We start from the raw sequence: 57671 nt of genomic DNA on the forward strand, positions 1-57671 counted from the left end.
CAACACACAACCCTGACGAGCGCCCAGCGTCACCTCAAAGCGGGTATCTGGCCCCACTTCCTCCTGCTTTAACTCCGGATACCCCCAAACAATCTGACCAAAACCCCCCGCACTCTGGAACTTAGCCCGGGCGCTCTCAGTGCCTGCATTCACCAACACCAGCAGCTTAGAATCGCCCAAACACCGGGCAAACCCATAACATAACCCCTCCGCCCAAATCACCTGATAATCCCCCCGACGGAGAGCCGGATAACGATGACGCAGGGCAATTAACTGTTTGTGATAGTCTAATAAATCCCGATCCCACTGTTGAGGTGCCGGAAACCCTCGCCGCGAATCCGGATCCAATTTCCCCGCTAATCCCACCTCATCCCCATAGTAAATACTGGGCGCACCGGGAAACGTTAACAACAAAAACGTCGCTAATTTTAAACTCTCCTTATCCTCACCCGCCACACTAAGTAAACGGGCGGTGTCATGACTACTTAAGAGATTTAACTGGGTGAGTTGAATCTCCCAAGGATAGAGATTTAGCAAGCTTTGGATTTTTTCCCCATATCCTTGGGCATCAAGGGGGGGATAGGGGTAATAGTCGGGACCCTTGACTAAATCATAGAGGACGCGATCGCCTGCACAAAAAGCAATCGTCGGCCCGGTGAACAAATAATTCATCACCCCATCAAATTGGCTCCCATCCAGCCACTGCCGGGAATCGCCCCACACTTCCCCCACAATATAGGCCTCGGGATTAACCCCCTTCACCCGTTGGCGGAATTCCTGCCAAAACCCCGACGTTTCAATCTCAAACGGCACATCCAAGCGCCAGCCATCAATCCCCTGTTTCAGCCAATATTCCCCAACCTGCATAATATATTCCCGCACATCGGGGTTATCGTGATTAAACTCCGGTAACGCCCGATTCCCCACCCATCCCGCATAATTCGCCGGGTAACTGCCATCATAGGCCGAGAGAGGCCAACTTTCCACCTTAAACCAGTCCAACCAAGGGGAATGGGGGCCATTTTCAAGGATGTCATTAAAAAAGAAAAACCCCCGACTCGCATGATTAAACACCCCATCTAATACAACCTTCATCCCGCGCTGGTGTGCCGCGTCGAGCAGTTTTTCTAGGGCAAGATTCCCCCCCAAAATCGGATCCACTTGATAGTAGTCATGGGTGTGATAGCGATGATTAGAAGCGGATTGAAAAATCGGGGTAAAGTAAATGGCATTAATGCCTAAATCTTGTAGATAGTCTAATTGTTCGATCACACCCCACAAATTACCGCCCTTATAGCCTTGTAGCGTCGGGGCAGCCTCCCAAGGTTCATAGGGGACATTGAAACTGAGGGGAGAGTAGGATTGTCCCTTAGCAAAACGATCTGGGAAAATCTGATAAAAAACCGCATCTTTCACCCAATCGGGGGTCATAATAGTCATGAATCGTCCTCAGTACCTCCCTCCCTAGAGTGACACACTCCCCGCTTAAATCAAACCCCCCATCCGGTCGTAGTTGTGTTTGGGCAGTCAAAAAGTGCAGAGAACAGAGTACAATAACAAAACAACGAGCAATCAGCCTTGACCCCTTCTGCACAATGTCTAAGGAACAGGTTCAAAATTAAATCATTCAGGTAAATGCTTACGATTCTTGCTAATGCGCTTTTTATCATTCCAAGGGTAGAGAGCAAATTGTCTTTGTAACAATACATTGGAAGAAGAGACGAGCATAATCGTTGAGAGTTGGCCTAACCATTGGGTTGGTTTCATAGTGCTTTTGTTTCAACTTCTCGCGGTCGTAGCAGGAAATGTTGCGCCTGTCGGAATGGCTGATTATTTCACGCGGATTATTTCACTCTTTGGATAAAGGTTAGTTTTTTATGGTATCTTGTCAAACGTCCAGTTTGCGGGTTCTCATTGCAGATGACCACGAACTAACACGCTTTAGCCTCAAACTCATGTTTTCCATGCAGGAAAACATTAAGTTAGTTGGTGTAGCAGAAAATGGCGCAGAATTAGTTGAATTAGTCAAAACGCAATCTCCGGATGTAGTTGTTCTGGATTTGCAAATGCCAATCATGGACGGTTTAACCGCTTCCCAGATTATTAAGCAAATTCAACCGAATATTGCTCTAATTGCCTATACTTCCTTTGGCGATCCTCAACTCGAAGTCATGAGCAAAATGGCTAATATTGATGCGGTTTGTAGTAAAGATACACCCACAGCCGAGTTATTGAGTTTAATTCGCAGTTTAACGAAAGCGAATCAGAATCAAACCTCAATTCGCTAAGGCAATCTGTGATTAATTAGGGTCTGCTGAATAACACCAGATGCTAGGCTCAACAAGGGAACAGGGAACTCTTAACAGGGAACAGATCATCTAAAACTGGCACGATTGTCTATTCCCGACTCCCGACTCCCGACTCCCGACTCCCGATTCCCCAACTCTCGGACTTATTCAGCAAGCCCTAATTAGGGGAGAGGTGCTATTCTCGTTGCCAGACGCTTCGTGAATGCACCTCTCCCCCATTGTCTGCTGGAAATTCCCTATTCTCTAGGCGGGAAATACTTTCTCATACTCCTCAATCATCTCATCTAATTCTTCTAAAGCTTGGTTTACATCCACGCGCAAAATTCCTAAATCCGGTTGTTCTAGCAACTTCATTAAAAACTCTCGTTGTCCTTTGACTTCTTCAACTTTGGTTTTGAGGGTTTGTTCATCCATTTTTTCTGGCATTGTCTAAGCTCCTCTGTCTAGGGTTGTCAACTATTTTGACATACTCTCCCAATGGGGGGGCAGATGGGGCTAAAGCCCAACAACGAGCCATGAGGTTGGTTGTTGGGCTTTAGGGCTGCACGGCTTTATCAAAACTTTATACAAATCAGTTAAAATTTACCAAAACTTAGTAAATAGGGGGTGACACCCCTCACCCCAATAGTGCTATATTGATGTTCAGTAGATGCACCCTGATGATTAAGGGAGTCACCGTGTGGCTCTCCTTTTTTTATTGTTTTTTGGGTTGGGAGGAATTCAATAAATCTTTGAATAACTTAAAAGCTATTTATTGAAATAAAAAAGGGGTTGAGCGTTGGCTAATTGATCAGGATTTTCTTAGATTTCCAATTCCCCAAACCTCAAGTTTAATACTACAATGCAGCCATTCAATCCTATTGGTTAAACAGTAAAGTATTGCTCCTTATGACTGATTCTGAGCGTATTGCGGTGGGTATTGTTGGCGCTTCTGGTTACGGGGGAGTGCAGTTGGTGCGTTTGTTGGTCGATCATCCCAAGGTGGAAATTGTCTATGTGGGGGGGGATAGCAGCGCGGGAAAATCCTTTTCTGACCTTTACCCTCATTTAGGTCATAAATTCAATCTCACCATCGAGAAAATTGATTTAGATGTGATTGCTGATCGTTGTGAGGTGGTCTTTTTAGGCCTTCCCAATGGGTTAGCCTGTGATATGGCTCCGGCGTTAATTGCCAAAGGCTGTAAGGTGTTAGACTTATCCGCCGACTACCGTTTTGAGAATCTCGACACTTACACCAGTTGGTATAAAAAGGAACGAACGGATCAGGAAGTCGCGGCAACGGCGGTTTATGGTTTGCCGGAGTTGTATCGGGAGACTATTCAGAATGCTTCTTTGGTGGGGTGTCCGGGGTGTTATTGTACGGCGAGTTTGTTGGCGATCGCACCCCTCCTGAAACAAGGCCTGATTATTCCCGAAAGTCTGATCATTGATGCCAAATCCGGCACATCTGGGGGAGGGAGACAAGCGAAGGTTAATATGTTATTGGCTGAGGCCGATAGTTCATTGAGTGCCTACAGTGTCGCTGGTGCCCACCGTCACACCCCAGAAATTGAACAGGTTTGTAGTGATCTTGCTGGACACGAAATGCGGGTTCAATTTACCCCCCATCTCATCCCGATGGTGCGCGGCATTCTCTCCACCGTCTACGCGACGCTGAGAGATCCCGGATTAGTGCGAGAAGATTTAATTACGATTTTTAACGCCTTTTATCGTTCTTCTCCCTTTGTTAAAGTCTTGGCCAATGGCATTTATCCCCAAACGAAATGGGCGGTAGGAACGAATCTCTGTTACCTTGGGGTAGCGGTGGATAGTCGCACGGATCGGGTGATTGTCATGTCTGCAATTGATAATTTGATCAAAGGCCAATCCGGTCAAGCGGTGCAGTGTCTTAATCTTTTAATGGGGTGGGAGGAAACCCTCGGCTTGCCTGAGTTGGCATTTTATCCCTAACCCCCCAGTGATCAATTATCAATTATCAAGGTTTTGTTTTTTTAGACTCATGCCCATGTCTGAACAATTTAAACTGTTATTGGTCGATGATGAACCGGGATTGCGAGAAGCGGTGCAAGCCTATCTCGAAGATGAAGAAGAATTTACGGTGACGGCTGTAGCTAGTGCGGCGGAAGCTTGGCCGGTTTTGGAACAGAATCCCCCCGATTTGGTGATTTCTGACATTATGATGCCCCAAGTGGATGGCTACCAGTTTTTGGCGAAACTGCGGGAAGATAGCCGCTTTAAGGCTCTGCCTGTGGTGTTTTTGACCGCTCGGGGGATGACAGGCGATCGCATTCAAGGCTATCAAGCGGGGTGTGATGCCTACCTCCCCAAGCCTTTTGAACCGGAAGAATTACTAGCAATTGTACGGAATTTATTAGTGCGACGGAGTGCCACGGTGGAAGCCGAGGGAGATAGTGCTAAATTAGAGGCGATCGCCCGGGAAATCGCCGCCATCAAAGGAATGCTCAATCAACGCTCCGGCATTACCCAAACCCCCTCCCCCATCAAAATTGAACTAACCCCCCGTGAGCAAAGTGTCCTCGATTTAGTCGCTCAAGGCCTAATGAACAAAGAAATTGCCAGCCAACTAGAAACCAGCGTGAGAAACGTGGAAAAATACGTCAGTCGTCTCTTCAGCAAAACCGGCACTAACAGCCGCACCGAATTAGTCCGCTATGCCCTCGAACACGGCCTAACCCAGTAATCAGGCTTTGGCCTCGGTCATTCGGCTGAAACACCCATTACAGACTCTCTTCAAGGGGGTTAGAGGGCATCTCTACTAATAATTAATTTTTTTGAACTAATTGGCTTTAAATGCACAGAACTTGAGTTTTCTTAAAGAAAATAATCTTATTTTAATATTCTAACATGAAGAAGCCTAAACTTAGGTAAAAAAACTTCAAAAAGGATGAACTTTGTTGAGTATTATTGCTATAATGAAAGGATGAAAGCTCTTTTAGTCCAACAAAACTTCATAATATTTCATCCATGAAAACATTTTTCAATCGTTCCTACACCCTCCAGATTGGTCAGTCCATCGGTTTGGCCTCTGCTCTTGTCATCATGAGTCTTGGTATAATTAGCATCATGACCGCTCAGAGTGGCATTTTTTAGTCACCAGAGTTTAATTGTCCCATTTAAAGCATCTACTTTTTTCCTTTGAACCCGTTTAATCGAACTTACTTTACCAACTTTTTTCTACAAACCTTTTCTATCAACTGTATTTTTGAAATCCGGTCTTTGTGATTTGTGTTGGCAGTGATTTGTATTGACAACATCAGGGGATCTTTTTTCTGCAATATTCCCGCGCTCTACGGGGTAAAAACCTGAGATGCTACCAGAAGCATCTTCTTTTTCCTGTGAGACAAATTCCTTAAATCCTTACGGAAAAAGGCTATTAGAAAAGCAAGATATTACTTTATCCTCACCTTCAAGCTTTCGTTAATTATTGACTAGGAGTATCATCATGGCAAAACCGACTCAAGCTCATATGTCCCAAACTTGGAGCAGTAGCAAACCTGCCGCCTTTAAAGACATGAAAAAACGGCAGATGGAATATTATATGGGAGCTAAACTGATTGAAGTCGGAGTTAATCCTAAGTCCGCTATTTATCGCTGGTCTGTGGATAATAGTAATGGTAAGGAAACTTGGACTTATAGTGCTTATTGGGGAGACTCGAAAGAGAAAATGATGCAGAGTTAACAGACTCCAAATCCGACGCATTCTACAAACCCGGTTCGTTGTTGGGCTTTAGCCCTCAGTTTAGTGCGCTGAAGCGCAACTACGAACCAAGGAATCACTTGCCTTTCTGTTGATTTTTGGCCTGCTCAATCGCAATTTCTTTCAACGCATCAAAAGAATTACGATTGGATGTTCCCTCAATCGCTTTAACCGCCAAATCTTGCACCTGTTTCAAGGCAGAATCTAACTGTTGTGCCAGACTTTGTAAACGAGTCTCTTGGAGTTGAATGGTTTGTTCTAAACCCTGAATCCGTAAGGCATAATTACGTTTTTCCCCTTCAATTTCTTTCTCCCGTAAATCGTGCCGTACCTTCGCTTGATAAACGCCAATCCGATAACCTTCCTCCTGACCTTCTTTTTTCTTCTGCTCTAAATTTGCTTCAAAAACAGCGACCTTTTCTTTCGCTTCCTGATGGGCTTTTTCCCGTTCCGCAATGGCTTTTTCTTGCTCTTCCCACTCCTTCTCCTGTAAGCTCTTCGCTTCCGCTAATTCTTGGTAACGTTGTTTCTTCTCCTGCTCATACTCTTCTTGGTCTAACTGACGTTCTAATTGTAAAGTATAGGTATATTCCGCCTTGTCTCGTTCCTGACTGACTTGATAGTTGGTATTCCGTTCCGCAATAGTCGCCTTATGTAATTCTTGCTCTTTTTCCCAAGCTTTACGCGCTTCCTGTGCCTCCTGTTCGAGAGTTTCCTTGCGCGTGTTCAGTTCTTCTAAAAAGGCTTTACTACTCGTTCCGTAATCAGCAATCAAAGTGTCTAAAGTGTTTTCTTCAATCTCTGAAAGTTCGTGTAATTCTTCTAATTGTTCCTGTTCTTCAGCCACAGAGTTCTGAATTTCGGCTAATGTTGAAGCCTCTTTAATCAGTTGCTCGGAAAGAGAACTTACGGCACCCCCGAAGCCGACTTGTAAGGTTTCTAAGTTTTTCAGAATTACGTTGATATCGGACTTGGTTTGTTGAGTGGAAGTCATAGCAGGTTTTTGGGGTTGGGGGGAAACTTGAGCGGGAACGGGGGCGGGATTAGGGGGAGCGGTTTTGATTTCTTTTTGCAGTTGCTTAATCTGAGTTTCTAGGGTAGCTTTTTCTTGATTGAGTTCGTCAAAAGCTTCTAAGATTTCGGCTTTTGTGCTTTTGGCTGTTACTTTTTTGACCATGAGGATAATTCTCTTGTTAGGGTTTGATTTTGGTTTTTTGGGTTATCGTGTGGGTTTACCTAACCTACGGATTTTTGTTGGGTTGCGCTGTCGCTTCACCCAACCTACGAATCGATAAATCAACAAATTTATTCGTTAGGTTTGGGGGGCGTTGGAACTTTGGAACGCACGCATAGCCAAAGTTTGGGCTTGATTTGTAGCGGTTTGTAACTGGGTGGTTAACTCAGCCATTTGTTCCAATTGTCGCTGAATGGTAGCTTCAAGAGAGGTGAGTTTAAGCTCATAACCTTGCTTCTCGGCTTCCCATTCTTTTTCTAACAAGTCGGATTTAACTTTAGCCTCCCGTTCCGCTTTCTTAATCGCCTCTCCTTTGGCTTCAGTATAACCTTGTTTTAAGGCTTCCTCAAAACCTGCTATTTTCTGCTCGTTGGCCTCAAATTCCGCTTGATTAGTCGTCAAAATTTGCTCCCGTTCTTGCCAGTCTTTTTCTTTCTCCCGGTTGAGTTCTTGTAAGGTGCGTTCTTGCAGTCGCTTGGCTTGTTCGTACTCGTCTAATTCAATTTTGCGCTGTTGTTGAATCTGATAGGTATAATCGGCTAGTTCCTGCTCCCGTTGTTTCACCTGTTGGGCGGCTTCTTCTTCAATGTTGGTAGTAAATTCCGCCTGTTCTTGTTCCCAAGTTTTGCGGGTTTGGCTGATTTCTTTGGCGAGGGCTTCTTGTTGCGTTTGAGCCTCTTCGCTTAGGGTTCTCAGTTGGGTTTGATGTTCTTGGCGCAAGATGTATAACGCATCGGCAACGATTCGCACTTTACGCAGTTGTTGTAGGTTTTCCTGTTCTACGAGGATGGCGCGTTTTAGTTCGTCGAGTTTGCCGGATTCATCGGATAAACGTTGGGCTAATTCGGTGATGGCACTGCCGAAGTTAAGCTGTAAGGTGGCCATCCCATTAACAATACTATCAACGGTGTAGGTGGCCGCTTGGCTGAGAAGTTCCTGATTTTTGGCTTTTTCGGCTTCTTCCTCTTTCGTCGCCACTTGGGAGGCGGTTTGCTTGTGTTGGGCGAGGAGTTGCTGGAATTGAGCGAGAATCTGCGTTTTACTGTTGGGTGAGTTCATAAGTTCTTTAGACTCAAAAGGGCTACAGATAGTTGAGGGATACCGCTATCCTAACCGGACGCTGGGGGATTAGGGATGGGTTTGATTTTTTATTCAAGTCCCAGCATAACCTGAGTTGAATTTTTCGTCAAGATGTTTTAAAATAGTGGCTATATTGACCCAAATAAAGCCGTGAGTAAAGAATTTGGAGAAATCATCCGTCAAGCACGGAAGAGTAAAGGCTATAGCCAGCGCAAACTGGCGGATTTGTTGTCGGTAGATTTTACCTATCTATCGAAGCTGGAGAATAATCGGGCGGATTATGCGCCGAAGGAGGATGTAATTCGGGCGTTAGCGCGTCATTTAACTTTAGATGAGGAGGAGTTGATTTATTTGGCGGGGCGGATTCCCCAACAGGAGGAGGATTTTCTGCGGGAAAATTACAAGTCAATGCCGACGCTATTCCGGAGAATGCGGGAAAATCCGGAGTTTGCCCGCAAGATTTTTCAGGAGGCGACGCAGGGGGAAAAGTCTCGCCGTCGTTAGAGGGCGAATGATGAGAGGAGGTTAATTGTGCGGATTTTGAGGCCTTTTCGCTTTATGAGTAAGCATGATATTGAATGTCGTGCGGCGGATGTGTTGGTGGGGATGGAGGGGAATCCTCTCTATCAGCCGACGTTTCCGTTAGATGTGACTCGGGTGGCGGAGTTTCTGGCGTTGGATGTGGTGTGGGATTGTATTCCGGATGATGATCACGGTGCGATCGCCGCCCGGATTCTACCCCTCGATCGTTTGATTGAGATTAACGAGACGGTGTTAGCCTTGGGGCAAGGGTTTGAAGCGTCTACCCTAGCCCATGAAATTGGTCACTGGGTTCTTCATATTGAACACTCGGCGGTAGAACGGTATAGTCGCTTAAGGAAACGGGGGTTAGATGTGGCGATCGCACCCCTGTTATGTCGCACGGAAGAACAATCTCAGGGCATTGAGTGGCAAGCGCAATATTTCGCCAGTTGCTTATTAATGCCCCGGGATATATTACAGGAACAAGTGCGCGGCCGGGATTTAAGCCAGTGGGGTGATTTATATGCGATCGCTGAATCTCTCGGTGTCACCATTTCCAACTTAATCCACCGTCTCAAGGATTTAGGCTGGCTTCGTCTCGAAGCAGGTTCACCCCAAGGGATAGCCTAACCCCAACTCTCGATCAAAATCACAGTCAGCCTCCCTTCTTTCCCTTAAAATCAAAGAGGATTAAATAGCACTCCCCAAAAAGAGGAAAAGCGAGGATTAACGATGTTCTTCAATGCCACAGAAATCCTGATTGATGCCTTTGTGGAAAGACTCAGAGAAGGCTATCGTCGAACCTACGGCGGCCTCAAAAGTGACTATGAGGACATCATCGCCTGGGCGGGTAGTATGGCAATGGAAAATATTGCCAACAGTGATGCACTCTACCACAACGTTGAACATTCTATTCTCGTCACCCTGGTAGGACAAGAAATCCTACGGGGGAGACATATCCGAGAAGGCGGAGTTTCCTGTGAAGACTGGCTACACTTTATTATTGCCCTCGTCTGCCACGATATTGGCTACGTCAAAGGAGTGTGTCGTCAGGATAACGAACTAGAACGCCTCTATGCCACCGGGAAAAACGGCGAAATGGTGCATCTGCCCCCCGGTTGTTCTGATGCCTCCCTCACCCCCTATCATGTAGATCGGGGCAAACTCTTTATTGATGAACGGTTTGGTGGCCATCGTCTCATTGACTCAGAATTCATCAAGCGCAGCATTGAATTAACCCGCTTTCCAGTCCCCAATAAAGATGATCATAGAAACACCATTAACTATCCCGGTTTAATTCGTTCTTCTGATTTGATTGGTCAGTTAAGTGATCCTCGTTATTTAAAGAAAATCAGCGCTTTGTTTTATGAATTTGAAGAAACTGGGGCGAATAAATTAATGGGCTTTCATAATCCCGGAGACTTACGCCGCAACTATGCTAAGTTTTATTGGAACGCCGTCTATCCGTTCATTAAAGAGGCTCTACATTATTTATCCTTAACCCAACAAGGTCAACAGATTATTGCTAACTTATATTCTAATGTCTTTGTTATAGAACATGAGGACGCAGAAGCCAGTTTACAGGAACAGATTGCCTAGGGTTTTTGGTGGTATGACCAGATAGGCAACCTCCTAGTTCACTATTTTGTTGGGTTACGCTGTCGCTTCACCCAACCTACAGGTGATTTTTTGTTGACAAAATGGCTTTCTTGGGATAGAAATAAGCAGAATTAGTGTCAAACTAACCTAGGGTCAAACATCCATGAGTATTGCAATTATAACAGGGTCAGCCGGATTAATTGGGTCAGAAGCATCTCGTTTTTTTGCCCAACAAGGTCTAGAAATTGTAGGAATTGATAATGATATGCGGAGCGTCTTTTTTGGTGAGGAAGCTTCCACCACTTGGAATAGAAAAAGACTAGAATACTCTCTAAAAAATCAATATATACACCTCTCGATTGATATTCGAGATCAAGAAGCGATTCCCAATCTATTTAAAAAGTATAGTTCGGCGATTTCTTTAATTATTCATACGGCCGCTCAACCTTCCCATGACTGGGCAGCCCGCGATCCTCACATGGATTTTACCGTCAATGCAAATGGTACATTAAACCTCTTAGAATCTGCTCGGCAATATTGCCCCGATGCCCCCTTTATTTTTACGTCTACGAATAAAGTTTATGGCGATACTCCTAACCGTTTACCCTTAATTGAACAGGAAACACGCTGGGAAATTGACCCCAATCATACCTATGTGGGGGGGATTCGGGAAGATATGTCTATTGACCATACAACCCATAGTTTGTTTGGGGCTTCTAAAGTAGCGGCTGATGTGTTAGTCCAAGAATATGGGCGTTATTTTGGCATGAAAACCGCTTGTTTTCGTGGGGGATGTTTAACCGGACCGAATCATTCTGGGACTCAATTACATGGTTTTTTAGCCTATTTAATGAAATGTGCGGCGACGGGAAAACCTTATACCATTTTTGGGTACAAGGGGAAACAAGTTCGGGATAATATTCACAGTGCAGATTTAATTAATGCTTTCTATGAGTTTTTTAAAGCTCCTCGGGTAGCGGAGGTTTATAATACTGGGGGAGGGCGTTATAGTAACTGTTCGATGTTTGAAGCGGTGCAAATTTGCCAAGAAATTACAGGGCGAGAATTTAAGCCGGAATACTCAGAAACGAACCGCATTGGGGATCATATTTGGTGGATTAGTGATAATCATAAATTTGAGCAACATTTCCCGAATTGGAAAATGCAGTATAATGTCCCCAAAATTCTGCAAGAAATTTATGAGTTTAATCGGGAACGGTGGGCGAAAGAAATGGAGTAGGGGTTGAGGGTTGGCGGGAGAGGTCAAAATAGGATAAATTGCTAGGAACTGTTAATATTGATAGCAAAAATTACTGTGACAAACTCACCCTCAAATTCCACTGTTGTTGATTCCTCTGACACTCTAACCCCAGAGGGATTGACTCCTGAACAGTATAAGCAAAAGATGCAGCGCCGCAAGGAAATTCAAGCGGAACGATTGGCGGCGCGATCGCAAGAAAAAGGCCTCATCATCGTCAACACAGGCAACGGCAAGGGCAAAACTACGGCCGCGTTAGGCATGGTTTTACGTTCCTTGGGGCATGGCTACCGGGTGGCGATTATTCAGTTTATTAAAGGCGCTTGGGAACCGGCAGAAAAGGCTATTTTAGAACGGTTTGCCGATCAGTTAGTGTTTCACGCTTTAGGGGAAGGATTTACTTGGGAAACCCAAGATCGAGAACGAGATATTGCTAAGGCGGAGGCCGCTTGGCAACAAGCGTTAGACTATATTCGGAATCCTGAGTATCGTCTAATTTTATTGGATGAGGTTAATATTGCCCTGAAATTGGGCTATTTATCCGTTGAAACAGTGTTAGCTGGCTTGGCGGAAAAAAGCCCGGATGCTCATGTTATTTTAACCGGACGGGGAGCCCCGGCTGGTTTAATTGAACGAGCGGATTTAGTAACAGAAATGAAGTTAGTTAAACATCCATTCCGGGAGCAAGGTATTAAGGCACAACCGGGGATTGAATTTTAGGGCATAGGGGATCAGGGGAATAGTGAATAGCTAAAACTCTTGACTATTGTCTTTTCCCGACTCCCCTGTTCCCTGTTCCCTAATTTAGGTAATAGGTAATAGAGAATACTAATCAACTCCCGACTCCCCACTATCCAGAACAAGCTGCTAATAGGTCTATTTCAAGGTCGGGTCCTTGTTCTAGGGGGTAGTAGCCCTCTAAGCCTAAAACACGGGGTAATGAGCCTTCTGATGCAATCTCAGCGCGATTTTGTAAGGGGATATTATAGCTGTAGAATTCCTTCGTCTCTAAATCCTGAACCTGTAAATTAAGACGTTGATTATCGAGACTGCCGCGCAAACAACTAAACTCAGAATCTAATTGATACAATGCCCCATTGACTCTCCCTTGTTCAACTTTTAGCACTAAATACGTCGCGCCATATTGATTTAAGTTCTGAGTTTGACCATAATGATAAATCCCATCTCTCCAAGGAGAAATTACCGGGGAAGTTACAGGAGAGGGGGGCTGTTTTTGGGGTTTATTTAACCGAGGAATATGAACACCTGCTTGACTAGAAGTAATAGCATCAACCGGGAGAGGATGGGTCGAGGGCAACACAAATCCTAAACTAAATAGAAGACTCACGGTGAGAGTACGCAAAGGTTTTAACATAGATCAATCACTTGTAGACACAAGGGGATAAGAAGGAACTTAATACAAGACCGATTGAGAGAAGTTTCTAGTTTGGGGTTTAGAGACGTGTCACCTAGATTCGTTGAAGATCAGAGGTTTGCAGTCTGTTTGATGCTTTTCAGCCATTCCACTTCTAGGATAAGCTGATCCTTAAGTTCAGAAATCGTCTAAGTGGAGGGTTTTTCAGGGAGTTTACGGAGAAATCTACACAACATCCGGAGGGAATTTCGGATAATATGACCTCAATTTCCGCTAAATTACGGTTGCCTTATATTCTTAAATCAGCAGTTAATTAACCAGTGAGGAGTTATTATGAGTTATAGAATGGATCGTCGTGCCTATGCAGAAACCTATGGGCCGACTGTGGGCGATCGCATTCGTTTGGCCGATACCGACTTAATCATAGAAGTAGAACGAGATTTGACCTCCTACGGAGATGAAGTGAAATTTGGCGGGGGGAAAGTGATTCGGGATGGTATGGGACAATCCCCCATTTCTCGCGCAGAGGGGGCGGTGGATGTGGTGATTACCAACGCCCTGATTCTGGACTGGTGGGGGATTATTAAAGCCGATGTGGGGATTAAAGATGGGCGAATTTGCAAGATTGGTAAAGCAGGCAATCCCTACATTCAGGACAATGTAGATATTATTATTGGCCCTTCGACAGAGGCGATCGCCGGAGAGGGAAAAATTCTCACGGCTGGGGGGATTGATGCCCATATTCACTTTATCTGTCCCCAACAAATCGAAACCGCCATTGCGTCTGGTGTTACTACCATGATAGGAGGAGGCACCGGCCCCGCCACAGGCACCAACGCCACCACCTGCACCCCCGGCGCTTGGAATATTTACCGAATGTTAGAAGCCGCAGAAGGTTTTCCCGTCAATTTCGGCTTTTTAGGCAAAGGCAACAGCAGCCAAACCCCCGGCTTAATAGAACAGGTGAATGCCGGAGTAATTGGCTTAAAACTCCATGAAGATTGGGGAACCACTCCCGCCACCATTGACACCTGTCTGACTGTAGCAGATGACTATGATATACAAGTAGCCATTCATACCGACACCTTGAATGAAGCAGGTTTTGTCGAGGATACCATTGCCGCCTTTAAAAACCGGGTAATTCATACCTACCATACCGAAGGCGCTGGGGGAGGCCACGCCCCGGATATTATCAAAGTCTGTGGGCAGTTGAATGTTTTGCCCTCGTCCACCAATCCCACTCGCCCCTATACGGTAAACACCTTAGAGGAACATCTGGATATGTTGATGGTGTGTCACCATCTGGATAAAAGTATCCCCGAAGATGTAGCCTTTGCTGAGTCGCGGATTCGTCGGGAAACCATTGCCGCCGAGGATATCCTCCACGATAAAGGGGCGTTTAGCATCATTTCCTCCGACTCCCAAGCGATGGGGCGAGTGGGAGAGGTGATTATTCGCACTTGGCAAACCGCCCATAAAATGAAAGTGCAGTTTGGGGCATTAGGAGAAGATTCAGCCCGCCACGATAACCACCGCGCTAAACGCTATGTAGCGAAATATACGATTAATCCGGCGATCGCTCATGGCATTGCCCATGAAGTCGGATCCATAGAAGAAGGGAAGTTAGCGGATTTGTGTTTATGGCATCCCGCCTTTTTTGGGGTGAAACCGGAATTAGTGATTAAAGGGGGATTAATTGCTTGGTCCCAGATGGGGGATGCTAACGCCAGTATTCCCACCCCCGGACCGGTGTATATGCGCCCCATGTTCGGCAGTTTTGGCCGTGCGATCGCCTCCACCAGTGTCACCTTTCTCTCCCAAGCCGCCCTAGATGCCGGGATTCCCGACCAACTAGGCCTACAAAAAACCCCCGTTGCTGTGTCTGGAATTCGCCAATTAACCAAGCGGGATCTGAAATTAAACGACTATCTCCCCCAGATTGAAGTGAATCCTGAAACCTACGAAGTACGAGCAGATGGGGAACTCCTCACCTGTGAACCGGCTACCGTGTTACCGATGGCGCAACGGTACTTTTTGTTTTAGCTAATCGGCGGCCGATCGAAGTGCTATCAGAAAGTAGCGAAAGCACCGACCGACGAGAAAAGTTAATGAACAACCAAACCCTAGAAACCTTGAAAGAATATATAGGGTCTGCTGTTCACTTCGTGACGCTCCGCGTTCGCGAAGCGTCACGAAGTGAACGCGAAGCGTTGCGTAGCAATATATCCCTCTAAGCACTGTTAATAGGGTTTTCGATGGGGAGCGAGAAAGTGCAAGGTTTTAAGGATAAAGAATCAAAAAGGCTTGCCTTTTTCCGACTCCCCCTTCCTGTTCCCCGTTCCCTGTTTCCCACGCGGAGCGTCACGAAGTGAACAGCAAGCCCTACTATTCCCTATTACCTATTCCCTATTCCCCGACTCTCAGAGTTATTCATAAAACCCTAAATGATTCCCTCTGACGCACCCTAAAACTTGCGGTCAGCGTCGGGAGGAATAGCGGGTCTTACGATAACCAACCTTTTAAACGGCGGGCTACTTGGGGGCGGCGGAGTTTGCGCATGGCCTTACTTTGGATTTGGCGGACTCTCTCCCGGGATAAATTGAACATTCCCCCTACTTCCTCTAAAGTGTAAGGCTGACTGGTATTTAACCCATAACGCAGGGAAATCACATCTTTTTCCCGTTCTGTGAGAACATCACTCAACACTTCCCCAATTTCTTGGCGCATCATGATTTCACTCATCTGCTCCTCGGGTAGTTGTAAATCATTGTCCTCCAAGAGATCCACTAACTCCGTGTCTTCTCCCTTCCCAACTCGGTGATTGAGAGAGAGAGACTGACGACGCAGTTGGAGTAAGTGCCGCAGTTGGCTGGGGGTGACATCTAATTCAGCCGCCAGTTCTTCCTCTTTAGGATTGCGCTTTAATTGCTGTTTCAGGATACGTTGAGCTTTTTTGAGTTTGTTCAGTTTCTCCACAATATGGATGGGGAGGCGAATGGTGCGGGCATCATTGGCAATGGTGCGGGTAATGGCCTGACGAATCCACCAGTAAGCATAGGTAGAGAATTTATAACCTTTGTTGGGATCAAATTTTTCGGCCGCCCGATTGAGGCCAATGGCTCCCTCTTGAATTAAATCGAGGAAAGGAACCCCCCGATTGAGATAACGTTTGGCAATGGAGACAACTAAACGTAAGTTAGAACGGATCATTTTCCGCTTTGCTACTCGTCCCTGATAAAGGCGTTGTTCGAGTTGGCGCTCTGTGATCCCCAAAGCGTTGGCGACTTCGGCGGAGGTGGGAGGACGATCTAACTGTGCTTCTAATTCTTCCCGGAGTTCTTCAATGGCCACTACCGCTTTAACACATTTGGCCAGTTCCACCTCTTCATCGGGTTTAAGGAGGGGATAGCGCGCCATTTCCTTGAAAAACGCGCCCACGGTGTCATCGCTATCCACTCTACCTGTTTTTGGGTTCGTTTTGGTCAGTGTTAAGGTAGGATTAGCAGAGGGATCCGGATCCCCGACGGTGAGGGGGGATCCCGAGGCGGCAATCTCAACAATATTGTTGTTGTCACTGATATTGTTGTTATTTTGCAGGTCGTTGGGTTTAAATTCCGCGAGGCTCATAACTCTCTATAAATAAGGGTGTACAGTAAGTGGGATAAAAGGACTAGCCGAATGGCTAAAGAATGGAACTGGCTGATCAACTTGACTTGAGCGGGAGAGCAAAAAGAACAAATTTGATGCTCTATCACTATCTAGAGAGCCAGTCCAGTTGAGGGAGAAGAAGTTTAGAGATTAAAACTTTAGAGATTAGAAGTTGAGCGAAATCAAACAGGATGAGCAGAAATGGAGGAAAGTAAACTGTAGTAATTGGATGTTCTCGGTCTGGTAGTGTAGGTTTGAGTGGTGCGATCGCGGAATGAGGACTAAAATCCTCAACCTACCGGATGAGAAGCTACCCGGCGCTGAGTGTAAGTTAGAACCATCAAATCAGGTGAATCTGATTAGAGGTCAGGTTAGATGAATGAGAAAGTTAGAGAAAGATTGTTTATCAGGCTACCAGAAATGTTTTTCGGATTTGTTTATCTGATTACAAAATGGCCATTCAACGGAACATTTGTCCAAATTTTCCCGGAAAATTGAGTTTAACTGGGGCTGAGGGACTAGGCGACAATCCCCCCGAGTTGCAGACATGAGAGAAAGAACAGAGAATAAGGGAGAAATTGATGAATGTTCCTGTCGGTTCTCTGGAAAACCGATATACAGTGAGCGTGTTATTCTTTTTTCTCATCATCAAAGCACAAGAATTACATGATGTCCAATCCCTCCTCTAGTGTTCTGCTCTGTGAACCCCAAACGACCTACAATCTCAATCCCCCAAATGACCGATGGCTGGAGGTTTTGGTGGATTGTCCGGGGATTCAAGAGACGTTGACCTATCGGGCGACTCCTGAGTTAAGAGCAGAAGCGGGGGATATTGTGACGGTGCCGCTGGGGGGGCAAATGGTGGGGGGAATTGTGGTGCGGGAAGTGGCACAACTCCCGCCCGGGTTGGATTCTCAGAAGGTGCGCGAGATTGAGGATGTGGTGGCGACGGGCTTTTTTCCGGCTCATTATTGGGAATTGTTACAAAATGTGTCGGATTATTATTATACGCCCTTGATTACGGTAGCGAAGGGAGCGTTACCGCCGGGCTTATTGACGCGATCGCAGCGCCGCATCCGTTTACAGCCTGATGCCATCCCGCCCGGTTTTGAGGTGTTTTGTTCTCCGGCTGCCTTAGCAGTCCTAACTCTCCTTCAGTCCCAAAAACAAGGAGACTACACAGCCAAGTATATACAGAAGCAGATCCCCCAAGGGCGGAAGGGTTTACAGGATCTGCTGAAGCGGGGCTGGGTGGAAAGTTATCTAGACCATCCTCCCCCGACGAAAGCCCTGCAAAAACAAGCCATTACCCTAGTTTCCGACCACTTCTCCCCCTCTTTGAGCAAACGACAGCAGGAAATTTTACGCCTGTTGAAGAAAGAAGGGGGGGAAATGTGGCTGACGGATTTTTTACAACTGGCTAGAACGACAACTCCCACCCTCAAACGCTTAGAGGCTGAGGGGTATGTAGTGATAGAAGAGCGGGAAAAGTTGCGCCTCTCCTCGGAGCCAGAACAGGGGCGAGATGAGCCGAAAATCCTCAGCCCGGAGCAACAACAAGCCCTGAATACCCTAACCCATTGTGCGGGATTTGCGGAGATTCTCCTGCATGGGGTGACAGGATCTGGGAAAACGGAGGTTTATTTACAGGCGATCGCACCCCTCCTAGAACAAGGTCAATCCGCCCTCGTTTTAGTCCCAGAAATCGGACTAACGCCCCAACTCACCGATCGGTTTCGCGCTCGTTTTGGCGATCGCATTCGAGTCTATCACAGCGCCCTCTCCGACGGCGAACGTTACGACACTTGGCGGCAAATGCTCACCGGAGATCCTCAAGTCGTCATCGGCACCCGTTCCGCCATCTTTGCCCCCCTCCCCCATCTCGGCCTCATCATCCTCGACGAAGAACACGACAGCAGCTTTAAACAAACCGAACTCGCCCCCACCTACCACGCCCGCACCGTCGCCCAGTGGCGGGCAAAACTGGAAAATTGCCCCCTCCTCTTAGGGTCTGCTACCCCAGCCCTAGAAACTTGGGTTAGGGTGAAAGAGGAAAATCACCCCCAAGCTCCCACCCTCTACCTCTCCCTCCCCCAACGCATCTACTCCCGCCCCTTACCCCCCATCGAAATTGTAGACCTGCGGAAAGAACTCAAACAGGGCAACCGTTCCATCTTCAGTCAACCCCTAAAAACCGCCCTAGAAAACCTCCAACAGAATAAACAACAGGGGATCTTATTTATTCCCCGTCGGGGTCATAGTACCTTTGTTTCCTGTCGCAGTTGTGGCTACGTCATTGAATGCCCCCATTGTGACGTTTCCCTGTCCTATCACCACACCCACGCCCAGGCCACAGAACTCCTACGCTGTCACTACTGCAACCACACCCAACGACAGCCCCCCCAATGCCCAGAATGTGGTTCCCCCTATCTTAAATTTTTCGGCACGGGTACCCAGAAAGTCAGCCAAGAATTAAGCCGTTTATTTCCAGAATTGCGGGTCATTCGCTTTGATAGTGATACCACCCGCACCAAAGGCTCCCATCGGGCGTTATTAACCCAATTTGCCCAAGGAGAGGCCGATTTATTAGTGGGGACTCAAATGTTGACCAAAGGGCTGGATATTGCCCAAGTAACCCTAGTGGGGGTGGTAGCGGCCGATGGGTTATTGTTCTTAGGGGACTACTACGCCGCAGAACGTACCTTTCAAACCTTAACTCAAGTGGCAGGACGGGCAGGACGAGGAGGGGATCCCGGCCAGGTGATTATTCAAACCTACAGCCCCAATCATCCGGTGATTCAAGCGGTGCGGGAGCATAACTATCCCCGTTTTGCCCAAGAGACATTAGAGGAACGCCGCCGCGCCAATTATCCCCCTTACTGTCGGTTAATTTTGCTCCATTTGAGTGGCTTAGATGAGGGGGATGTGCAAAGTACAGCCCAATGGGTCGCCCAAGCTTGTCGGACGTTATTCGAGGGCAGGGATTATGAGTTATTGGGGCCGGCTCCAGCCTCGATTATGCGCATTAGTCGCCATTATCGTTGGCAAATTTTGTTAAAGTTGCCCCGTGGGGAGGGGGAGTGTTTGAATTTGCAGCCGTTACAGGATCTTTGCCCCCGTTCGGTTAGGCTAAAAATTGACGTAGATCCTTTGATGATGAACTAGATAGATGGTGTACGCCTTAACTCACTGTACGATTTACACGGGATTTGAAGAATTGCATCATTCAGCCGTTCTGATTGAGGGCGATCGCATTCTTGATGTCATTCCCCAAGCTGACATCTCCCCAACTTGCCCCCAGATTAACTTACAGGGGCATTTACTCACGGCCGGATTTATTGATTTACAACTCAATGGTTGTGGGGGGGTGATGTTTAATGATGACATTAGCCTAGAAACGGTGGAAATCATGCACCGCACAAACTTGAGAAGTGGGACGACTAGCTTTTTACCCACCCTCATCACCGCCCCCGATGAGGATATGTTAAAAGCCATTGCGGTGGGTCAAGATTGCCGCCGTCACTACCCCTACAATGTGTTAGGAATTCACCTCGAAGGCCCCTATTTAAACCCCACACGGAAAGGGATTCACAATGGAGCCTATATTCGCCCCCCCGATGCCTCAATGGTGGCTAAAATTGCCCAAGCGGGAGGGGATGCCGTGCGCCTCCTCACCCTAGCGCCGGAATGTGTAGAACCGTCTGTGATTAGGAAATTAGCCGATAGGGGCGTGATTGTCTCGGCCGGGCATAGTGAGGCATCCTATGAGCAAGGGAGGGCAGGATTTGCGGCTGGGGTGGCAATGGTGACACATTTATTTAATGCTATGACCCCTTGGCTGGGGCGGAGTCCGGGCTTAGTGGGGGCAACATTAGGCGATCGCAATGTTTACGCCGGAATTATTGCCGATGGTCAGCACGTCCATTTTGGCTCCCTTGAATTAGTCCAGCGAATCCTGCAAGATCGTTTGATTCTCGTCACCGATGCCACCCCCCCCGTCGGCACAGACTTAACCTCTTTCCAGATTGGGGGACAAGAGGTGTTTTATCGCGACGGGAAATGTATCTCAGCCGATGGTACATTAGGGGGGTCTGCCTTAACCTTAATCGAGGCCGTCCGCAACTGTGTTCAACATCTCGACCTTCCCCTAGCTGAAGCACTGCGCATGGCTTCCCTGTACCCAGCGCGCTTGTTAGGGATGGATTCAGAATTAGGGGTTATTGCGCCCAGTGCGATCGCCAACCTAACCGTCATTAACCAAGCCCTAGAAGTCGTCGGAGTTGTAGACCAAGGCCACTGGTTAGCGGGGGTTTCCTGAATAACTCTGCTGGGGTTAGGGAACAGGCAATCTTGACAAGTTAAGACCCCAAAGTTCTTTGTTTTGTGTGTCGCTCACATTACTGGTAACGCAAACGTTTTAATGATACCATATCTTGTGCAACCAGTTAACTGAATTCTCCTGCTTGGATTGAGTCGCAATTCATCCCCACCCTATAGAGGAATGGGGTATTCTTGCTCCCATTCGATAACTAACTAGGGCGTGCTGAATAACTCTGCTCGTGGGTTTAGGGAACAGGGAACAGGGAACAGGGAACAGGGGGAATCGGAAAAAGGCAAGCCTTTTTGATTCTTTATCCCTAAAACCTTACAGTTTCTCGCTCCCAATCGAAAAGCCTTATTCACAGTGCTTAGGGGAATATTCAGCAGCCCCTAACAATGTGGACTCTCTCCTTGCTTGTCAAGCTAGAGCCAATAGAACCAGGACACCTTTAAACTAACAACTGACTCATGTCTGATGGAAGACCGATTCAACGCTCGTGAACCGAATCCTAATGTCCAACAACTTATAGACACAGCCCCGTTTTTTGTCGGATTACCCGATGATGCCCTAGAAAAAGCCACCTGTCACGCTGTCACCCGGACTCACCCAGCCAATCAGGTGATCTTACTGGAAAACGACTGGGGCGGCTCCGTCTACTTTATTTTGGATGGTTGGGTCAAAATTCGGACATACAATCTAGACGGCAAAGAAGTAACCCTGAACATTATCGGCAAGGGCGAACTTTTTGGCGAAATGGCCGCGTTGGATGAGGTGCCACGTTCAACGGATGTAATTACCTTAACTTCGACCAAGATTAGCAGTGTTCCCGCTCAGGATTTTGTCGAGTTAATCCACACAGAACCCCTTGCTGGCGTGCGTTTAGCCCAACTCATGGCCACCCGTCTCCGTCAGGTAAACCGACGACTCCGCCTCAGAGAAGCCGATAGTATGTCTCGGGTCGCCGATACTTTACTCTTTTTGGCAGAAGGTCAGGGAAAAAAAGCGAAACAGGGATTAGAAATTCCTAACCTACCCCATCGGGAGTTAAGCAGTTTAAGTGGTTTAGCCCGAGAAACAGTGACGCGGGTTTTGACAAAGTTGGAAAAGAAAGGCTTAATTAAGCGGGAACATGATATCCTACGCATTCCTGACACTCAGGCGTTAGAACGGACAATTTCGTGACATCCTCCCGACACCGACCCTAGGGGTACGGTGCGGGCTTCCCGCCCAACTAAGCGAAAACTACACTGTAGCCAACAAAACCGCCTCCACATTTTGAGCAACTCCGCCGTGCATCCTGCGATTGAATTGCATCGCAATCAATCGTCAGTTAACGGCGGCGATAACCTTTCATTTACACTATGACTATGAGTAAATCTATTGTACGCACAGACAAGTGGAAATTGAACCCCTCTCCAGAGGTGATGAAACACCTGGAGGGGACGGTAAACGAGTATCGCGCTTACTGCAAAGCTCTTAGCTATGTCGTAATGGCGAACTGGTCAGTCATTTCTACAGCCAAAAGTCAGTGCAGCGCAGTAGAGAAACTCATTCATCGCACCAGCGCCAACCCCAACCCCAAGCATCCGTATTTTGGTAAACGGTTCTACAAGTTCCCTAGCTATCTGCGACGGGCAGCAATTGAATTTGTCTGCGGTCAAGTGTCCTCGTTTTTGACTCGCTATCAGTTGTGGCAGTCAGGAATAGGTCGTCACAAACAGGCAAAACCACCCAAGTTCAACCCTGAAGCCGGGTGTTACCCCGCTCTCTACCGAGGGCAGTGCATCAAGTTTCAGGAAGACTTTACTGTAGCTGAAATCAAGGTATGGAACGGGTCGGATTGGGTGTGGGCATCGGTGCAGGTTGTTGGACTAAGGCAACACCATTTGTTGTCTTACAGTAAGGGGTTGTCTCCCTATTTGATTGTCAAGCAGGGCAAAGCCCATCTATCTGTCCCGTTCAAACTGCATCCCCAAAAGCTCTCAGGAGAATTGGTGTGTGCAGTAGATGTGGGCATCAACACAACGGCAACTGCTACGATTGTCAATAGCGGCGGTACTGTAATCTCTCGGAAGTTCTTTCACCGAGGGGGAGACATAGACCGTCGCGACAAAGTATTGCAGCAAATCCGAAACAAGGCCAAACAGACCAAGAAGCTCCACAAAGGGTTTTGTAAAGGTCTGTACCGTCGAGCAAAGGGAATCAATCACAACATGGCGCAGCACATCTCGAAAGAGATTGTGCAATTTGCACTGCAATATGGAGCCAGCGTGATTGTGTTCGAGGATCTCAAGGCTTGGAAGCCCAAGGGTGGGCGAAAACGTTCTACCCTCAAGCAACGGTTTCACGGATGGCTCCACCGTTTGTTGGTGCAGTTAACAGAAAACAAGTTCGTCGAATCGGGTGGGAAAGTAGAGTTGGTCTACCCCAGAGGAACTTCCTCCTGGGCATATGACGGCTCTGGGAAGTTGCAGCGGAGCAAGAAAAACTATGCCCTGGCGACTTTCCAGAGCGGTAAACGCTATAACGCTGACCTCAACGGCTCTTGCAATATTGGTGCTCGATACTGGGCTTACAAACTTAAACTGGCGTACAGAAATGGTCGCCAGTTGTCTTCCAGCAAAAGCTCTGGAGACAAACAGAGAATGCCTGTTACCCTGTCTGCGTTGTGGGATAGGGAAGCCGCTCATGTACGCGTTCGCGTTAGCGTCACGTAAGTGAAGCGTCATGAGTCGGAGCATTCACGTAACTCCACCGGGTAAAAGCGTTGTGTCGAAAAAGCATAGTCTTCCCCACTTTCGTCAACAATACGGATGAGTCCATTAGCTTGGGCTTGCTCATCGTCGATGATAAGGTACAACTTTCCCACCTCTAGGGAGGCTTCGTATCCCTGATTATTGAGGCAGATTGCAAAATGGGTGGATGGCTTGTGCTTCATGTTTTTCAGATCAATTCTTGAGTTGTACGGAACAATATAGCCAGAAAATTCAGAGAGGGGAACTGTGAAAAAATGTATCAGAACAGCATTGAGCCTGCGTATTTGGGGGATGGGGCTGTTAGTTTTGGGCGGACTATTGGGGGCGCTTTGGTTTTCGTCCCTTACCGCGTTGGCCTATTCTCCCATTCGTCCTCTGGTGGGGGGGGAAGAGTATCTCATTCCCCCAAGGTATCAGAGGGAAATTATCCGACAGGTTGAACTCCCGGACTCCGAAAAGGCGATCGCACTCACCTTTGACGACGGCCCCACCCCCCAGTTAACCGCACCCATTCTCGACATTCTGGAAACCTATCACGTCCCCGCCACCTTTTTCTGGGTCGGGCAAAACGTCCAGCGTTTCCCCGCGTTGGTGGAAAAAGCCGCCCAAGCCGGCCATACCCTTGGCAATCATACCTGGTATCATCCCAAGGGCTTCCTACCCCCCTTTCGAGCCACTCAAGAAGTAGAATCAACCCGACAGGTTATTTATCAAACAATGGGTCGTAAAACCCCTTGGTTTCGCCCCCCCTTTGGTCATCTCCAAAATGGTCTAGTCTCCCATGCCCGCAGCCAAAACGATACAATTATCTTGTGGTCAGTGGATTCTGAAGACTGGCGGGTTAAAAACTTTTCGGTTGCCCAAATGGTCGAGCAAGTCGTATCTAACGTGAAACCGGGAGCCATTGTCCTATTCCATGATGGGCGAGGGTCTAGACTACTGTCCCCGACCCAGAATCTCCCCCTAACCGTCCAAGCCCTCCCCTTAATCCTAGAAACCCTCCGCCAACAGGGTTATTATTTTGTTACTGTTCCCCAACTTCTCCAACTCCGTGAGCAAACAACGTCTAGACCTTCTGTTAGTAGAACGTCAACTCTGTTCCTCCCGCCAACAAGCCCAGCGCCTCATCCGGGCGGGTGAAGTCAAAGTCAACGATCAAATCGTAGACAAACCGGGAACCGAATTCCCTCCTACTGTCACCCTGCACTTAAAAGAAAAACTCCCCTATGTTTCACGGGGGGGCGAAAAACTCGCCAAGGCCTTACAAGTTTTTGCCCTTGAAGTACAAAACCGCATTTGTCTGGATGGTGGTATTTCAACGGGAGGATTTACCGATTGTTTACTCCAAGCAGGGGCTAAACAAGTCTATGGGGTAGATGTAGGCTATGGACAAGTCGCTTGGACGGTACGGCAAGATCCCCGAGTGATCCTCAAAGAACGCACCAATCTCCGTTATTTAACCCCAGAAGACCTCTACGGAGAAGCCACCCCGGCCGATTTGGGCGTGGCTGATGTCTCGTTTATTTCCCTCTGTAAGGTCTTGCCCTCCCTCTGGCAGTTATTACGGCCGCCTCGGGAGGTGGTGTTATTAGTTAAACCTCAGTTTGAGGTGGGGCGGGAAAAGGTGGGGAAAAAGGGAGTCGTCCGAGATCCCAAAGACCACGCCCAAGCGATTTTACAGGTGATCGAGAGCGCGAAAACCTTGGGCTGGACTCCCCACGGCTTAACAGGTTCTCCCTTGACGGGTCCGGCGGGCAATGTAGAATATTTACTCTGGTTGAAAATGGGGAACACTGAAAGCGTTTGGGAGTTAGAGCAAGTTCAAGACCTGACGGCTTCCACGGTGGCAGAATTCCGTTAATTGACTAGGGAACAGGGAACGGGGAACGGGGAACGGGGAACAGGGGGAGAGGGGGGAAGGGGGAGCAGGAGAATAATGAATAGCCAAAACTCTTTTATTTTAGGGAACAGGGAACAGGGGGGGAGAGTTCCCGGACTCCCGATTCCCGACTCCTGACGCTTATTGCTTCGTACCTTCCTAGGTCATGCTTCGCGAACGCAATGACATTACTCCCGACTCCCGACTCCCAACTCCCGACTCCCAACTCCCGACTCCCCATTCCCGACTCCCAACTCCCTATTCCCTATTCCCTGTTCCCTATTCCCCAAAATGTCTCCCAAATCTACATCCTTACCCATTATTGGCTGGCGAGAATATATTACCTTGCCCGATTTAGGCATGAGCAACATTAAAGCCAAAATTGACACCGGAGCAAGATCATCTGCACTACACGCCTTTGATTTAGAATATTTTGAGCAGGATCAACAAACCCTGATCCGCTTTAAAGTTCATCCGATCCAGCGCAATACTCACCACACGATAACGGCAACGGCCCCGATTTTAGAGCGGCGAGAAGTGCGGAATTCTGGGGGTCATGTCCAACTGCGTCCGGTCATTCAAACACTCATTCAATTGGGGGGACAACAATGGCCGATTGAACTGACCCTGACCAGTCGTGATGAAATGGGATTCCGAATGTTGTTAGGGCGGGAAGCGGTGCGTTACCGCTTTCTGGTGGATGCGGGACGCTCTTATCTCCAAAATCCTAAACCGAAACGCTCATCCAAGACGCTGTTTGATCAACGCTTACAAGACAACCAGATTTTATGAAGATTGCCATATTATCCCAAGACCCTTCTCTATACTCTACTAAACGCCTCAAACTCGCTGGAGAAGAACAGGGACACGAGATGCGGGTGGTGAATTATCTACGCTGTTATATGAATATCACGTCCCACAAGCCAACGGTGTTTTATAACGGGAAACCTTTGGAAAATTTTGATGCGATTATTCCTCGCATTGGGGCTTCCCGGACATTTTACGGAACGGCGGTAGTGCGACAGTTTGAGGTGATGGGGGTGTTTAGTGCTAATGAGTCTCAAGCTATTTCGCGATCGCGCGATAAACTGCGCTGCCTCCAAATCTTGGCGCGAGAAGGCATCGGGCTACCTGTAACGGGTTTTGCCCACGCCACGGAAGATATTGATGGCTTGATTGAAACCGTAGGGGGTGCGCCTTTGGTGATTAAACTGCTCGAAGGGACTCAAGGAATTGGTGTAGTGTTGGCGGAAACCTATCAGGCGGCCAAATCGGTGATTGAAGCTTTTCGGGGTCTAGAGGTGAATATTTTGGTGCAAGAGTTTATTAAAGAGGCTAAGGGGGCCGATATTCGCTGTTTGGTGGTGGGGGGTAAAGTGATTGCGGCCATGAAACGCCAAGGGGCTCCGGGGGAATTTCGCTCCAATTTACACCGAGGGGGTCACGCCCAAGCGGTGAAACTCACACCGGAAGAACGGAGTACAGCGATTCGTTCGGCCAAGGCAATGGGTCTAAGGGTGGCCGGGGTGGATTTGTTGCGGTCGAATCATGGCCCGGTGGTGATGGAGGTGAATTCATCTCCGGGTCTAGAAGGGATTGAGAAGGCGACGGGGATTGATGTGGCGGGGAAAATTATTAATTTTATTTCTAAGAATGCTATCCCTAGTAAAAATCGCGATCGCATCCAGTATTAATTGAGTCTGTTAGACCCAACAGGGGGCAGGGGGGCAGGAGAGCAGGGGGGCAGGGAACGGGAAGGGGGAGGTAATAGGTAATAAGTAATAAGTCTTAATTCCTTGTCTCCCTCTCTCCCCCTCCCCCCGATTCCCTAGGGCGCAAGCATTGCGCCCCTACACCGACTCCCGACTCCCGATTCCCGACTCCCGATTCCCGATTCCCTGTTTCCTGTTCCCTAACTAAACAAACCCTACTTTTTGATATCTTTCGCCATCTGACGGAACATATCCATAGAGTTGTCGGAAGCGCGACGGGTGGGGGTGACAGAAGGGCTAGGCTCAGAAGCCGTCGGAGTGCTAGTGTTGGCACTGGTAACGACTTTGGGCGTGCCAGAAGACAGATCCACCTCTTCACTGGAAGACACTTCTTTCACCACGGCAAACCCTTTTTGACCCCGTACTCCGGGGAAGGTGCGCTTAATGGTGTTGCGACGACGCATAAATTCAGTGTCGCCAAGGGTTTTGGCACTATCTGCATCTAAAAAGAATGCACCGGATTGTTCAGCATTTCCCGCTTCGGAGTCTTGGTTCTTCTTGCCCCCAAACAGTCCAAAAAGTCCAGCCATGCTTGCTCTTACCTCGTATTTAATTAAGTTTGTATCGTTATATTAAGTAATGTTATCAAACATTTACACAAAAAAAGGATCGAATAAAAATTTTTCTGCTTCTCTCCTCAAGAGAGTGTGAGGATACAACCGGGATTTTCTAGAATGGAAGAAGATAAACCTTGACCAAAGACTCCCGAAGGGTCAAACCCGATGAGTGATGATGGCAATAGACCCCATCCCTCTAAGGTGGGGATGAATTGCGACTCAATCCAAGGAGGAGAATCAAGTTAACTGGTTGCCAAAATATATATGGTATAATTAAAGTGTGTATGTTACCAGCAATGTGGGCGACGCACAACACAAATGGGTTCGGGAGAAGCCTGACTTGGAGGAGAAACCAAGTCTTAAAATGCTTGTTGAGTCGGTCTGACGGGGGCTGCCAGCTTGCCTTGCAGCCTAGTTAAGAGGCAACCAGAAAGAAACAAGAATCCCCATCGCCTTGCGTTGGGGTACTTCAATTTGAAGTCAACCTATGACCATTGTAGAATTTATACTCCTGATTTGTCTCGGTCTGTTGAGTTACTTGATCGTCAAGCGAACTGTATCTCATCTGACCACAACACCAATCTGGCTTTTATGGTTGGTGTTGATGCTCCCCCCGTTGTTGCTTAGTGTGTGGCTATTCCTGTTTGGGGAAGATCAGCCTTTGCCCTGGGCTTTATTGATTTTACCGTTTATTCTCTGTCCGCTCTTGTATTGGTGGTTAATTCAAAAGGGACGACTACCTTTAAGTGCTACGGAGGAGGGGGAAGATGGCTTAACGCCTAAAACCAAGGGGATGGCGGCCACGTCTGATAATAAGTTAATGGCGAAACCCCTCACACCGGAGGAGGAAAAGCGCCTACGGAATTGTTTCCCTTGGGGGGTGTATTATCTGCAAAATGTGGACTATCGACCTCAAGCTATTCTCTGTCGGGGACGGCTAAAATCTAACCCCGAGGTGGCTTATCATACGGTGCGGGCGAATGTAGAACAGAAATTTGGCGATCGCTTTTTATTGATTTTCCAAGAGGGAACCCCCAATAAGCCGTTTTTTGCTCTAGTTCCCAATCCTTGGTCACAACAAAAAACCGCCACCCAAACCGAACCCTTAAAACGCCCCGTTTTAGCCCTAGCTCTGTTATTCATTACCCTCTTTACCACAACCTTAATCGGGGTAGAATTAGCCGGATTTACGGTCGATCAGTTACAAACGGATCCCCGTTTATTCGTGCAGGGTTTACCCTATAGCTTGCCCTTAGTAGCCATTTTAGGGGTTCATGAACTGAGCCACTATGGGGCGGCTGTTTACTATAAAATTCGCGCTACCTTGCCCTATTTCATCCCCATGCCCTTCTTTTTGGGGACGTTTGGGGCATTTATTCAGATGCGCTCCCCGGTACCCCATCGTAAGGCATTGTTTGATGTAGCGATCGCTGGACCATTGGGAGGGTTCATCTTATCCTTGCCGATTCTGATTTGGGGCTTAATGCTATCGGAAACGACTCCCTTATTAGAAGACTCCAGCTTGCTCTCGTTCCAAGCCCTCGACCCCCGATTTTCCCTCTTTTTATCGGTTTTAGGCAAATTGACCCTCGGCAGTGATTTAACCACTAACATGGCCATTGCCCTCCATCCCCTCGCCATTGCGGGCTATTTAGGGATTATTGTCACCGCCTTAAACCTGATGCCTGTGGGACAATTAGACGGGGGGCATATTGTTCATTCCATGTTCGGCCAACGGAGTGCGATCGCCATTGGTCAAATTGTCCGTTTCTTAATGTTCTTATTTGCCCTACAACGCCCTGAGTTGATGGTTTGGGCTGTGATTCTGCTCCTACTCCCGACGGCTGATGAACCCGCCCTCAATGATGTCACGGAATTAGACAATAGTCGGGACTTGCTGGGACTTCTCGCACTGGGTTTATTAGTGATTATTCTCTTCCCCGTTCCTGGTATTCTCGCTCAATGGTTAAATCTCTAAGCAAAACCCCCGTATCTCCCGTCAAATAAAGTACAAAAAGAAATAGTACCCGTAGTTGGGTATCCGTAGGTTGGGTGAAGCGAAAGCGCAACCCAACAGCTTCCCATGAGAAAAAACAGAGCTATAGTACCCGTAGGTTGGGTGAAGCGACAGCGCAACCCAACAGCTTCCCATGAGAAAAAACAGAGCTATAGTACCCGTAGGTTGGGTGAAGCGACAGCGCAACCCAACAACTTCCCATGAGAAAAAACAGAGCTATAGCTACAGCCCCCACGATTTTTTGTAAAGAACTATTACAGCCTGTCACAGATTGCACCAAACCACAACAGACACCTAGAAAAGAGAGTGAATATAGGCAAAAATAACGCCAATTCTAGGGTAATCGAGACATTAAACAATGGTGAACATCGCCAATCAGGACAATATCTAAAAAAATAGTCCAACATGATGGTAATTCCTGAATAGTTCTAAAACACAATCCAGATTAATAGTCAATCATGAAAACTTTATCTTATTCCCGGAGATGGCGTATTGCTATCTTCCGAGGGTTTCTGGTTACGTCTAAAGGTTTCGTCTCCTCTCTCGTCAATTCCGTTGGTGTCATGATAGATCACCTAGCTCAATATGGTCATCCCTTAGCTAAAGCAACCTCTCACACTTTAGAACAGATGACCAAAAAAACTGGAGTAGCCTTAATTACAAGCTATCAAAAATACTTGTCTCCCCATAAGGGTTTTTCCTGCGCTCATCGGGTTTTATATGGTAGTGACTCTTGTTCACAATATGTCAAAAAGATGCTGATTGAACAAGATTTACAATCGGCACTTTCCCTATCCCGTGAGCGCTTTGGCAGATGTAAAACAGCGAAAATCATTTTGCGCTCAGAAACTTTGGAAGAAAAACGCCGCCGCGAGAAGAAGAATGTATCAGGGGATTGTGGCTGCTCACCAGAAGGATGTATTAATAACTTCCTTGATGAATGTACCCCAGATTGCAACGATCTCAACTGTGGAGAGGCTGATTTTGGGGATTGTGATTGTGGAGACATGAATTGTGAGCCAGATTGTGATTGTGGTTAGTTAATCCTTGGAGATACGGGTAAATATAAGGTGGTTTATCATGAAATTCTTACAAAGTTTATTTGTCTTTGGTTTGGGCTTAGGTATCGCAATTTTACTGAAAATGGTGCTGAGAGAATTTGAACTCGCCAAAGATATAATCGCTTGGATTAATACTGTGATATTTGTAGTAATCGGCTTTGCTTGTGGTTATCAATGCCGATGTTTTGGCGAAACAAATACAGTTATTATGGTATTAGCAATGTCGATCTTTTTATATCTATTTAACTCAATTGTAGGGTATTACGAATTCGTGGATGCACTCTCACTACAATACAACAACCCAGAACAAATTGCCGATGCTTTTCTAGAATCTAAAGTTGGCTCTTCTGGGGTTTGGGGTTTTTATGTTTATGGAGTCATTGGAGAAGCGACTAATTGGTTGGGCAAATTGATATTATGGGCGATTCAATTATGGTTTTTTGGACTATCCTTGTTTTGGGCAGTTCTGGGGTGGGCACTCGCAAAAGATATGCAGTAGAAAAATCATTTTAACTCACCTCCATAACCGAAAAAAAATCCCCCTAATGATTTCAATTAGAGGGAGACAGTCTAAACACTACTGATTCTGTACTGTCGCAAAGCTAAACAAGAGGGAGAACAATAAATCTTTTATTGTTTACGTTTTGCTAACAAGCCCAAAAGACCCAATGAGAATAAAGAAATAGCGGCAGGTTCAGGAACTGTAACATCTCCTTCCCCTTCTACTAATTTGATTTGATAAGCCAGTTGAGAACGAGTGGGTTTTTGACCGCTTAACCAAGTCATGGTAGATTGACCTGTTAAGGTGAAACTGCCTACAATATTACCAATGTGTAAGTATTCAGAATCCCAATAACTACACCCAACTCCTCCACTACAAGCGGCGCTGGAGTTGGCTGCAATAGCTCCAGACATTACGCTGTCGGTTAAGAATAGATTATCAACTACCATACTGCTCCCATTAACTCGGGCGGTGGTACGAATGAGTAAATCTGAAAAGTTAGAAATTCCAATATTGCTTTTAGAAATTTCAAGCCCACCAACGGTATAGGTTAAGGTTTGGGCGATGCTGTCAAAAATAAGGGAAAAATCGACGGCCTGGCCGCTGACCCAGTTATCATAGTTAGCTTGAACGCGATTCTGGCTGCTGTTGGTTGCGTCGTGAATGTTGATTTCGTGTTCCCCGGTGCCGACTAAACCAATGCGGCTTTCTGCGGCCCAAGGAATTTCGATCCCTAATGCTTCAAATTCTGCTTCGCTGTAATGGCCTTTGAAGGTAAATGCTTCTGCGCTGGCGTTGCCGAAGAATAGGCCAAGGGTGGTAAGGGAAAGTGCGATCGCCGTTTGTTTAAATCTCATAAAAACCCCCAGTTGGATGGCTAGACAATCAATGGACAGAAAACTTGAACAGAAAACTTGATCTGAAGTGAACAGTATTTTCACCGAACTTGTTTCCACCCTAAGAAAAATGTTCCGGCATCGTCAATGACACAGCCCAAACTTCATCAAAACTATAGAAACTGGTTTAGATTTATCAAGGGTTCATGAAGGGATTGCCCATCAGGTCATTTCGCTAACCAGCCAAACAATTCACCCACCGTTAACAGCAATCCCTCGGCAAAAGTCGGCACAGGCAACGCCATCTCCGGTTCATCGAGGATTTCCAGTTCCCGACTGGGATAATAGACAAACACAGTGCGATCGCCCGGATCAATCAACCATCCCATCAATGCCCCATGCTTCAAACCATAAACAATATTTTTCACCACCTTCGTTTGACTCTGATCGGGGGAGAGGATTTCGATGATCCAATCTGGAACCAAGGGAAACACATTGGCAATCTCCCCCGATGAATCACAAGCAATACGATCCCAAACAAACACACTCACATCTGGCACAGTAGATCGATTGCCAAACGTACACCGCAACTCAGAAAACGCCCGCGCCACTTTTCGACCTCTTAATTCCCCGTTGATTTTAGGAACTAATTCACTTTGAATCGCACTATGCTTTCCTTGGGGCATCGGTTTTTGCCAAACGTCTCCCTCAACAAACTCACTCGCTGGCTTAGTTTCGGGCCTAGCCAAAAAATCCGCTAATGTCAGTTTTGCAACAGGCTGTCTGGAGATTTGAGCCATGATTCTGGTTCATCCTACTGGCTGACCCCATTCTAGCCAGAAACCCCAGAGCCGGGAAAATTTTCCAGCTTGCCCGTTATCGATTGGGAATTGTTGCGCTAGAATGGACACAAATCCCTATTTAGACGGATCTAATGGTATTTGACCCTAATTTATTCAACACCGAATCCGAGCAAGTCCAACGAAATACACTGCTTCAGTACCTTAAGCAGCAGCACCCGGAAGTGTTAGAACAAGTGGCTCAATCTGCAACCCCTGAAATTAAGCAGATTATCACCCAAAATGTGCAAGGTCTGATCGGGATGCTACCGTCGGAAGATTTTAACGTGCAAATTATCACAGACCGGGACAACATGGCGAATCTGTTGGCCTCTGCCATGATGACGGGGTATTTTCTGCGACGGATGGAACAACGGATGGAGTTGGATTCCACCCTAGATGATACCAGTTCGTTACGGTAGGTTTCCGTTGCGCTAACTTTCCTGAGTGGGGGGCGGAGGTAAGAGTAAGAGCAAGCCGTATGTCACAATGGAAACATTGATCTTTGCTAGTTTTCGCCATGAAATTTAAAGCTTGTGCGATCGCCCTCCTTTCCTTAATCCTTTGGGTCAGCAGTTGGGTCTTTTCCCCCCCCAGTTACGCCCTAACCTCCATAAAACTTAAAGATATCGGCTATCAAGACTGTCCCCCGGAACTGGCTCAAGGGGCCGTGATGAGCATGAACACCGATGCCGCCAACTGTTATTTAATTACAGGGACAGCCATCAATGAAACGGGAAAATACATCGTCGATGCGGATGTGTTCGGGCGAATTTATGATGCCAACGGCAACCCAGCCATGCAGAACCGCACCCGTTTAGGCACAATTCCCGAAGTCCCCCCCGGTGAAAGTACCTTTGCAATCCCCATCTTTATGTCAGCGACTCAACCCACCCCCCTCCAACTCAAACAGTTTAAGGCCTCTGGTTTTACAGCGCGAGTCCGTCCTTTTTATTATGATGATTTTGAAAGTAATTAGGGCTTGCTGAATCAGGTAATAGGTAATAGGTAATAGGTAATAGCGAATAGGTAATAGGTAATAGGGAATAGACATCTCCCCTGCTCCCCTGCTCCCCTGCTCCCCCTCTCCCCCTCTCCCCCTCTCCCGACTCCCCATTCCCCATTCTCCATTCCCCATGACTCTAACTTGGACAGAACTTGCCGCCCTTACAAACTGGCAAATTGACCGCGTAAATGGCCCCACTAACCCTCAATCCCGTCTCCGTCTCTTTAATCAGCCAGAATCGGCTGTGCGGGTGACATTGTATCGAGATAATCATGCTTGGTGTCCCTACTGTCAAAAAGTTTGGCTGTGGTTAGAAGAAAAGCAAATCCCCTACCGGGTCGAAAAAGTCACCATGTTTTGCTATGGGGAAAAAGAAGCTTGGTATAAGCGAAAAGTCCCCTCGGGAATGCTGCCCGCGTTGGAATTAGACGGGCGCTTAATTACCGAAAGTGATGATATTTTATTAGCCCTAGAGGAGACTTTTGGCCCCTTGGGATGGGGACTCAATGATCCCCAAGTGATCCCTTTACGACGCTTAGAACGCTCCCTCTTTCGTGCTTGGTGTAGTTGGTTGTGTTCGGCCCGTCAAGATGAAACCCGACGTAACCAATTTATCGGGGTAGTGGCACAGGTGGAAGCGGCCTTAAGTGAACATCCTGGGCCTTATTTTCTGCCGGAGTTTAGTGTCGTCGATGTGGTTTTTACGCCCTTTCTTGAACGCATGAACGCCAGTTTCTACTATTACAAAGGGTATTCCCTGCGGGAGGAAAATGAGCGTTTAGGGGCTTGGTTTGACGGCATGGAAAGCCGTTCCACGTATCGAGGAACCCAGAGTGATTTTCATACCCATGTCCATGATTTACCCCCTCAAATGGGTGCTTGTTGGGATAATGACAATCCTCAACGGTTAATTTATCAGGCCAAGGTGGATCATGGGCCTTGGTTGGATCTCCCCGATGCGCGTTATCCTGAACCGGAAACCTCGAAAGCGGAGGCACTGCACCGAGTCATTAAACACCATGAGAATATTATTCGGGTAAATCCGGCCGATAATGGCTTATTTGATGAGGCCTTGCGTTGCGCGCTAACGTTTATGATGACGGGGGAATTATGCCCTCCTCCTGCGGGTTCTGATGGGGCTTTACGATATCTGCGCGATCGCATTAGTGTTCCTCGGGATATGTCCATTTATGCCGCTAAACGCCTGCGAGAAGCTTTAGAAATAACGGCCGCCCTCGTGGGGGATAATCAAGGGATTCCCCTACCCGTCAAGCATCGTCGCGATCAAGATCCTGCTAATTTTGCTGGAGTGGGTTGATTGGGCTTTTCTCGTCTTTTTACTCAGAATTTCTGTGATTTCCTCTAAATTTCAGAACGAATTTTCAACGTAACGTTTAGTGAAATGTAGTCAAAACAACAAATATCTAAAAATTCAGTCGCTACCATTAAAGTAGTTAGGTGTGACTCAGTGTCCTCTTGTGCGGCGGATCTTCGTCAAGTTGCTACTGTAGCTGAGTGCTGGTCTGAGTGCTGACATTAACCAACAAACTAAAGGATTAAACTTGTTGATGAATCACGCTTCTATCCCTTCATCTTCTGCCATGTTTAAAACTATGAAACAGGGCGCTCGAATTATTGCGATCGCCGTCACCCTCATTGGTTGCGTGGTCATGTTTGGCTGGTTTTTCGATATTCCCCTCCTCAAAAGCATTTTACCCGGTTGGGTGACCATGAAAGCCAACACGGCCCTAGGATTTATTTTAAGTGGATCAGCGCTTTGGATTTTATATGAACGAAAAAGACCGCGTAAATTGTGGCGCATTGTCGCCCAAAGTTCTGCTGGGTTGGTATTATTAATCGGTTTACTAACTTTAGCTCAATACGCCTTTAACCTTGACTTTGGCATTGACCAATTATTAGTTAAAGAATCCGTCGATGCTGTAGCAACCGCTACACCGGGACGCATGGCACCCAATACCGCTTTAAATTTCTTCCTCTTAGGCATTGGGATTTTATTATTAAGCTATCGTCGCCCCATTTATCGGGTGATTCATAGTATCACCGTCGTGGTATTTCTCATCGCCTTTTTAGGGTTTTTGGGCTATGTTTACGGCAATGCCTACTTTTATCAGTATGGTTCCGCCTTCACCGCGATGGCTTTACATACCGCTATTGCTTTTATTTTCCTCTGTTTGAGTGTGCTTTTTGCTACACCCCGCAAAGGGATGATGTCCGTCTTAACTCAAGACAATGCCGGGGGATTAATGGCACAAAGGCTATTTCCCACAGTGATTATTTTACCCCCCGCGATTTGTTGGGTCATTTTACTGGGCTACCAACAACAAATTTATACCGCAGAACTCGCCATCTGTTTATTAGGGATTCTCCATGTGGTGATTTTTGGGGCGTTAATCTGGTGGAATGCCCGATCCTTGGGTAAGATTGATCAACGTCGCCATCAGGCAGAATTTGCCCTAAAAGAGGCAAATGAGGAGCTAGAAGAGCGAGTTAAAGAACGGACAGAACAGTTGATGCTCACCAATGATCAGCTAACGGTGGAAATTCGCGATCGCAAAAAAGTTGAAATCGCCCTCAAAGAGAACAACCAGAAGCTAAAAACCCTGATTAAAGAACTGAAAAGCACCCAGTTACAACTGGTACAAAGCGAAAAAATGTCCAGTTTAGGGCAATTAGTCGCTGGAGTTGCCCACGAGATTAACAATCCCGTTAATTTTATCTATGGGAATTTAGTCCACCTCGAAGAATACAGCCAGAACCTGATTGATTTAGTCGAAATGTATCAGAGACAATATCCCCAAGCCACCCCAGAAATTGAGGATAAAATTGAGGATATTGATCTAGAATTTCTCTTAAAAGATATTCCTAAAATTCTTGGATCGATGCAAATTGGGGCGAATCGCATTCGGGAAATTATCCAATCTTTACGCAATTTCTCCCGCATGGATGAGGCGGAAGTGAAAGAAGCGGATCTGCATCAAGGCCTAGATAGCACCTTATTAATTTTACATAATCGGCTGAAAGCAAAACCAGAAAGCCCTGCCATTCAGGTAATAAAAGAATATGGGGATCTGCCCTTACTTGAATGTTATCCCGGTTCTCTCAATCAAGTATTCATGAATATTCTCGCCAATGCCATTGACGCTTTAGACGAGTTTTATAACCAAGCATCCCCCAACACCCAGAAAGAAATGTCACGCATGATTGCCATTAAAACCAGTTGTGATGAAGACTGGGTGACAATTTTTATTTCGGATAATGGCATTGGGATTAAACCAGAAATTCGCAGCAGTTTATATGATCCCTTCTTCACCACCAAACCCATCGGCAAGGGGACAGGTTTAGGATTAGCCATTAGTTATCAAATTGTGGTAGAAAAACATCAAGGCGATTTGTCTTGTCTTTCTGAACCCGGACAAGGAACACAGTTTATCATTAAACTGCCCAAACGACGAGGGAAACCGATCCAATCGGCGGATTCAACCGCAGAAGTTAAGGGGGATTATGCGCTCCCTGAACTACATTAATGTTACCCGTATTTTTTGATGTTTATGTTGTCATTTGATGAGGCTTCATTGCAAAAACCTAAACCATTTTTAAAATGGGTAGGGGGCAAAACTCAATTAATCAATGAAATTGATCAAATGATTAGCTACCAAATTTCTCAACATAAAGAGCTTACTTATGTTGAGCCTTTTGTTGGTGGCGGTGCTGTCTTGTTTCATGTTTTATCAAAATTTTCTCAAATCAAAAATATTGTTATTAACGATATAAATTTAAACTTGATTAGTGCTTACAAATTAATCAGAGAAGATTGTCAAAATTTAATTTCATTGCTAACAAATATTGAGCAAGACTATTATAGTCTTGACTCAATTGAGGCTCAACAAGAATTCTATTTAGCGAAAAGAGAAGAATTTAATCAAGAGCCAAAAGATACACAATTTGGCTTATTGACTCAAACGGCTTTAATGCTGTTTTTAAATAAAACTTGTTTTAATGGGTTATATCGAGTGAATAAAAAGGGTCAATTTAACGTACCTTTTGGCAAATATAAACAACCTAACATTTGTCATACAAATAATCTTATTTCAGTTCATAAGAATTTACAAAAAGTGAAAATTTTGCAAGGAGATTTTGAACAGACTTTAAAATATGCTCAACCGCCAACTTTATTTTATTTAGATCCACCTTATAAACCGATTAAATCTACGTCTGCCTTTACGTCTTATTCTTCAGAACGTTTTAATGACGAGGATCAAGTTAGACTCAAACAGTTTTGCGATCAAATTCATAGTAACGGTCATTACTTTGTTTTGAGTAACTCAGATGTTAAAAACTTTAATCAGGAAAATACTTTTTTTGATGATCTCTATGAACACTATAAGATTAAACGAGTCAAGGCGAGGCGTAGTATTAATTCTAAAGGGGATGGACGGGGCGAATTATTTGAATTGCTAGTCACTAATTTTTAGTATATAGGGCTTACAGAAAAAGTCTTTTAGGATGCCACCTTCTCGCCCTCCTTACTTAGCTCAGGCCATGACAGGAGACGCGAGCAACAACAGAACCCTAACATCCTTCTTGTTTAACCAAAAAAGTGAGAACCTTCCCATCAATCCCCTTCAACTGCAACAGACCAAATTCCTCCACCTCCGAGGGGGAGAGATGCTGAGTCACCGCCGTTGAAACTAAAATACTATTGGGGTGAGTCGCTTCCTGAAGACGGGCGGCAATATTTACACTCGGACCAATGGCCGTGTAGTCAGAACGCAAGTTTCCTCCAAACATCCCCACCACAGCCGGCCCGTGATGGATGCCACAGCGAAACTGCACTGGGGGCGGCTGCTGCCCCCCCACAATGCCCTGTCGCTCCCAGTAAGCATTGAGGTCATCTAAACGTCGATACATTCCCCGGGCTGTATTCACCGCCCGACGCACTTGTTCGGCTGGGGGGAGGTCTTCTGGCGCGCCAAACAGGGCAATGATGGCATCGCCCATGAATTTATCCACCGTGCCACCATGCTCAAACACAACCTGAGTCATCGCTTCTAGATACTCATTTAACACTTGAGCAATGCCTCGCGCTTGGAGACGGTTGGAGAGTTGGGTAAAGCCGACAATATCACTAAATAAAATCGTCACTAAACGGGGGTCTGGGTGCAAATCTAGCTCCATTTCCCCCTTGGCTGCCCGTTTGACCATTTCGGGGGGTAAAAAGCGTTTTAAGACTGATTCTGTGAGGTAATCATTAATTTGTTTCACTCGGGCTTCATTTTCTTTGAGGGAGAGCAAATTTCGCACACTGGCCAACAGTTCCCGGTCATTGAAGGGTTTGGAGAGGTAGGAGTCGGCCCCTTGTTCGGTACCTTCTAAGCGGCTAGCTTCATCAGCTTTTGCGGTCAGGAGAATAATGGGGGTGCCGCGCAGTTCTTCTTCATTCCGTACCATCCGGATGAGATCCAAACCAGACACTTTGGGCATCATTAGGTCACTGATGACTAATTCCGGGCGCTGTTGTTTTAGAAGTTGAAAGCCTTCGGCTCCGTTGCGGGCGGTGGTGACTTGATATCCGGCGGAGGAGAGAATATGGGAAACATAGGTGCGTAAGTCGGGGTTGTCATCGACGACTAAAACCCGGTGCTGGTTGGGGTCTAGGCTCGGAAGGGTTTCAGGGGTGCTGACTAAACCTTCTGTGGGAATGGTATCAATAGCTCGGGCTTCATCAGCTTCGAGCAGTTCGGCTTCTAAATCGGCTAATTCTACCGCAGACCGGGCGGCTTGAATTTCTGTGGGAACTTCTAAGACTTGCTCTGGGGGTAAATGGGCGGAGCCATTCTGTAACCAGATGCTGAAGGTGGTGCCGGAGATTTGACCCTCGCTTTCTTCCCCCCGTTTGACGGAATTAACCATCACTTGACCGCCGTGAAGTTCGACAATTTCTTTGACTAGGGCTAATCCCAAACCAGTTCCTTCATAGGAACGGTTGACGGAGCCTTCAGCTTGGCGGAAACGGTCGAACAGGTAGGGAATTTGAGAGGCGGCAATACCAATCCCGGTATCTGTGACTTGTAAGGTGACATGATCCCCGGCTAGTTTGAGGGAAACGGTAATTTTGCCCCCAGGATCGGTGAATTTCATGGCATTGGAGAGTAGGTTATAGAGTACCTTGTCGAATTTTTCACTATCCAAGTAGATGGCACGACAGGACTCGAGTTTGATGTTTAACTGAATGCCCTTTTTTTGGCAGTAGGGGCGGAAGGTGTCCACAATTTGCTCGACAAATTCCTGTAAATCACAGGGGCGGAATTTGGGCTGCATTCGTCCTGCGTCTAGGCGTTGCAGGTCGAGGAGTTGGTTGACCAAGCGCAAGAGACGGCGAGAGTTGCGGAGGGCGATTTGGGCTTGATCATAGGGTAAGCCTTGCTGTTTGTTGATGGCGGACTCTAGGGGGCCAATCATTAGGGTGAGGGGGGTGCGGAATTCGTGGGAGATGTTTTGGAAAAATTCGGTTTTTTGTCGATCGAGTTCGAGCAGGCGTTCTGCTTGTTGGCGGGTTTTTTGGTAGAGGCGGGATTGTTGTACTGCGATCGCCGCTTGAGAAGCCACCGCCTGAGATAATTCAATATCATCCCCCGACCAATGACGGGGGCGTTCCGTTTGGCGGAGGGAAATACTGCCAATAATCCGCCCATCCACCAACAAGGGAACAATCAGCAAAGCCCGAGCCGGAGCGCGAATAGGCAAATCTACCCCCTTCATGGAGTCTGGGGTAGCCGCTACCATATCCTCCACCACAACGGGCTGTTTAGTGTGCAGGAGTTCTAACAGGACGGGATTTCCGGCAATGGGAACAAGGGACTGAGGCAGGGAAACACTGCCCACACGATGGGGGGTGAGGGCGGGATCTACGCTCGCATCGACTCGTTCGGAGTGGCGGTCATAGAGTCCCACACATTGGACAAACTCATCATCCTCAGTCCACAGAGACAAGGCACAACCATCCACCTCCAAAGATGTCCCCAACTGTTCCGTAATCGCCATAAAAATCTCTTGGGGATCCAAGGTGGAACGGATGGCGGAGGTAATTGTATTGACCAGGGTTTCCCGTTTGGCTAAAGCCTGCACCTTCTCATAGGCTCTGGCTTGAGAAATAGCTAGGGCGGCTTGATCCGCTACCATTCCCGCCAGTTGGCTCTCATCTTCCTCCCAGCCTTGATTTTTCCCGCAACGGTGGAGCGCTAACACAGCCATTAAATCCCGTTGACAGATGAGCGGCACCATTAACGTTGAGGTAATTTTTGCTCGGGCAAAAGCATCCAGACGATCCTGATATTGGGAACTCTCACCTTGAAAGTGGGGGTGAGATTGGATGTCGTTAATTACTTCCACCTGCTGGGTTTCCCAAACCGTTAGTTTTAACCAAGGGGGAGGTTCTGTAATCGTCAAAGACGCTGCCTCTTTCTCCTCCGAAGCGGCCGTTTCTGTTGGTCGCACAGCTTCACGAACGCAAGAGTTCCCCAAAGCCTTTTGATAAATAAAACACTCATCAACTAACTCATGATCGGCAAAAGAACGCAATAAACAAATATCAACATTCAGGACATCCCCCACGGTATTGACTACAGTTTGTAACACTTCCCGTAAGGGAGAATCCCCCAAACGGTCAAACTGAGCATTGCGAATAGTATTGGTGACACTATTGAGTAAAGTTTCCCGCTTGAGAGAGCGGGATAATTCTTCGGTGCGGATTTTGAGGACGTTGTGGGTATCTAAAGCCTGTTTGACAATTTCCTTGAGGGTTGTGGCTTCCCAAGGTTTGGTGACATACTTAAAGACCTTCCCACTATTGATCGCTTCTACTAAGTCCTCGACATCGGTATAACCTGTTAAGAGAATCCGGATAATATCCGGATACTGCATAGCCGTTAGACTGAGGAATTCTGTCCCCGTCATAATGGGCATTCGTTGATCAGAAATAATCACCGAAATATTGGACTCTTGTTCCAATATTTCTAGGGCTGTTGGTCCACTGGTTGCCCGTAAAACCTTATACTCCCGATGGAAAGTCCGATAGAGCAAATCGAGATTATCCGGCTCATCATCCACCACCAGAATTTTAGGCTTCTTCTTTGCTTGGGACTTCATCCACCGCATCTCCTACCGTTGCTGACGGGACGCACCTAGTGCGTCCATAGCCATCGGGAAAGTATAAGTCATTTACTCCTCTGGCTGGGCGCATTGATATCGCCTTGATCATAGTCGCTTCTGCACCCCCCAACATCAGTTACGACTTTTGCGATTCTCCAGTCGTTGGCTGACAACGGACTTGTTTATAATCTTATCGCTCTCTCCTCGGATTGGACATAGCCAGTTTGCTCTGATTCTGCTAGAGTACGGCTAAGAGAAAAAGGGAATAGGGTTTAGGGGTTTTGGTTTTGCCTATCCCTTGTTCCCTATTCCCGCTTTAAGTGGGGTGGCCGTGGACTACTCTTTTTTCGGGTTTAAAAATCAACCCATTGTTCAAGAACGGTATCCGGATCAATTGCCAACTCAAGACTCAGATTTTCCTTGGGAGTTGACTGTTCGCTCGGCTCAATTCCGGGACTTAAAATCCTTGGCGGATATTTTGACGACTAGCTTTCATTCTTCTGAGGGCTGGCTGACGGGGTGGTTGTATCCGTTTTTGAGTTTTGGCATTTATGAGGACCTCCGCAGTCGTTTCCGGGGGGCTTCCCCTCACTATCACTGTTTTACGGCGATTCTCGTTCCGAGACGCTGCGCGTTAGCATTGGCGAAGCCTTCCCAAGGAACGGAAAGGGAAGGAATTGCATCTATTCCTACCTCTACCGGACAACAGGAGGAAATCACCGGAACGGTGGAAATTGCCCTCCGCTCCCTCCCTAGTGGGGGGCATAGTCACCAGTATCCTTATATTTCCAATTTAGCGGTCAGTCCGAATTTTCGACGGCGGGGGATTGCTCGCCAATTACTTTTAAGTTGTGAACCTATTGCTCTAGAATGGGGCTTTAAGGAGATTTACCTCCATGTTTTAGAAAATAATGACCAAGCGAAACAACTCTATTGGTCTTTAGGTTATCGCCTCAAACGAGTAGAATCGGATTGTTTCTTTGGGGTGTTTCAACAGCCTAGACGGTTATTGCTCCAGAAGTCCCTTTGTTCAGGGTGTGGGAAATGGGGAATGGGGAGTAGGTCATAATTATCAATACTGAAGTGGGTGTGGGGGTGGCATTTCCAGTTCTTAATCGTTGATCTCAACGTTAGGCTTCTCACAGATTGGGCTAAAATGTTGACTAGGCTCATGGAGAAATCAATCGGGATGTAGCTTCTGCCTAGAGGGTAAATCAGCCAAGGTTAACAGCCGTGGGACACACGGTGAAGAAGCTCAAGGAGGGCAAAGTCAATGGACTCCCAACGAAACCCCTAGGGTCGGTGTCGGGAGGATGTCACGGAGTGAGATTTAGGGGTTAGGGTTTAGCCCAATCCCCTATCCCCGATTGAATTGAACCTTTTCTTAACCCTACGTTCTGGTCTTCAAGACTTGTTAGTTTTGGGTTAAGGGACTTCTCAACCCATTTGGTTAAATAACGATATCTGAATCAAGACGTGCCGAATCTGGATAAAGACGTGCCGAATTTGAATAAAGACGGAAGTGATCACACTCAGTTACTGGCTCAACTCCAGAACAAGGAGCTTTTGATCGTCAATAGCCGTCGGAAAAATGGGCTAATTATATATAAGCGCTACCATGCTGAATTTGCTGGACCTGGCTCTGTGGTTGGCAGTGTGTTTGATTTAGATGTAACAGGGGTTTTCCCTGTGGGCAATTGGTCTTCAGTCCCCCCTAAAAATGGTGACGAACGCCACCGAGCGTATTTGATTCGTCGTCAGTGGACTAAGTTAGTGCATCAAATCACGGTGAATCCTGTGCCTCTCCAACGGGCGCAAATTATCTTGAACCAGTTTGAAAACTGGTTTGATGAGGAGACAGTGGCTTGTGTCCCTGATGAAGCGTTTGCTCGTTTGGTGGGGGTTCTCCCCCAAACTATGATAAGAGCTCGTCGGGCTGATGCCCGTTTGTAAGGAGGCCATTGGCCAGTAAAATGCTCATTCTCTGGCAGGTGCGCTGATTTTCTGGGGGACTGCCAACGGTAATCCGCAATCCGCCTCCGGTGTGCCGGATCAGGGTGCCTTGGGTTTTTAGGGTGGTGACGAGGTGGGCTAGGACTTCCTCGCTTTCGGGGATATCTTTTAAACGAGCATAGATAAAGTTGGCATCTGTTGGCCAGAGCTTGAGACGGGGGATTTGCTCTAGGTTATGCCAGAGTTGGGTTCGTTCTTGTAAGAGTTGGGGGATGACTTCAAGTAGGCTGTCTTGGTGGGCGAGGGCGAGTTGAGCGGCGGCTTGGGAAAATGTGGGGAGGTTGTAGGGGAGGCGGATTTTTTCGAGGGTGGTGATCAGGTGGGGATGGGCGATCGCATATCCCACCCGTAAGGCGGCTAAACGGAAGGCCTTAGAAAAGGTGCGCAGGATGACCCAATTAGGATGTTCTGCCAGTTCCCCGACGACTGAAGTCCGACTAAATTCAAAATAGGCCTCGTCAATGACGACTAATACCTGTTCGGGAATCTCCCGTAACCAAGCTAATTCGGCCTCGGTGAGGGCGTTGGCGGTGGGGGAGTTGGGATGCACCAGAAACACCACTCGAATGGGGGGATTTTGGGTTTGTTCTAAGGCCTGTTGGGCGGCGTTGAGGTCGATTTCAAAGGTATCTGGGGAGCGTCCCACGGAAACCACGCCAATCCTCAAGGTTTGCGCCAAAATGCCGTACATGGAAAAGGTGGGATGGGCGACTAAAATCTGGCCTTCTTGACCTAAACAGGTGGCAATGAGGAGGGAGCGAATAAGTTCATCTGAACCATTGCCCACAGAAATGTGATGAGCGTCAATGGGGGAGGAGGGGAGATGGGCGGAATGATTCACATAGTTTGCGATCGCCTCTTTCAAAGCGCTATGACTGCCATCGGGGTAGCGATTACAGGACATTTCCATCTGATAGAGACGCGCTAGTTTCCCCTTAATCCAAGGGGGGAGATCGTAGGGATTTTCATTCGTGTCTAACTGATCCACTGGAACAGCAATCTCCCCTCCGGGGTGGGGAGTATAGGCTTTTAACTGAGCTAAATCGGAGCGAATAAAATTAAACATAATTCACGGTCGGGCAATGGATCTAGTTTATCACTGGGCGGGTGTGGGGAGCAGGGGGGCAGGGGGGCAGGGAGAGGGGGAATAGTGGCTAGTGAATAGCCAAAACTCTTTTATTTTAGGGAACGGGGAACGGGGGGAGAGGGGGAGATGTTTATTCGTCCTACTCCCTATTCCCTATTCCCTATTACTTATTCCGACTCCCGACACCCGATTCCCTAGGGCGCAAGCATTGCGCCCCTACACCGATTCCCGATTTGCGATTCCCGACTCCTGACTCCCTGTTCCCCGTTCCCCGTTCCCTATTCCCCGACTCCCATTCCCTAGTCGAGATTACGTGAACTGGTTTGGGAACAGCGCTAAGATTCAGACTAAGGGTTTCTGTCAAAAAAATATTCATGCCTGTTACCATAAATCCGATCAAATTTGGCACTGATGGCTGGCGCGGTTTGATTGCCGCCGACTTTACCTTTGAGCGCCTCGTGCAAGTTGCCCCCCTCGCGGCTCAAGTCCTCGCCCGCAATTATGCCCACGTCTCCCAGAATAATTTGATTATTGTGGGGTATGACCGCCGCTTCATGGCTGAGAATTTCGCCCAAGCTACCGCCGAAGCCGTTCAAAATGCTGGGTTTGATGTCCTCTTAGCGGATACCTTTTCCCCCACTCCTGCCCTATCTTGGGAAGCCCATGCCCGCTCCGCTTTAGGGGCACTGGTGATTACCGCCAGTCACAATCCGGCGGGGTATCTAGGGTTAAAAGTGAAAGGGGCTTTCGGGGGATCTGTCACGGGGGAGATTACCCAACAAATTGAAGCTCTATTAGAACAAGAAAACTCATTTAATCGCCCCCCCGGTACCCTGACGATGTTTGATCCTTGGGTGAGTTATTGTCAAGAATTGCAGACGAAAGTCAATATTGCTGAGATTCAAGGGGCGATTCGTGGGGGGAAAATCGAAGTTTTCGCCGATGTGATGCACGGGGCGGCGGCGACGGGGTTTAAACGGCTGTTAGGGCTAGATATTCATGAGCTAAATGGTGAACGGGATCCTCTGTTTGGGGGGGGCGCACCGGAGCCCCTGCCCAAGTATTTAGCCGATTTGTTCCGCACAATTCGGGAAGCGGCGAAAACGGGGGGAGATACCTTGCGGGTGGGGTTTGTGTTTGATGGAGATAGCGATCGCATTGCCGCCGTTGATGGACAAGGAAACTTTCTCAGTTCCCAAATTCTCATCCCCATCCTGATTGAACATCTAGCAGAACGCAAACAGTTCACCGGAGAGATTATTAAAACTGTGAGCGGTTCTGATCTCATCCCCCGCGTCGCTGACTTCTATCAGATCCCCCTCTATGAAACCCCCATTGGTTATAAATACATTGCCGAACGAATGTTAAGCCAAAACGTCCTAATTGGAGGCGAAGAATCGGGAGGGATTGGTTATGGGACTCACATCCCGGAACGGGATGCTCTGCTTTCGGCATTATACGTCCTAGAAGCCATCGTTCAGTCGGGGAAAGACCTCAGCACCCTTTATGGGGAACTTCAAGCTAAAACGGGCTTTAACTTCAGCTACGATCGGGTTGATGTCCATTTAGCCAGTATGGAAATCCGAGGGAAGTTACTGGAGAAACTGGAAACGGAAACCCCCCAAACTATCCTAGGAAAAGCGGTCACAAATTGTTTAGCAATTGATGGCTATAAGTTCCGCTTAGAGGATGGCAGTTGGTTACTGATTCGTTTTAGTGGCACTGAACCCGTTTTACGCCTCTATTGTGAAGCGCCCACACTCCTGGATGTGAAGAAAACCTTAGACTGGGCTAAGGATTGGGCTGATTCTGTCGGCTAATTTCAAGAATTAGCCCCTAAACTCCCCATCCCACTTGTGGGATGGGGAGTTCTCGGCAATCGGGTTAAGGGTTAGCTAACCGCAAAAGCCATCAGGATTAAGCTGGTGACGAGGAGAAGTGCTAAGGCCCCTTGACGCACGTAGCGTTTTTGCTGCGCTTGATTGGGGTACTGAGCATAATACATTTTAGGTTCGCTGGCGTAGTTGTTGAGTTGTCCTTCGGGGCTGATTGTGGTGTACATTCGCGTACCTCCGTTTGGGTGTGCTGTATTTCCTTTGTTGTTACTTAATGTAACGTAATGTAAAGAATTGTTGCTGTGACTTGACAAGCTTTTAATCGTGATGCTCATCACAGCAAGAGAGGAATGTTTGTTCAGTACAGATAAACTGAAGGGGACGATCCCAACTGTCTCGGGGGAGTTGGGGGGAGAGGGCGAAGTGGAAAATAATGCCGATGGTGGGAATATTGCACCAGGGGGGATGGGCGAGGAGTCGATCATAGAAGCCTCCCCCGTAGCCTAAACGGTAGCCAAGGCGATCGCATCCCACAGCCGGAACAAGAATTAAATCCACCTCTTCCCCCCATAAGCGCGTTGAATCGGGGCGAGGTTCAAAAATGCCATATTTCCCCTGAACGAGGGCTTCTGAGGGCTGCCAGCGATGCCAGATTAAAGATTTACCGACACATCGAGGTAGTCCCCATTGTTTTTCTGATTGTTGCCACAATACAGTTAAATCCGGTTCTTGGCGAAAACTGCAATAACTTAAAACCGTTGTAGCCTGTTGAAAGGGGGGAGACGTGAGGAGATGTTCACAAAGGCGATCGCTTTTTTCTCGCCACACTTCCGGGGAGAGTGCTTTGCGTTGGTCTAAAAGTTGACGACGTAGGGTAGATTTTAAATCAGACACTATATTTTAACTTTCCAGATGTTAGAACAATTAGAACAATTTGCTAGTGATAATTACTCCGGGATGTGTCCCGAAGTATTAGACGCTTTAATGAGTGCTAATCAAGGGAGTTCTCCTGCCTACGGGAATGATCAATGGACAGAAAAAGCCGCTAATGCCTTTCGAGAACTCTTTGAGATTGATTGTGAAGTGTTTTTTGTCTTTAATGGAACAGCTGCTAATTCCTTAGCTTTGGCCGCTTTATGTCAATCCTATCATAGTGTGATTGCCCACGAAGTCGCTCACATAGAAACCGACGAATGCGGCGCGCCAGAATTTTTTTCTAACGGTTCTAAGCTATTATTAAGTTCGGGAGAAAACGGCAAATTAACCCCAGAAGGCATTGCCAAAATTGTCACCAAACGGCAGGATATTCACTTTCCTAAACCCAAAGTCATTAGTTTAACCCAAGCTACAGAAGTGGGAACAGTCTATCAAATTGAAGAACTACAAGCCATTAAAGCCGTTGCCGATCAATATCAGTTAAAAATTCACATGGACGGGGCAAGATTTGCCAATGCCGTCGTCTCACTCGGCAAAAGTCCAGCCGAAATCACTTGGCGTTCTGGGGTAGATGTTTTATGTTTTAGCGGCACAAAAAACGGGATGGCAATGGGAGAATCTGTAATATTTTTTGATAGAACATTGGCGGAAGATTTTGCTTATCGGTGTAAACAAGCGGGACAATTAGCCTCGAAAATGCGCTTTATTGCTGCTCCTTGGTTAGGATTATTAAATCGGGACACATGGCTTAAAAATGCCCGTCATGCCAATGAGTGCGCCGCTTATTTAGCCTCACAATTAGCCGCTATTCCTGAGTTAACATTAATGTTTCCCACAGAAGTTAATGGGGTATTTGTCGAGATGCCAGAAGGACTGATTCAGGCACTACGCGAGAAAGGTTGGTTGTTCTATAATTTTATCGGCGTGGGGGGCATTCGTTTAATGTGTAGTTGGGCAACAACTCGAAAACGGATTGATGAATTGGTTGCCGATATAAAATCTGCTATCATCTCGCTTTAACCTTTTCCGGTAGACTCCCGATCATTCAATCCACAGTTAAAGATACAATGCTTTATTCTAATTCATCTTTGCAAAACCAGAGATGGAAAAACTCACTATCGATACGAGGTTCATAGGATTGTAAAAATGTTTGACGGAACTCTGGACTAAATAATAGGGCATGGGGGGGATAGTAGTTGAGTTGGAGAAAAGGCTGAGTTTCTTGTTCCCAATCTTTCGGAATTAACCAAATTTGCGTCCGACAGGAGGCTAAGGCTTCTATGGTGCTATTAGGAATCTCAAATCCATTTGTTTGCATATCCATTAAAGCCGCACCATCAATTAAAATGGGATTGCCTTGAAAGGGTAACAAAAATCGGTAATTTGTCAAAAAATACTGTTCATCTGTGGTGTATCCCATTTCAATAGTTTGGTCAGGATACGTCTCTAAAATTAATTCAATATCTCCTGTAATGAGTGAGATATCAAACCGATAAAATCGGTCAAGTAATACGGCTTTTACCCCGGCATTATTCAAAGAAATTAAAATAAGTGCAAAGCAAAAAATTAGGAACGTAATAGGCTGAGTAAAAATAGATTCGCCTTCGCTCCATAATTTTTTAACATCAAAGGGATTGTGTTTCTTTAACAACAATAAAAAAGGATAAAGAATCGCCGGAATCAAGGGTATTAAATGATGACTACCTGCCCCTCCTTTCGAGGCAATTACAATCGTTCCTGCGGTACTAAACAACAAGAAATAAAGATAATATTGAATGTCTTTGAGGGTTTGATGAAACAGTTTTTTGTTGTGTATAAATAGACTTGTTCCTAAAATAAGGATTGGCAAGAATAAATAAATTGTTGTTCTGATATTATCGAAAAATAAATTGGCATAAAATCCATGATTTGTCGTCACGGTGAGCCATTGGAAATAATTCGTCCAAGAAATTTGGGGATGGAGAAATGGCAGGAAACCGATAATAATTCCGGCGAAGCCTGAAATTAAACTGATGGTGAGTCCTTGTTGAGTTAAGAATAGCCAATACAGGGGTAAAAAATACAAAACCGCCGTTATTTTGAGGTTGAAGACAATGCCGAAACAGAGGGACAATAAAATACTGGAATAAATCCGATGATTCTGGAGAACTCCCCATAGTGCTAGGCAGGTAAATAATAAAATGATGGAATCGGAACGGATAAAGAAGAAAATATGACCATAAATTGTCCCGAAACACAGAAGAATCACGCTTGTATAAGCTGTAATCCACAAGGCTAGTTTGCGGTTGTGGATTTTTTGAATTACAGCGAAGATCAAGATGAAGCTTCCCCCCAAGGCTAAAGTGGTGGGTAATTTCAGCGCCCAGATACTAGGGCCGAGTATTTTCAAAAATGCTCCTGTGATTATATACAGTAATGGTCCGTAAACAATGGTATATCGTTCCGTATTATCAAACCCATGATAGAGGGGATAATTTTGGTCAAAAAACAACCAAGAAAGACTCCCAATTTGTCCCTCTACATGATCCACGATCACTTGACTCAATGTTCGAGAGATGAGCAAGGTCAGAAAAGAACCAAGAATCAAAACTGAGACGGTGCTGAGAAAAAGATTACTGTAGGTTTTAAACTTATTTTTAGGTTCTAGTTGTGAATCAGAATGTAATGATTGTGGCAATTGTCTCTATCTCCCTAGTTCCTGCATAGGGGATATTTGATCCCCCTGTTGAATAGTCTAGCAATTATTATTTTGCATTTCAAACAATTTCTTCTAGGGGAATAAAACGTTCTCTGGGGAGTAGGGCGGGTTTGAAATGAAAGACTAATGTTCCGCGACGATTGCGGGCATTAATGACGACTCCTAACGGCACCCAAGGCACATTTTTATGGACTTGATAGTAGGTGTAATAAATCACCCGGGCAGCTTCTAATAATTCGGGTTCAATCCAAGTGGCAAGACTAGACTGGCGCTGCATTTCAATGCGGTGTTGTAAGGCCAGACGATATTGAGGATCACGCAAATTAAAGGAAACCATAGAGGGGGACTAAACCGGAGAGGTAAGATCAACCATTAGACTAGCAGGGGAAGGGGTGATTATCTCATCTGGACTTCCCCTGTGGCTAGTTGTCAGCGACTGGTATCAATGCCCCGTTGTTGGAGTTGGTCGAGGAAATAGCTTTCTAGGGTATTTTGTAGGAGGGTCATGGTGATCAGTTGGGCATCCATGAGTTTTAAGGTGGCGAGGAATTCTTGCGGATTGCCTTGCAGTTGGCCTTGCCATCCGGTTTCGTTGTATTCTAAGGGGCTAACCCAGCGTTTGAGGATGTCTAGATTGCCGCCGATGCCGCTTACAGTATAGTGGGGGGAACGTCCGAGGAGTTCGTCAAGGGTACCGATGCAGAGGAGTTCCCCTTGGGCGAGAATGGCGACGCGATCGCAAATCTGCTCAACGTCGGCCAAAATATGGGAGTTGAAAAAGATGGTTTTCTGTTGGGCTTTTAAGGCGAGAATAATTTCTCGGATGCGATAACGTCCGGTAGGATCTAAACCGGACATGGGTTCGTCTAAAAAGATTAAATCCGGGTCATTGATTAGGGCTTGGGCTAATCCAATCCGTTGTAACATCCCTTTGGAATATTGCCGTAATTCTTTCTTGCGGGCGGTGCTTTGGGCTAACCCTACCATATCCAATAATTCGGGGATGCGTTGCTTTTGTTCTTCTAGGGGGATGTTGAATAAATCCCCAGTAAAGCGCAGAAATTCCCATCCGGTGAGATAGTCGTAAAAGTAGGGGTTTTCGGGTAAATAGCCAATTTGTTCTTTGACGGTGCGATCGCCAATCGGTTTCCCCAACACCCTCGCCCTTCCCCCAGTCCGTCGTACAATCCCCAAGAGAATCTTTAACAGCGTCGTTTTCCCTGCCCCATTCGGCCCCAACAAACCAAAAGTTTCCCCCTGTTCTACCCGTAGGGTTAAGTTTTGTAACGAGGGGACTTTCTGATTCAGCCAAAATCCACTGCGATAAACCTTGCTTAACTCCCACGTCTGGACAGCCGCCATCGGTTCATTGGGTGGATTTTCGGCGATCGCATCCTCAACTAAAACATCCATTGTTCGCTCACATCGACAACACTCACCCTTAACATAATGCACCCTTGCGCCCAAAATTCCCAACTTCGACCAGTTGTCTTTTGACAAAACCCTAACCAACTCTCAACAATGACCTCTAATGCTCAACCATAGCTGTATTGAGAGGAGATCCATTCCATGAGAACATTCCGTTGGGTGATTGTCCTATTATTGGCCATCACCACCTTATCCTTTGCCCATCCTGCCCTCGCCCAAGGCAATCCCGCCAACGGTGCAGGCCTCTTCCAGGCCAACTGTGCCGCTTGTCACCTTGGAGGAAAAAACGTCGTCAATCCCGCCAAAACCCTGCAAAAATCCGATCTCGAAAAATATGGGATGTTATCCTTAGAAGCCATTAAAACCCAAATCACCAAAGGTAAAGCGGCAATGCCTGCCTTCCTCGGCAAACTCAACGAACAACAAATTGAAGATGTCGCCGCCTACGTTTTAGCACAAGCCGAAAAAGGCTGGTAACTTCCCCGATTTTCTACAAGTGTCGTTAGGATTCACAAGACAGGGAACCCCCTGTCTTTTTTTGCCTGAACCATGATACTAGCTACCCGAAGAAACAATTGCTATCCGTGATCAGTAATCAGTAAAGTCTCGCCATGACTTCGGGCTATTCCCCGCCCACTTTCCTCAAACCATGATACATTATCAAGAGAGCGCAATGCTTGCCCCATCTTATCTTAATTCCCCTTAAAAACTATGGATCGAGGTAAAATTTTAGCCATTATTACCGGAGCAATTTCCATCTTTTTAGCCGTGATTTACTTAATCCTAGTCCAATTTTTAGATATGCGTGGAGAAATGATTCCCGCCCCCATTGATTTATCCCAAAATTTAAGCACTACCCTGAACTGCCTTCTTTTGGCTATTTGATATCATGGATAGTTTATATGATTTTCAGGCTTAATTTATGGCAAAACGTAGCTATGCAATCATCGGAACCGGGGCAATCGGTGGCTATTATGGCGCTTGTTTACAACAGGCTGGTTTTCCCGTGCATTTTCTCGTCCGTAGTGATTATGAAACCATCCAACAACAAGGCTTAATCATAGAATCCATCTATGGTGACTTTACCTTACCCCAAGTCAACGCCTATCGTCACCCCCCAGAAATTCCCCCCTGTGATGTGGTAATTATTGCCCTAAAAAGCACACAAAACCAGTGTTTAACGGCTATTTTACCCCAAGTTATTCACCCCAAAACCGTTGTAATTCTCCTGCAAAATGGCTTAGGTTTTGAAGAACAAATTCAGCCCTTGATTCCAGAGAACATTCTTCTAGCAGGACTCGCCTTTATTTGTTGTAACAGAATTGCACCCGGTCACATTCGCCATTTAGACTATCAAGCCATTAAACTTGCCCAATATGCCCCCCACTATGAACCCTGTGGTATTACCCCGACTCTAGAACAAATTTGTGCGGACTTCACTGAGGCAAAAGTAGAAATTCTACTCGGAGAAGACCTCTTACAAAGTCGTTGGGAAAAATTAGTCTGGAATATTCCCTATAACAGTTTATCGGTCATTTTAGACGCAAAACCCGATGAAATCATGAACCATACTGCTACTCGGGAATTAGCAGAAAAAATTATGCGAGAAGTGCAACAGGGGGCGAGAAGTTGTCATCGAGAGGTAACAGATAGTTTTGTGGAAATGATGTTAGATCATACTGTCAAAATGCAGCCCTATCTAACCAGTATGAAACTGGATTTTGATCATCAACGTCCTTTAGAATTAGAAGCCATTTTAGGCAATCCTTTGAGAATGAGTCGTCAGCATGGAGTAGATTTACCAAAAATCGCCATGCTTTATCAACAATTACAATTCTTAGATTATCGTAATTTAAATTCTTAAAACTTCACAAATCTTGAGCGGTCATTGTCCCCACAGATTTGTTAGATTGGGGATGGTGAACCCATGAGAGTTAAAGCCATGAACACCCCTCAGAAAATTGTTGGTATTATTGGTAGTTATCGCAAACACGGTGTTATTGATTCCTTGGTGACAGAAATCTTGGATGAAGCGGCAAAACAAGGGGCAGAAACTCATAAGATTTATTTAACCGATTACCACTTAGAATTCTGTACAAACTGCCGCTCTTGTTTACAACAACCGGGGCCAGAACGGGGAAAATGTGTGTTAAAAGATGACATGGAGAGTATACTGGATGAACTGGATCAAGCGGATGGGTTTGTGTTAGGATCTCCTGTGAATTTTGGTAACGTTACGGCCATTACGCGGTTATTTTTAGAGCGCTGTGTTTGTTATGGGTATTGGCCTTGGGGAGAGGGTCCCAAAACGCGACACCAGAAACCGACGAAAAAAGCGATTCTCGTCTCTGCGAGTGGTTGTCCTGCGTTACTGGCTCGGTTTTTCCTGGGGGCAATTGATGGGTTAAAACGATTAGCAACCATGCTTAAAGCGCGTCCGGTAGGTGTGTTACGAGTGGGGGGTGTGGTGAATCAAAAAACAGAATTGTCCGGGCAAACCCTGCGTCATGCCAGAAGGTTAGCCCATCGATTAAGCGGTTAATTCAATTGTTAGTACTGCCCAAAACCAAAGTTGTCCTAATCGGGAAAAAATCGACCTTGTTTAAGAACCAAATCGTTCGAGTAATTCCTCCCGGGATAAGGTTAAAAGCAAAGGGATAAATTTTTGAGAGGGGAGGGAGATGATGGAGTCAATAATGGTTCTTAGTTGAGGGTCAATAGAGTTAAAACGGGTCTGTAATAAGCTCTCTGCTGTTGCTCGTCGTTCTTGTTGAGTTCCTTGTTCTAGACCCTGTTCTAGACCTTGTTCTAGGCCTTGTTCTAAGCCTTGTGCTAGACCCTGTTCAACCCCTCGTTGAGTCGCTTCTTCCAATCGTTGTAAATAGATGGGTGATAACTGCATAATTAGTTCCTCCTCCTCTGTTTCTAGCGGTTGCTCTTGCGCCCTACGCATTTCTAACTGGGCTAACAGGTTATACACCAATTCTAAAGTATTTTCTCGATGAGGATGGTCTGATGGCATCCTCTGTAATTCCTCTATGGCTTGTTGTTGCACTCTTCCCTTGCCTAATATCCTTAACCAGAGGGTTTCTGGGGTCACAGGTAACTGATGAATGACAATGATTCCTGTGTGCAGGATGAAGGGCAATTGATAAATCCCCGATATCCCATTTTCCTCCCCTAGGGCGGCACAATCTTCTAGGATGGCACTGGACGCTGTGGGGGTTAGTATCCAAAGATAAGGCAGTTCGTTTTCTGGCCAAGAACGATTTTCTCGTAAGAGTCCTTCCTGAAGGGTGAACAGTTTATTGACACAACTGCGGATGTTTTGTCGGGTAACGGGATTGCGGAAGGGTTCAAATAAAGCCGAATGGTTGACTAAACGCCCCAATAGACCCAGATGGTGGGCAGTGGTGGCAGTCCGGGGAATAAACCAAACATCGATATAACGGATTTCTGAGGAAAGGGGGTGTTCGGTCTGGACTTCTCCGAGGGGGGAGAGGAGTTCGGTTAAGTAGTTTTTGGCGAAGTCGTCGTGAGGGAAACGGGTCACAGGTTGGGCTGGGGATGGAGGGGTTTGGGCTTATTGTATCCTCTAGGACTGCCCAAAACCAAAGTTGTCCCAATGGGGGAAAAATCGACTTACAAAGGAGTCCCATTTTGAATGGACTCCGAATCTAGGGGACTGTGGATCTACGAAAAAGCACCAAAACGTTAGAAAATTTTAACTAATGGTCTGATGACTTCTAAGAAAAAACTCAAAATACTGTGTTTAACCCAATAAACAATATTCATTTTCGCCATTGGCGTGGCGACCTCTTTGGGGGGGTGACGGCCGCTATCGTTGCGTTGCCATTGGCGCTGGCTTTCGGGGTGGCTTCTGGGGCTGGTGCGATCGCCGGACTCTATGGGGCCATGATTGTTGGCTTTTTCGCCGCCCTCTGCGGGGGAACACCCACCCAAGTTTCTGGCCCCACTGGCCCCATGACGGTAGTGGTCGCAACGGTAATTGCTACCCTCGTCGCCCGACACCCAGACACCGGACTCGCCATGACCTTTACGGTTATCATGTTGGGAGGTGTGTTACAAATCCTCTTCGGGGTGATGCGTCTCGGACAGTATATTACCCTCATCCCCTATACGGTGATTTCCGGCTTTATGTCGGGGATTGGGGTGATTATCGTGTTGTTACAAATCCCACCCCTGTTGGGTCATACCGGACCTGGGGGGGTGGTCAATACTTTAGAACAACTACCCAACTACTTAGCTAACCCTAACTGGGTGGCTTTGGGCTTAGGGGGATTGACTTTAGTCATAGTGTATGGTATGCCTCGACGGTTTAATAAGATTCTCCCCGCCCCTTTAGTCGCTTTAATTGTCGTGACCATCGTCTCGGTGGTCTTTTTTAGTGATGTTCCCCTAGACCGCATTGGTCCAATTCCTAGAGGTTTGCCAACTCCACGTTTCCCTACTTTTAGCCTCAATGAATTAACGGATATGTTCCGTTATGCTCTCATGTTGGCAGTGTTAGGGGCGATTGACTCCTTGTTAACCTCTTTGGTGGCGGATAGTATTTCTCGCACGCAACACGATTCGGATCGAGAGTTAATCGGTCAAGGGATTGGGAATCTATTATCCGGTCTATTTGGCGGTTTACCGGGGGCTGGGGCAACCATGCGCACGGTGGTTAATGTGCAATCTGGGGGAAAAACGCCCCTCTCGGGCATGATACATGCTTTCGTTCTTCTGATCGTGGTCTTGCAAGCGGGGCCGTTAACGGCACAAATTCCCCTAGCGGTGTTGGCTGGATTGTTGCTCAAGGTCGGGATTGAGATTTTAGACTGGGGCTTTATCAAACGCTCCCCGCGTCTTTCTCTCAAGGGGACGGGTATTATGTATTTAGTGCTATTTTTAACGGTTTTTGTGGACTTAATCACAGCCGTTTTAGTGGGGGCATTTGTGGCGGATACACTGACGATTAAACGCCTCACGGATGTCCAAAGCGATCGCATTCAAGCCATTACCGATCCCACTACCCAAAACCACAACTTGACTCCAAGGGAACAGGAACTCCTCACCCAAGGTAAAGGGGACATTCTCTTGGTGCAGTTAGGCGGGCCGATGAGTTTCGGTGCCGCTAAGAGTATTACCCGACGGATGACGCACGTCAAGCAGTATCGGGCTTTAGTCTTGGATTTAAGCGAAGTCCCCACCAT

At 46.8% G+C, this 57671-nt stretch carries 56 protein-coding genes (2 of these 56 only partly in view); 36 read left to right on the forward strand and 20 right to left on the reverse strand.

Annotated elements, in window-relative coordinates; genetic code table 11:
• Positions 1–1440, reverse strand: the 5' portion of a protein-coding gene (locus SPI9445_RS0122450; RefSeq protein ID WP_017307043.1) for a glycoside hydrolase family 13 protein. Its footprint begins 15 nt before the window's first position; the window shows 1440 of its 1455 coding nt (coding positions 1–1440); its start codon is at positions 1438–1440; the stop codon falls past the left edge of the window.
• Positions 1441–1623: 183 nt separating this feature from the next.
• On the reverse strand, positions 1624–1767 hold the full coding sequence (locus tag SPI9445_RS30815; protein WP_164674579.1) for a hypothetical protein: 144 nt from the start codon (positions 1765–1767) through the stop codon (positions 1624–1626).
• A gap of 110 nt (positions 1768–1877) precedes the next feature.
• Here SPI9445_RS30815 and SPI9445_RS0122455 point away from each other — a divergent pair, with 110 nt between their 5' ends.
• Complete coding sequence (locus SPI9445_RS0122455) at positions 1878–2288, forward strand: response regulator (RefSeq protein WP_017307044.1); 411 nt, start codon at positions 1878–1880, stop codon at positions 2286–2288.
• A gap of 264 nt (positions 2289–2552) precedes the next feature.
• On the opposite strand, the gene SPI9445_RS26655 is transcribed toward SPI9445_RS0122455, so the two are convergent.
• Positions 2553–2735: a hypothetical protein gene (locus tag SPI9445_RS26655; protein ID WP_017307045.1), complete on the reverse strand. Its 183-nt coding sequence runs from the start codon at positions 2733–2735 to the stop codon at positions 2553–2555.
• A 462-nt stretch (positions 2736–3197) separates the two neighbouring features.
• Here SPI9445_RS26655 and argC point away from each other — a divergent pair, with 462 nt between their 5' ends.
• The 4 genes from argC to SPI9445_RS0122480 all read left to right on the forward strand — a co-directional run bounded on the left by argC (position 3198) and on the right by SPI9445_RS0122480 (position 6009).
• Positions 3198–4259, forward strand: a complete 1062-nt coding sequence (gene argC / locus SPI9445_RS0122470) for an N-acetyl-gamma-glutamyl-phosphate reductase (protein WP_017307047.1) — start codon at positions 3198–3200, stop codon at positions 4257–4259.
• Between the two features lie 55 nt (positions 4260–4314).
• Positions 4315–5010: a response regulator transcription factor gene (locus SPI9445_RS0122475; protein WP_026080018.1), complete on the forward strand. Its 696-nt coding sequence runs from the start codon at positions 4315–4317 to the stop codon at positions 5008–5010.
• Positions 5011–5294: 284 nt separating this feature from the next.
• Positions 5295–5420 (forward strand): hypothetical protein, encoded by a 126-nt coding sequence (locus SPI9445_RS31755; RefSeq protein WP_272943247.1) that lies wholly within the window; start codon positions 5295–5297, stop codon positions 5418–5420.
• 352 nt (positions 5421–5772) lie between these two features.
• Positions 5773–6009, forward strand: coding sequence for a hypothetical protein (locus SPI9445_RS0122480; protein ID WP_017307049.1), 237 nt, complete (start codon positions 5773–5775; stop codon positions 6007–6009).
• A 94-nt stretch (positions 6010–6103) separates the two neighbouring features.
• On the opposite strand, the gene SPI9445_RS0122485 is transcribed toward SPI9445_RS0122480, so the two are convergent.
• Entirely contained in the window at positions 6104–7204 is a 1101-nt protein-coding gene (locus SPI9445_RS0122485; protein ID WP_017307050.1) for a coiled-coil domain-containing protein, read from the reverse strand.
• A 135-nt stretch (positions 7205–7339) separates the two neighbouring features.
• A complete protein-coding gene (locus SPI9445_RS0122495) occupies positions 7340–8320 on the reverse strand; it encodes a coiled-coil domain-containing protein (protein WP_017307052.1) in 981 nt (326 codons plus the stop codon).
• 171 nt (positions 8321–8491) lie between these two features.
• Between SPI9445_RS0122495 and SPI9445_RS0122500 the strand changes: the two genes are divergently transcribed.
• The 5 genes from SPI9445_RS0122500 to cobO all read left to right on the forward strand — a co-directional run bounded on the left by SPI9445_RS0122500 (position 8492) and on the right by cobO (position 12440).
• Complete coding sequence (locus tag SPI9445_RS0122500; RefSeq protein ID WP_017307053.1) at positions 8492–8845, forward strand: helix-turn-helix domain-containing protein; 354 nt, start codon at positions 8492–8494, stop codon at positions 8843–8845.
• 54 nt (positions 8846–8899) lie between these two features.
• On the forward strand, positions 8900–9493 hold the full coding sequence (locus SPI9445_RS0122505) for an ImmA/IrrE family metallo-endopeptidase (RefSeq protein ID WP_017307054.1): 594 nt from the start codon (positions 8900–8902) through the stop codon (positions 9491–9493).
• A gap of 102 nt (positions 9494–9595) precedes the next feature.
• The gene (locus SPI9445_RS0122510) at positions 9596–10462 is read left to right on the forward strand and encodes an Npun_R2479 family HD domain-containing metalloprotein (protein ID WP_017307055.1); all 867 of its coding nucleotides are present in this window, start codon (positions 9596–9598) and stop codon (positions 10460–10462) included.
• A 163-nt stretch (positions 10463–10625) separates the two neighbouring features.
• On the forward strand, positions 10626–11702 hold the full coding sequence (locus tag SPI9445_RS0122515; RefSeq protein WP_017307056.1) for an NAD-dependent epimerase/dehydratase family protein: 1077 nt from the start codon (positions 10626–10628) through the stop codon (positions 11700–11702).
• A gap of 138 nt (positions 11703–11840) precedes the next feature.
• A complete protein-coding gene (gene cobO, locus SPI9445_RS0122520) occupies positions 11841–12440 on the forward strand; it encodes a cob(I)yrinic acid a,c-diamide adenosyltransferase (RefSeq protein WP_026080020.1) in 600 nt (199 codons plus the stop codon).
• A 130-nt stretch (positions 12441–12570) separates the two neighbouring features.
• On the opposite strand, the gene SPI9445_RS27925 is transcribed toward cobO, so the two are convergent.
• Positions 12571–13095: a hypothetical protein gene (locus tag SPI9445_RS27925; RefSeq protein WP_017307058.1), complete on the reverse strand. Its 525-nt coding sequence runs from the start codon at positions 13093–13095 to the stop codon at positions 12571–12573.
• A 333-nt stretch (positions 13096–13428) separates the two neighbouring features.
• Between SPI9445_RS27925 and ureC the strand changes: the two genes are divergently transcribed.
• The gene (gene ureC, locus SPI9445_RS0122530) at positions 13429–15138 is read left to right on the forward strand and encodes an urease subunit alpha (RefSeq protein WP_026080021.1); all 1710 of its coding nucleotides are present in this window, start codon (positions 13429–13431) and stop codon (positions 15136–15138) included.
• A 459-nt stretch (positions 15139–15597) separates the two neighbouring features.
• Here ureC and SPI9445_RS0122535 read toward each other — a convergent pair whose 3' ends face one another.
• A complete protein-coding gene (locus SPI9445_RS0122535) occupies positions 15598–16722 on the reverse strand; it encodes an RpoD/SigA family RNA polymerase sigma factor (RefSeq protein ID WP_017307060.1) in 1125 nt (374 codons plus the stop codon).
• Between the two features lie 690 nt (positions 16723–17412).
• Between SPI9445_RS0122535 and priA the strand changes: the two genes are divergently transcribed.
• The 4 genes from priA to SPI9445_RS0122560 all read left to right on the forward strand — a co-directional run bounded on the left by priA (position 17413) and on the right by SPI9445_RS0122560 (position 23781).
• On the forward strand, positions 17413–19908 hold the full coding sequence (gene priA, locus SPI9445_RS0122545; protein ID WP_017307062.1) for a primosomal protein N': 2496 nt from the start codon (positions 17413–17415) through the stop codon (positions 19906–19908).
• Positions 19909–19915: 7 nt separating this feature from the next.
• Positions 19916–21061 (forward strand): N-acetylglucosamine-6-phosphate deacetylase, encoded by a 1146-nt coding sequence (gene nagA, locus SPI9445_RS0122550; RefSeq protein WP_026080022.1) that lies wholly within the window; start codon positions 19916–19918, stop codon positions 21059–21061.
• A 477-nt stretch (positions 21062–21538) separates the two neighbouring features.
• Positions 21539–22246 (forward strand): Crp/Fnr family transcriptional regulator, encoded by a 708-nt coding sequence (locus tag SPI9445_RS0122555; RefSeq protein ID WP_017307064.1) that lies wholly within the window; start codon positions 21539–21541, stop codon positions 22244–22246.
• A 185-nt stretch (positions 22247–22431) separates the two neighbouring features.
• Positions 22432–23781, forward strand: a complete 1350-nt coding sequence (locus tag SPI9445_RS0122560; protein ID WP_033375378.1) for an IS200/IS605 family accessory protein TnpB-related protein — start codon at positions 22432–22434, stop codon at positions 23779–23781.
• An 8-nt stretch (positions 23782–23789) separates the two neighbouring features.
• On the opposite strand, the gene SPI9445_RS0122565 is transcribed toward SPI9445_RS0122560, so the two are convergent.
• Positions 23790–24002: a hypothetical protein gene (locus SPI9445_RS0122565; protein ID WP_017307066.1), complete on the reverse strand. Its 213-nt coding sequence runs from the start codon at positions 24000–24002 to the stop codon at positions 23790–23792.
• 88 nt (positions 24003–24090) lie between these two features.
• Between SPI9445_RS0122565 and SPI9445_RS26665 the strand changes: the two genes are divergently transcribed.
• The 4 genes from SPI9445_RS26665 to rimK all read left to right on the forward strand — a co-directional run bounded on the left by SPI9445_RS26665 (position 24091) and on the right by rimK (position 27393).
• Positions 24091–24960, forward strand: a complete 870-nt coding sequence (locus SPI9445_RS26665) for a polysaccharide deacetylase family protein (RefSeq protein WP_164674580.1) — start codon at positions 24091–24093, stop codon at positions 24958–24960.
• Entirely contained in the window at positions 24872–25681 is an 810-nt protein-coding gene (locus SPI9445_RS0122575) for a TlyA family RNA methyltransferase (RefSeq protein ID WP_017307068.1), read from the forward strand. The genes SPI9445_RS26665 and SPI9445_RS0122575 overlap by 89 nt, the downstream gene beginning before the upstream one ends.
• Positions 25682–25990: 309 nt before the next feature.
• A complete protein-coding gene (locus SPI9445_RS26675) occupies positions 25991–26491 on the forward strand; it encodes an ATP-dependent zinc protease family protein (RefSeq protein ID WP_052646651.1) in 501 nt (166 codons plus the stop codon).
• Positions 26488–27393, forward strand: a complete 906-nt coding sequence (gene rimK / locus SPI9445_RS0122590) for a 30S ribosomal protein S6--L-glutamate ligase (RefSeq protein WP_017307071.1) — start codon at positions 26488–26490, stop codon at positions 27391–27393. Before SPI9445_RS26675 ends, rimK begins: the two co-directional genes overlap by 4 nt.
• Before the next feature lie 233 nt (positions 27394–27626).
• On the opposite strand, the gene SPI9445_RS0122595 is transcribed toward rimK, so the two are convergent.
• Positions 27627–28001, reverse strand: coding sequence for a hypothetical protein (locus SPI9445_RS0122595; RefSeq protein WP_017307072.1), 375 nt, complete (start codon positions 27999–28001; stop codon positions 27627–27629).
• A 514-nt stretch (positions 28002–28515) separates the two neighbouring features.
• Here SPI9445_RS0122595 and SPI9445_RS0122600 point away from each other — a divergent pair.
• The 3 genes from SPI9445_RS0122600 (at position 28516) to SPI9445_RS0122610 (ending at position 31605) form a co-directional block, all read left to right on the forward strand.
• On the forward strand, positions 28516–30006 hold the full coding sequence (locus SPI9445_RS0122600) for a site-2 protease family protein (RefSeq protein ID WP_017307073.1): 1491 nt from the start codon (positions 28516–28518) through the stop codon (positions 30004–30006).
• Between the two features lie 497 nt (positions 30007–30503).
• Positions 30504–31085 (forward strand): membrane protein insertion efficiency factor YidD, encoded by a 582-nt coding sequence (yidD, locus tag SPI9445_RS26680; RefSeq protein WP_026080024.1) that lies wholly within the window; start codon positions 30504–30506, stop codon positions 31083–31085.
• Between the two features lie 40 nt (positions 31086–31125).
• Positions 31126–31605: a hypothetical protein gene (locus SPI9445_RS0122610; RefSeq protein WP_017307075.1), complete on the forward strand. Its 480-nt coding sequence runs from the start codon at positions 31126–31128 to the stop codon at positions 31603–31605.
• 131 nt (positions 31606–31736) lie between these two features.
• Here SPI9445_RS0122610 and SPI9445_RS0122615 read toward each other — a convergent pair whose 3' ends face one another.
• On the reverse strand, positions 31737–32465 hold the full coding sequence (locus SPI9445_RS0122615) for a choice-of-anchor W domain-containing protein (protein ID WP_100227186.1): 729 nt from the start codon (positions 32463–32465) through the stop codon (positions 31737–31739).
• Between the two features lie 206 nt (positions 32466–32671).
• Complete coding sequence (locus SPI9445_RS0122620) at positions 32672–33244, reverse strand: Uma2 family endonuclease (protein ID WP_017307077.1); 573 nt, start codon at positions 33242–33244, stop codon at positions 32672–32674.
• 134 nt (positions 33245–33378) lie between these two features.
• Between SPI9445_RS0122620 and SPI9445_RS0122625 the strand changes: the two genes are divergently transcribed.
• The 5 genes from SPI9445_RS0122625 (at position 33379) to SPI9445_RS0122645 (ending at position 38782) form a co-directional block, all read left to right on the forward strand.
• Positions 33379–33705, forward strand: a complete 327-nt coding sequence (locus SPI9445_RS0122625) for a DUF760 domain-containing protein (protein ID WP_017307078.1) — start codon at positions 33379–33381, stop codon at positions 33703–33705.
• Positions 33706–33803: 98 nt separating this feature from the next.
• Complete coding sequence (locus tag SPI9445_RS0122630) at positions 33804–34262, forward strand: hypothetical protein (RefSeq protein WP_017307079.1); 459 nt, start codon at positions 33804–33806, stop codon at positions 34260–34262.
• A gap of 157 nt (positions 34263–34419) precedes the next feature.
• On the forward strand, positions 34420–35607 hold the full coding sequence (locus SPI9445_RS0122635; protein WP_017307080.1) for a glutathione S-transferase family protein: 1188 nt from the start codon (positions 34420–34422) through the stop codon (positions 35605–35607).
• A gap of 295 nt (positions 35608–35902) precedes the next feature.
• On the forward strand, positions 35903–37834 hold the full coding sequence (locus SPI9445_RS27935; RefSeq protein ID WP_237748000.1) for a sensor histidine kinase: 1932 nt from the start codon (positions 35903–35905) through the stop codon (positions 37832–37834).
• Positions 37835–37852: 18 nt separating this feature from the next.
• On the forward strand, positions 37853–38782 hold the full coding sequence (locus SPI9445_RS0122645) for a DNA adenine methylase (protein WP_017307082.1): 930 nt from the start codon (positions 37853–37855) through the stop codon (positions 38780–38782).
• Positions 38783–38879: 97 nt separating this feature from the next.
• Here SPI9445_RS0122645 and SPI9445_RS0122650 read toward each other — a convergent pair whose 3' ends face one another.
• Positions 38880–42455 (reverse strand): response regulator, encoded by a 3576-nt coding sequence (locus tag SPI9445_RS0122650; protein WP_017307083.1) that lies wholly within the window; start codon positions 42453–42455, stop codon positions 38880–38882.
• Positions 42456–42756: 301 nt separating this feature from the next.
• Between SPI9445_RS0122650 and SPI9445_RS26690 the strand changes: the two genes are divergently transcribed.
• Positions 42757–43527: a GNAT family N-acetyltransferase gene (locus tag SPI9445_RS26690; RefSeq protein WP_017307084.1), complete on the forward strand. Its 771-nt coding sequence runs from the start codon at positions 42757–42759 to the stop codon at positions 43525–43527.
• Positions 43528–43934: 407 nt separating this feature from the next.
• Positions 43935–44411, forward strand: a complete 477-nt coding sequence (locus tag SPI9445_RS0122660; protein WP_017307085.1) for a hypothetical protein — start codon at positions 43935–43937, stop codon at positions 44409–44411.
• Here the strand turns inward: SPI9445_RS0122660 and SPI9445_RS0122665 are convergent.
• A complete protein-coding gene (locus tag SPI9445_RS0122665; protein ID WP_017307086.1) occupies positions 44374–45537 on the reverse strand; it encodes a histidinol-phosphate transaminase in 1164 nt (387 codons plus the stop codon). The genes SPI9445_RS0122660 and SPI9445_RS0122665 overlap by 38 nt on opposite strands.
• Positions 45538–45721: 184 nt before the next feature.
• Entirely contained in the window at positions 45722–45934 is a 213-nt protein-coding gene (locus tag SPI9445_RS30195; RefSeq protein WP_071525325.1) for a hypothetical protein, read from the reverse strand.
• Here SPI9445_RS30195 and SPI9445_RS0122670 point away from each other — a divergent pair.
• Positions 45933–47378 (forward strand): phosphoglucomutase/phosphomannomutase family protein, encoded by a 1446-nt coding sequence (locus SPI9445_RS0122670; RefSeq protein WP_017307087.1) that lies wholly within the window; start codon positions 45933–45935, stop codon positions 47376–47378. The two genes, SPI9445_RS30195 and SPI9445_RS0122670, sit on opposite strands and share 2 nt — an antisense overlap.
• Positions 47379–47449: 71 nt before the next feature.
• Here the strand turns inward: SPI9445_RS0122670 and psb34 are convergent, their stop codons facing one another.
• Together psb34 and SPI9445_RS0122680 are read right to left on the reverse strand one after the other, a co-directional pair.
• Positions 47450–47620, reverse strand: coding sequence for a photosystem II assembly protein Psb34 (gene psb34 / locus SPI9445_RS30825; RefSeq protein ID WP_017307088.1), 171 nt, complete (start codon positions 47618–47620; stop codon positions 47450–47452).
• A 91-nt stretch (positions 47621–47711) separates the two neighbouring features.
• Positions 47712–48287 (reverse strand): 5-formyltetrahydrofolate cyclo-ligase, encoded by a 576-nt coding sequence (locus tag SPI9445_RS0122680; protein WP_017307089.1) that lies wholly within the window; start codon positions 48285–48287, stop codon positions 47712–47714.
• 18 nt (positions 48288–48305) lie between these two features.
• On the opposite strand from SPI9445_RS0122680, the gene SPI9445_RS0122685 reads away from it, so the two are divergent.
• Positions 48306–49349 (forward strand): threonine aldolase family protein, encoded by a 1044-nt coding sequence (locus tag SPI9445_RS0122685; protein ID WP_017307090.1) that lies wholly within the window; start codon positions 48306–48308, stop codon positions 49347–49349.
• A gap of 52 nt (positions 49350–49401) precedes the next feature.
• On the opposite strand, the gene SPI9445_RS0122690 is transcribed toward SPI9445_RS0122685, so the two are convergent.
• The 3 genes from SPI9445_RS0122690 to SPI9445_RS0122700 all read right to left on the reverse strand — a co-directional run bounded on the left by SPI9445_RS0122690 (position 49402) and on the right by SPI9445_RS0122700 (position 52440).
• Positions 49402–51006 (reverse strand): ArnT family glycosyltransferase, encoded by a 1605-nt coding sequence (locus tag SPI9445_RS0122690; protein ID WP_017307091.1) that lies wholly within the window; start codon positions 51004–51006, stop codon positions 49402–49404.
• Between the two features lie 79 nt (positions 51007–51085).
• On the reverse strand, positions 51086–51364 hold the full coding sequence (locus SPI9445_RS0122695; protein ID WP_017307092.1) for a hypothetical protein: 279 nt from the start codon (positions 51362–51364) through the stop codon (positions 51086–51088).
• A 92-nt stretch (positions 51365–51456) separates the two neighbouring features.
• Positions 51457–52440, reverse strand: coding sequence for an ABC transporter ATP-binding protein (locus SPI9445_RS0122700; protein WP_017307093.1), 984 nt, complete (start codon positions 52438–52440; stop codon positions 51457–51459).
• 156 nt (positions 52441–52596) lie between these two features.
• Here SPI9445_RS0122700 and petJ point away from each other — a divergent pair, with 156 nt between their 5' ends.
• The 4 genes from petJ to SPI9445_RS0122720 all read left to right on the forward strand — a co-directional run bounded on the left by petJ (position 52597) and on the right by SPI9445_RS0122720 (position 54997).
• Positions 52597–52932, forward strand: coding sequence for a cytochrome c6 PetJ (petJ, locus tag SPI9445_RS0122705; protein ID WP_017307094.1), 336 nt, complete (start codon positions 52597–52599; stop codon positions 52930–52932).
• 234 nt (positions 52933–53166) lie between these two features.
• A complete protein-coding gene (locus SPI9445_RS30830) occupies positions 53167–53340 on the forward strand; it encodes a hypothetical protein (protein ID WP_017307095.1) in 174 nt (57 codons plus the stop codon).
• 37 nt (positions 53341–53377) lie between these two features.
• Positions 53378–54319, forward strand: a complete 942-nt coding sequence (locus tag SPI9445_RS0122715) for a putative 2-dehydropantoate 2-reductase (RefSeq protein WP_017307096.1) — start codon at positions 53378–53380, stop codon at positions 54317–54319.
• A gap of 78 nt (positions 54320–54397) precedes the next feature.
• Positions 54398–54997 carry a flavodoxin family protein gene (locus SPI9445_RS0122720; RefSeq protein WP_033375406.1) on the forward strand — a complete coding sequence of 200 codons (600 nt, stop codon included), beginning with the start codon at positions 54398–54400 and terminating at the stop codon, positions 54995–54997.
• A 60-nt stretch (positions 54998–55057) separates the two neighbouring features.
• Here the strand turns inward: SPI9445_RS0122720 and SPI9445_RS0122725 are convergent, their stop codons facing one another.
• Positions 55058–56008: a FliH/SctL family protein gene (locus SPI9445_RS0122725; protein WP_017307098.1), complete on the reverse strand. Its 951-nt coding sequence runs from the start codon at positions 56006–56008 to the stop codon at positions 55058–55060.
• Positions 56009–56223: 215 nt separating this feature from the next.
• Between SPI9445_RS0122725 and SPI9445_RS0122730 the strand changes: the two genes are divergently transcribed.
• Positions 56224–57671, forward strand: partial view of a SulP family inorganic anion transporter gene (locus tag SPI9445_RS0122730; protein ID WP_017307099.1) — the 5' portion only. 262 nt of this gene lie beyond the right edge of the window; the window shows 1448 of its 1710 coding nt (coding positions 1–1448); the start codon lies at positions 56224–56226; its stop codon lies beyond the right edge, outside the window.

Origin of the sequence: Spirulina subsalsa PCC 9445, from assembly GCF_000314005.1 — a bacterium.
GTDB classification, from domain to species: Bacteria; Cyanobacteriota; Cyanobacteriia; order Cyanobacteriales; family Spirulinaceae; genus Spirulina_A; species Spirulina_A subsalsa.

What these genes read in the sequence shown, in the direction of transcription:
- SPI9445_RS0122485 (WP_017307050.1), bottom strand. Translation starts at nt 7,204, where the DNA reads ATGGTCAAAAAAGTAACAGCCAAAAGCACAAAAGCCGAAATCTTAGAA.
- ureC (WP_026080021.1), top strand. Translation starts at nt 13,429, where the DNA reads ATGAGTTATAGAATGGATCGTCGTGCCTATGCAGAAACCTATGGGCCG.
- SPI9445_RS0122610 (WP_017307075.1), top strand. Translation starts at nt 31,126, where the DNA reads ATGAAATTCTTACAAAGTTTATTTGTCTTTGGTTTGGGCTTAGGTATC.
- SPI9445_RS0122720 (WP_033375406.1), top strand. Translation starts at nt 54,398, where the DNA reads ATGAACACCCCTCAGAAAATTGTTGGTATTATTGGTAGTTATCGCAAA.
- SPI9445_RS30830 (WP_017307095.1), top strand. Translation starts at nt 53,167, where the DNA reads ATGGATCGAGGTAAAATTTTAGCCATTATTACCGGAGCAATTTCCATC.
- SPI9445_RS0122635 (WP_017307080.1), top strand. Translation starts at nt 34,420, where the DNA reads ATGACTCTAACTTGGACAGAACTTGCCGCCCTTACAAACTGGCAAATT.
- SPI9445_RS0122480 (WP_017307049.1), top strand. Translation starts at nt 5,773, where the DNA reads ATGGCAAAACCGACTCAAGCTCATATGTCCCAAACTTGGAGCAGTAGC.
- SPI9445_RS0122560 (WP_033375378.1), top strand. Translation starts at nt 22,432, where the DNA reads ATGAGTAAATCTATTGTACGCACAGACAAGTGGAAATTGAACCCCTCT.
- SPI9445_RS0122695 (WP_017307092.1), bottom strand. Translation starts at nt 51,364, where the DNA reads ATGGTTTCCTTTAATTTGCGTGATCCTCAATATCGTCTGGCCTTACAA.
- SPI9445_RS26655 (WP_017307045.1), bottom strand. Translation starts at nt 2,735, where the DNA reads ATGCCAGAAAAAATGGATGAACAAACCCTCAAAACCAAAGTTGAAGAA.
- SPI9445_RS0122645 (WP_017307082.1), top strand. Translation starts at nt 37,853, where the DNA reads ATGTTTATGTTGTCATTTGATGAGGCTTCATTGCAAAAACCTAAACCA.
- SPI9445_RS26675 (WP_052646651.1), top strand. Translation starts at nt 25,991, where the DNA reads ATGTCTCCCAAATCTACATCCTTACCCATTATTGGCTGGCGAGAATAT.
- SPI9445_RS0122630 (WP_017307079.1), top strand. Translation starts at nt 33,804, where the DNA reads ATGAAATTTAAAGCTTGTGCGATCGCCCTCCTTTCCTTAATCCTTTGG.
- petJ (WP_017307094.1), top strand. Translation starts at nt 52,597, where the DNA reads ATGAGAACATTCCGTTGGGTGATTGTCCTATTATTGGCCATCACCACC.
- SPI9445_RS30195 (WP_071525325.1), bottom strand. Translation starts at nt 45,934, where the DNA reads ATGAATATTTTTTTGACAGAAACCCTTAGTCTGAATCTTAGCGCTGTT.
- SPI9445_RS0122600 (WP_017307073.1), top strand. Translation starts at nt 28,516, where the DNA reads ATGACCATTGTAGAATTTATACTCCTGATTTGTCTCGGTCTGTTGAGT.
- SPI9445_RS0122615 (WP_100227186.1), bottom strand. Translation starts at nt 32,465, where the DNA reads ATGAGATTTAAACAAACGGCGATCGCACTTTCCCTTACCACCCTTGGC.
- SPI9445_RS0122515 (WP_017307056.1), top strand. Translation starts at nt 10,626, where the DNA reads ATGAGTATTGCAATTATAACAGGGTCAGCCGGATTAATTGGGTCAGAA.
- SPI9445_RS0122650 (WP_017307083.1), bottom strand. Translation starts at nt 42,455, where the DNA reads ATGAAGTCCCAAGCAAAGAAGAAGCCTAAAATTCTGGTGGTGGATGAT.
- SPI9445_RS0122665 (WP_017307086.1), bottom strand. Translation starts at nt 45,537, where the DNA reads ATGTTTAATTTTATTCGCTCCGATTTAGCTCAGTTAAAAGCCTATACT.
- SPI9445_RS0122670 (WP_017307087.1), top strand. Translation starts at nt 45,933, where the DNA reads ATGCCTGTTACCATAAATCCGATCAAATTTGGCACTGATGGCTGGCGC.
- SPI9445_RS0122510 (WP_017307055.1), top strand. Translation starts at nt 9,596, where the DNA reads ATGTTCTTCAATGCCACAGAAATCCTGATTGATGCCTTTGTGGAAAGA.
- SPI9445_RS30815 (WP_164674579.1), bottom strand. Translation starts at nt 1,767, where the DNA reads ATGAAACCAACCCAATGGTTAGGCCAACTCTCAACGATTATGCTCGTC.
- priA (WP_017307062.1), top strand. Translation starts at nt 17,413, where the DNA reads ATGTCCAATCCCTCCTCTAGTGTTCTGCTCTGTGAACCCCAAACGACC.
- SPI9445_RS0122700 (WP_017307093.1), bottom strand. Translation starts at nt 52,440, where the DNA reads ATGGATGTTTTAGTTGAGGATGCGATCGCCGAAAATCCACCCAATGAA.
- yidD (WP_026080024.1), top strand. Translation starts at nt 30,504, where the DNA reads ATGAAAACTTTATCTTATTCCCGGAGATGGCGTATTGCTATCTTCCGA.
- SPI9445_RS0122475 (WP_026080018.1), top strand. Translation starts at nt 4,315, where the DNA reads ATGTCTGAACAATTTAAACTGTTATTGGTCGATGATGAACCGGGATTG.
- SPI9445_RS0122455 (WP_017307044.1), top strand. Translation starts at nt 1,878, where the DNA reads ATGGTATCTTGTCAAACGTCCAGTTTGCGGGTTCTCATTGCAGATGAC.
- rimK (WP_017307071.1), top strand. Translation starts at nt 26,488, where the DNA reads ATGAAGATTGCCATATTATCCCAAGACCCTTCTCTATACTCTACTAAA.
- SPI9445_RS0122495 (WP_017307052.1), bottom strand. Translation starts at nt 8,320, where the DNA reads ATGAACTCACCCAACAGTAAAACGCAGATTCTCGCTCAATTCCAGCAA.
- SPI9445_RS0122595 (WP_017307072.1), bottom strand. Translation starts at nt 28,001, where the DNA reads ATGGCTGGACTTTTTGGACTGTTTGGGGGCAAGAAGAACCAAGACTCC.
- SPI9445_RS0122715 (WP_017307096.1), top strand. Translation starts at nt 53,378, where the DNA reads ATGGCAAAACGTAGCTATGCAATCATCGGAACCGGGGCAATCGGTGGC.
- SPI9445_RS0122565 (WP_017307066.1), bottom strand. Translation starts at nt 24,002, where the DNA reads ATGAAGCACAAGCCATCCACCCATTTTGCAATCTGCCTCAATAATCAG.
- SPI9445_RS27935 (WP_237748000.1), top strand. Translation starts at nt 35,903, where the DNA reads ATGAAACAGGGCGCTCGAATTATTGCGATCGCCGTCACCCTCATTGGT.
- SPI9445_RS0122625 (WP_017307078.1), top strand. Translation starts at nt 33,379, where the DNA reads ATGGTATTTGACCCTAATTTATTCAACACCGAATCCGAGCAAGTCCAA.
- SPI9445_RS0122505 (WP_017307054.1), top strand. Translation starts at nt 8,900, where the DNA reads ATGAGTAAGCATGATATTGAATGTCGTGCGGCGGATGTGTTGGTGGGG.
- SPI9445_RS0122535 (WP_017307060.1), bottom strand. Translation starts at nt 16,722, where the DNA reads ATGAGCCTCGCGGAATTTAAACCCAACGACCTGCAAAATAACAACAAT.
- argC (WP_017307047.1), top strand. Translation starts at nt 3,198, where the DNA reads ATGACTGATTCTGAGCGTATTGCGGTGGGTATTGTTGGCGCTTCTGGT.
- SPI9445_RS27925 (WP_017307058.1), bottom strand. Translation starts at nt 13,095, where the DNA reads ATGTTAAAACCTTTGCGTACTCTCACCGTGAGTCTTCTATTTAGTTTA.
- psb34 (WP_017307088.1), bottom strand. Translation starts at nt 47,620, where the DNA reads ATGTACACCACAATCAGCCCCGAAGGACAACTCAACAACTACGCCAGC.
- SPI9445_RS0122555 (WP_017307064.1), top strand. Translation starts at nt 21,539, where the DNA reads ATGGAAGACCGATTCAACGCTCGTGAACCGAATCCTAATGTCCAACAA.
- SPI9445_RS31755 (WP_272943247.1), top strand. Translation starts at nt 5,295, where the DNA reads ATGAAAACATTTTTCAATCGTTCCTACACCCTCCAGATTGGTCAGTCC.
- SPI9445_RS0122620 (WP_017307077.1), bottom strand. Translation starts at nt 33,244, where the DNA reads ATGGCTCAAATCTCCAGACAGCCTGTTGCAAAACTGACATTAGCGGAT.
- SPI9445_RS0122685 (WP_017307090.1), top strand. Translation starts at nt 48,306, where the DNA reads ATGTTAGAACAATTAGAACAATTTGCTAGTGATAATTACTCCGGGATG.